Annotated in this window: 43 protein-coding genes (1 of these 43 running past the window's edge); 12 read left to right on the forward strand and 31 right to left on the reverse strand. The window is 73.7% G+C overall.

Annotated features, from left to right (window positions below; all coding sequences use genetic code 11):
- Window positions 1-137: 137 nt before the first annotated feature.
- The 7 genes from ACFVGY_RS02905 to ACFVGY_RS02935 all read right to left on the reverse strand — a co-directional run bounded on the left by ACFVGY_RS02905 (window position 138) and on the right by ACFVGY_RS02935 (window position 7,634).
- A complete protein-coding gene (locus ACFVGY_RS02905; protein ID WP_385669977.1) occupies window positions 138-3,728 on the reverse strand; it encodes a CDP-glycerol glycerophosphotransferase family protein in 3,591 nt (1,196 codons plus the stop codon).
- Window positions 3,729-3,906: 178 nt separating this feature from the next.
- Window positions 3,907-4,281: a hypothetical protein gene (locus tag ACFVGY_RS02910; RefSeq protein WP_361090341.1), complete on the reverse strand. Its 375-nt coding sequence runs from the start codon at window positions 4,279-4,281 to the stop codon at window positions 3,907-3,909.
- Window positions 4,282-4,375: 94 nt separating this feature from the next.
- Window positions 4,376-4,804 (reverse strand): roadblock/LC7 domain-containing protein, encoded by a 429-nt coding sequence (locus tag ACFVGY_RS02915; RefSeq protein ID WP_385670845.1) that lies wholly within the window; start codon window positions 4,802-4,804, stop codon window positions 4,376-4,378.
- Between the two features lie 92 nt (window positions 4,805-4,896).
- Complete coding sequence (locus ACFVGY_RS02920; RefSeq protein ID WP_385669980.1) at window positions 4,897-5,670, reverse strand: transcriptional regulator; 774 nt, start codon at window positions 5,668-5,670, stop codon at window positions 4,897-4,899.
- Window positions 5,667-6,083 carry a hypothetical protein gene (locus ACFVGY_RS02925; protein WP_385669983.1) on the reverse strand — a complete coding sequence of 139 codons (417 nt, stop codon included), beginning with the start codon at window positions 6,081-6,083 and terminating at the stop codon, window positions 5,667-5,669. The genes ACFVGY_RS02920 and ACFVGY_RS02925 overlap by 4 nt, the downstream gene beginning before the upstream one ends.
- Window positions 6,084-6,401: 318 nt before the next feature.
- Window positions 6,402-7,016 carry a DUF6461 domain-containing protein gene (locus tag ACFVGY_RS02930; RefSeq protein WP_385669986.1) on the reverse strand — a complete coding sequence of 205 codons (615 nt, stop codon included), beginning with the start codon at window positions 7,014-7,016 and terminating at the stop codon, window positions 6,402-6,404.
- Window positions 7,017-7,070: 54 nt separating this feature from the next.
- Window positions 7,071-7,634: a TetR/AcrR family transcriptional regulator gene (locus ACFVGY_RS02935; protein ID WP_385669989.1), complete on the reverse strand. Its 564-nt coding sequence runs from the start codon at window positions 7,632-7,634 to the stop codon at window positions 7,071-7,073.
- A gap of 145 nt (window positions 7,635-7,779) precedes the next feature.
- Between ACFVGY_RS02935 and ACFVGY_RS02940 the strand changes: the two genes are divergently transcribed.
- A complete protein-coding gene (locus tag ACFVGY_RS02940) occupies window positions 7,780-8,997 on the forward strand; it encodes a PucR family transcriptional regulator (RefSeq protein ID WP_385669992.1) in 1,218 nt (405 codons plus the stop codon).
- A 38-nt stretch (window positions 8,998-9,035) separates the two neighbouring features.
- On the opposite strand, the gene ACFVGY_RS02945 is transcribed toward ACFVGY_RS02940, so the two are convergent.
- On the reverse strand, window positions 9,036-10,976 hold the full coding sequence (locus ACFVGY_RS02945; RefSeq protein ID WP_385669995.1) for an APC family permease: 1,941 nt from the start codon (window positions 10,974-10,976) through the stop codon (window positions 9,036-9,038).
- 10 nt (window positions 10,977-10,986) lie between these two features.
- A complete protein-coding gene (locus tag ACFVGY_RS02950) occupies window positions 10,987-12,621 on the reverse strand; it encodes a helix-turn-helix domain-containing protein (protein WP_385669998.1) in 1,635 nt (544 codons plus the stop codon).
- Window positions 12,622-13,311: 690 nt separating this feature from the next.
- On the opposite strand from ACFVGY_RS02950, the gene ACFVGY_RS02955 reads away from it, so the two are divergent.
- On the forward strand, window positions 13,312-13,557 hold the full coding sequence (locus tag ACFVGY_RS02955) for an SCO4226 family nickel-binding protein (RefSeq protein WP_385670001.1): 246 nt from the start codon (window positions 13,312-13,314) through the stop codon (window positions 13,555-13,557).
- Between the two features lie 269 nt (window positions 13,558-13,826).
- Window positions 13,827-15,254 (forward strand): PP2C family protein-serine/threonine phosphatase, encoded by a 1,428-nt coding sequence (locus tag ACFVGY_RS02960; RefSeq protein ID WP_385670004.1) that lies wholly within the window; start codon window positions 13,827-13,829, stop codon window positions 15,252-15,254.
- 211 nt (window positions 15,255-15,465) lie between these two features.
- Here the strand turns inward: ACFVGY_RS02960 and ACFVGY_RS02965 are convergent, their stop codons facing one another.
- Complete coding sequence (locus tag ACFVGY_RS02965; RefSeq protein WP_385670007.1) at window positions 15,466-16,947, reverse strand: hypothetical protein; 1,482 nt, start codon at window positions 16,945-16,947, stop codon at window positions 15,466-15,468.
- 228 nt (window positions 16,948-17,175) lie between these two features.
- Between ACFVGY_RS02965 and ACFVGY_RS02970 the strand changes: the two genes are divergently transcribed.
- Window positions 17,176-18,300 (forward strand): aminoglycoside phosphotransferase family protein, encoded by a 1,125-nt coding sequence (locus ACFVGY_RS02970; protein WP_385670010.1) that lies wholly within the window; start codon window positions 17,176-17,178, stop codon window positions 18,298-18,300.
- Window positions 18,301-18,479: 179 nt separating this feature from the next.
- Complete coding sequence (gene kstD / locus ACFVGY_RS02975; protein WP_385670013.1) at window positions 18,480-20,279, forward strand: 3-oxosteroid 1-dehydrogenase; 1,800 nt, start codon at window positions 18,480-18,482, stop codon at window positions 20,277-20,279.
- A 114-nt stretch (window positions 20,280-20,393) separates the two neighbouring features.
- Here the strand turns inward: kstD and ACFVGY_RS02980 are convergent, their stop codons facing one another.
- The 7 genes from ACFVGY_RS02980 to ACFVGY_RS03010 form a co-directional block, all read right to left on the reverse strand.
- Window positions 20,394-20,894 (reverse strand): hypothetical protein, encoded by a 501-nt coding sequence (locus ACFVGY_RS02980; RefSeq protein ID WP_385670016.1) that lies wholly within the window; start codon window positions 20,892-20,894, stop codon window positions 20,394-20,396.
- Between the two features lie 60 nt (window positions 20,895-20,954).
- Entirely contained in the window at window positions 20,955-21,788 is an 834-nt protein-coding gene (locus ACFVGY_RS02985) for a maleylpyruvate isomerase N-terminal domain-containing protein (RefSeq protein ID WP_385670019.1), read from the reverse strand.
- A 142-nt stretch (window positions 21,789-21,930) separates the two neighbouring features.
- Entirely contained in the window at window positions 21,931-22,170 is a 240-nt protein-coding gene (locus ACFVGY_RS02990; protein ID WP_385670021.1) for a DUF397 domain-containing protein, read from the reverse strand.
- Between the two features lie 218 nt (window positions 22,171-22,388).
- The gene (locus ACFVGY_RS02995) at window positions 22,389-23,555 is read right to left on the reverse strand and encodes a thiolase domain-containing protein (protein WP_385670023.1); all 1,167 of its coding nucleotides are present in this window, start codon (window positions 23,553-23,555) and stop codon (window positions 22,389-22,391) included.
- Entirely contained in the window at window positions 23,552-24,625 is a 1,074-nt protein-coding gene (locus ACFVGY_RS03000; protein WP_385670025.1) for a thiolase domain-containing protein, read from the reverse strand. The genes ACFVGY_RS02995 and ACFVGY_RS03000 overlap by 4 nt, the downstream gene beginning before the upstream one ends.
- Window positions 24,622-25,617, reverse strand: a complete 996-nt coding sequence (locus ACFVGY_RS03005) for a Zn-ribbon domain-containing OB-fold protein (protein ID WP_385670027.1) — start codon at window positions 25,615-25,617, stop codon at window positions 24,622-24,624. The genes ACFVGY_RS03000 and ACFVGY_RS03005 overlap by 4 nt, the downstream gene beginning before the upstream one ends.
- 108 nt (window positions 25,618-25,725) lie before the next feature.
- On the reverse strand, window positions 25,726-26,526 hold the full coding sequence (locus ACFVGY_RS03010) for a crotonase/enoyl-CoA hydratase family protein (RefSeq protein WP_385670029.1): 801 nt from the start codon (window positions 26,524-26,526) through the stop codon (window positions 25,726-25,728).
- Between the two features lie 185 nt (window positions 26,527-26,711).
- On the opposite strand from ACFVGY_RS03010, the gene ACFVGY_RS03015 reads away from it, so the two are divergent.
- The 3 genes from ACFVGY_RS03015 to ACFVGY_RS03025 all read left to right on the forward strand — a co-directional run bounded on the left by ACFVGY_RS03015 (window position 26,712) and on the right by ACFVGY_RS03025 (window position 30,806).
- Window positions 26,712-28,364 carry an acyl-CoA synthetase gene (locus ACFVGY_RS03015; RefSeq protein WP_385670031.1) on the forward strand — a complete coding sequence of 551 codons (1,653 nt, stop codon included), beginning with the start codon at window positions 26,712-26,714 and terminating at the stop codon, window positions 28,362-28,364.
- Window positions 28,365-28,585: 221 nt separating this feature from the next.
- Complete coding sequence (gene paaK, locus ACFVGY_RS03020) at window positions 28,586-29,914, forward strand: phenylacetate--CoA ligase PaaK (protein WP_385670034.1); 1,329 nt, start codon at window positions 28,586-28,588, stop codon at window positions 29,912-29,914.
- A 70-nt stretch (window positions 29,915-29,984) separates the two neighbouring features.
- Entirely contained in the window at window positions 29,985-30,806 is an 822-nt protein-coding gene (locus ACFVGY_RS03025; protein WP_385670037.1) for a YhjD/YihY/BrkB family envelope integrity protein, read from the forward strand.
- A gap of 23 nt (window positions 30,807-30,829) precedes the next feature.
- Here ACFVGY_RS03025 and ACFVGY_RS03030 read toward each other — a convergent pair whose 3' ends face one another.
- The 6 genes from ACFVGY_RS03030 to ACFVGY_RS03055 form a co-directional block, all read right to left on the reverse strand.
- Window positions 30,830-31,273, reverse strand: a complete 444-nt coding sequence (locus ACFVGY_RS03030) for a GNAT family N-acetyltransferase (RefSeq protein ID WP_385670040.1) — start codon at window positions 31,271-31,273, stop codon at window positions 30,830-30,832.
- 31 nt (window positions 31,274-31,304) lie between these two features.
- Window positions 31,305-32,810: a fatty acyl-CoA synthetase gene (locus ACFVGY_RS03035; RefSeq protein WP_385670043.1), complete on the reverse strand. Its 1,506-nt coding sequence runs from the start codon at window positions 32,808-32,810 to the stop codon at window positions 31,305-31,307.
- 322 nt (window positions 32,811-33,132) lie between these two features.
- Complete coding sequence (locus ACFVGY_RS03040) at window positions 33,133-34,245, reverse strand: calcium:proton antiporter (protein ID WP_385670046.1); 1,113 nt, start codon at window positions 34,243-34,245, stop codon at window positions 33,133-33,135.
- 105 nt (window positions 34,246-34,350) lie between these two features.
- Complete coding sequence (locus tag ACFVGY_RS03045) at window positions 34,351-35,277, reverse strand: hypothetical protein (protein WP_385670048.1); 927 nt, start codon at window positions 35,275-35,277, stop codon at window positions 34,351-34,353.
- A gap of 288 nt (window positions 35,278-35,565) precedes the next feature.
- On the reverse strand, window positions 35,566-37,152 hold the full coding sequence (locus tag ACFVGY_RS03050) for an acyl-CoA synthetase (protein ID WP_385670848.1): 1,587 nt from the start codon (window positions 37,150-37,152) through the stop codon (window positions 35,566-35,568).
- 56 nt (window positions 37,153-37,208) lie between these two features.
- On the reverse strand, window positions 37,209-38,318 hold the full coding sequence (locus ACFVGY_RS03055; RefSeq protein WP_385670051.1) for an NAD(P)H-dependent flavin oxidoreductase: 1,110 nt from the start codon (window positions 38,316-38,318) through the stop codon (window positions 37,209-37,211).
- Between the two features lie 624 nt (window positions 38,319-38,942).
- On the opposite strand from ACFVGY_RS03055, the gene ACFVGY_RS03060 reads away from it, so the two are divergent.
- Both ACFVGY_RS03060 and ACFVGY_RS03065 read left to right on the forward strand, forming a co-directional pair.
- A complete protein-coding gene (locus ACFVGY_RS03060) occupies window positions 38,943-40,733 on the forward strand; it encodes a serine hydrolase (protein ID WP_385670851.1) in 1,791 nt (596 codons plus the stop codon).
- A gap of 36 nt (window positions 40,734-40,769) precedes the next feature.
- A complete protein-coding gene (locus ACFVGY_RS03065) occupies window positions 40,770-41,312 on the forward strand; it encodes a DapH/DapD/GlmU-related protein (RefSeq protein WP_385670054.1) in 543 nt (180 codons plus the stop codon).
- 296 nt (window positions 41,313-41,608) lie between these two features.
- Here ACFVGY_RS03065 and ACFVGY_RS03070 read toward each other — a convergent pair whose 3' ends face one another.
- Window positions 41,609-47,461: a TIR domain-containing protein gene (locus tag ACFVGY_RS03070; protein WP_385670854.1), complete on the reverse strand. Its 5,853-nt coding sequence runs from the start codon at window positions 47,459-47,461 to the stop codon at window positions 41,609-41,611.
- 172 nt (window positions 47,462-47,633) lie between these two features.
- On the opposite strand from ACFVGY_RS03070, the gene ACFVGY_RS03075 reads away from it, so the two are divergent.
- On the forward strand, window positions 47,634-48,821 hold the full coding sequence (locus ACFVGY_RS03075) for an SLC13 family permease (protein ID WP_385670056.1): 1,188 nt from the start codon (window positions 47,634-47,636) through the stop codon (window positions 48,819-48,821).
- A gap of 108 nt (window positions 48,822-48,929) precedes the next feature.
- On the opposite strand, the gene ACFVGY_RS03080 is transcribed toward ACFVGY_RS03075, so the two are convergent.
- Genes ACFVGY_RS03080 through ACFVGY_RS03090 form a run of 3 tightly spaced genes read right to left on the reverse strand, consistent with a single transcriptional unit; the run spans window position 48,930 to window position 51,337 of the window.
- Window positions 48,930-49,769, reverse strand: coding sequence for an inositol monophosphatase family protein (locus ACFVGY_RS03080; RefSeq protein WP_385670059.1), 840 nt, complete (start codon window positions 49,767-49,769; stop codon window positions 48,930-48,932).
- The gene (locus tag ACFVGY_RS03085; protein ID WP_385670062.1) at window positions 49,747-50,373 is read right to left on the reverse strand and encodes a hypothetical protein; all 627 of its coding nucleotides are present in this window, start codon (window positions 50,371-50,373) and stop codon (window positions 49,747-49,749) included. Before ACFVGY_RS03085 ends, ACFVGY_RS03080 begins: the two co-directional genes overlap by 23 nt.
- 19 nt (window positions 50,374-50,392) lie before the next feature.
- Window positions 50,393-51,337 (reverse strand): hypothetical protein, encoded by a 945-nt coding sequence (locus tag ACFVGY_RS03090; RefSeq protein WP_360625544.1) that lies wholly within the window; start codon window positions 51,335-51,337, stop codon window positions 50,393-50,395.
- A gap of 443 nt (window positions 51,338-51,780) precedes the next feature.
- Between ACFVGY_RS03090 and ACFVGY_RS03095 the strand changes: the two genes are divergently transcribed.
- A complete protein-coding gene (locus ACFVGY_RS03095; RefSeq protein ID WP_385670065.1) occupies window positions 51,781-52,248 on the forward strand; it encodes a nitroreductase family deazaflavin-dependent oxidoreductase in 468 nt (155 codons plus the stop codon).
- Window positions 52,249-52,267: 19 nt separating this feature from the next.
- On the opposite strand, the gene ACFVGY_RS03100 is transcribed toward ACFVGY_RS03095, so the two are convergent.
- From ACFVGY_RS03100 to ACFVGY_RS03115, 4 genes are all read right to left on the reverse strand, one after another.
- Entirely contained in the window at window positions 52,268-53,911 is a 1,644-nt protein-coding gene (locus tag ACFVGY_RS03100) for a phytoene desaturase family protein (RefSeq protein ID WP_385670068.1), read from the reverse strand.
- Window positions 53,908-56,064: a tetratricopeptide repeat protein gene (locus tag ACFVGY_RS03105; protein WP_385670071.1), complete on the reverse strand. Its 2,157-nt coding sequence runs from the start codon at window positions 56,062-56,064 to the stop codon at window positions 53,908-53,910. Before ACFVGY_RS03105 ends, ACFVGY_RS03100 begins: the two co-directional genes overlap by 4 nt.
- A 33-nt stretch (window positions 56,065-56,097) precedes the next feature.
- Window positions 56,098-56,982, reverse strand: a complete 885-nt coding sequence (locus ACFVGY_RS03110; RefSeq protein WP_385670073.1) for an oxygenase MpaB family protein — start codon at window positions 56,980-56,982, stop codon at window positions 56,098-56,100.
- A 253-nt stretch (window positions 56,983-57,235) separates the two neighbouring features.
- On the reverse strand, window positions 57,236-57,261 hold the final stretch of the coding sequence (locus ACFVGY_RS03115; protein WP_385670075.1) for a GAF domain-containing protein. It continues 1,762 nt past the right edge of the window; 26 of the gene's 1,788 nt are visible here — the last part of the coding sequence; the start codon falls outside the window, past its right edge; its stop codon occupies window positions 57,236-57,238.

The raw sequence follows: 57,261 nt of genomic DNA on the forward strand, positions 1-57,261 counted from the left end.
GGGCGCGGGGGGGGGGGCGCGCGCGGGGGGGGGGCGGGGGGCCTCCGCCCCGCTCCCCGCGCGGCCCGGCGGGCGCGGGGGGCGGGGGGGGGGGCGGGGGGCGGGTCTGCTCAGTGCCTGGAATGCACTCCTTCGGCTCAGGCCTCCGGGTTCGCGCCCTTCTCCAGCATCCGGTCGACGACGCGCTCGGTGGCGTGGCCGTCGTCCAGGTCGCAGAACTCGGCACGGAACGCGGCCCGCGCCTCCTTGTACTCCTCGCACAGGGCGTCGGCGTTGCGGACGGCTTCGATCAGGCTCGCCGAGTCCGCCAGCATCGGGCCGGGCGCCTTCGCCTCCAGGTCGAAGTTGAAGCCGCGCAGCGTGCTCCGGTAGTGCTCGAGGTCGTACGTGAAGAGCAGGATCGGCTTGTCGGTGACTGCGAAGTCGAACAGCGCCGAGCAGTAGTCCGAGATCAGCACGTCGGCGACGAGGAGCAGGTCCGTCGCGTCCGGCCAGCGGGACACGTCGACGGCGAAACCGTCCCGGACCGTGTCGCGGAGCTGCTCGGTGACGCGGTGGTGGCCGCGGATCAGCAGGACGTGGTCCTCGCCGAGCGTCTCGCGGGCGGCGTCGAGGTCGATGTGCAGGTCGAGCTTGTAGCCGCCGGAGAAGCTCTCGCGGTTCTCCCGGAAGGTCGGCATGTAGAGGACGACCTTCTTGCCCTCGGGCAGCCCCAGGCGCCGCTTGACCTCGGCGATCCGCTCGGCGTCGGGCCGGACGAGCGCGTCGGTGCGCGGGCTGCCGGACTCGATGACCTCGCCCTTGTAGCCGAGGGCCCGCTTCAGCAGAGGCGTGGCGTACGAGCTCGGGGAGGCGAGCAGCGACCACTGGGCGCTGTCGTGCTCCAGCCCGTCCAGGACCTCGGGGCTGGTGTAGTAGTCGTGGATGAAGTCGTGGCCGATCTCCTTGATCGGCGTGCCGTGCCAGGTCTGGACGACGACCTGGCCGGCCCGGCGCTGGAAGCGGCGCGCCACGCTGTCGTTCAGGACGTAGTAGCGGGCGCGGGCCAGGGCGTCCCAGGCCTCGACGCTGTCGTACTCCACGGCGCGGGCGGTCGGCGGGACCTCGGCACGGCCGTCGCGGACCAGCCAGATGTGGTCCAGCTTCTCGCCGCGGCGCACCAGCTCCTCGTGGATGGCGCGCGGCGCGTCGCCGGCGGCCTGACCCTGGAAGGTGTCGTAGACGACGATGTCCTTCAGGGGCAGGGCGCGGCGCGCCGGGTACGTCTCGTCGCGCAGGACGCGCTGGGCGTACCGGGAACGGTCGTGGGGGCTGAGCATCTCGTCCGCGACGAGCGCCATCCGGTCGTAGAAGCGGGCCTCGATCCGCATCCGGCGGCCGTGCAGGGTGAGGCCGACGGGGCCGGCGTGCAGGCAGGAGGGCGCGAACTGGACGGGGGCACCGCGGTCGACGCCGAGCAGGCCCGCGGTGGTACCGGCCTGGGCGACCGGGCGCAGCGTCGGCCACCACCGGCCGTGGGGCAGAGTGGCGCGGCCGGCGTAGGACTCGGGCAGGACCGGCTCGAAGACGGCCTCGAAGCGGTCGCCGTCACGGGTGACGGGGTAGCTGAACTCGGTGCCGCTCGCGTTGTGGAAGACCAGCTCGTACGGCTCGTCGGTGGCGGCGGCGAAGCGGCCGCGCAGCGTGAAGGCGCCGTCCTGGGCGGAGACCTCGTCGACCAGCGGCGGAGAGGGCTGCACGGAGAGGGTCAGGTGACCGCTGTTGCCGCGCTTGGCGAAGACGGTGCGGCCGGTGTCGCCGCCGGGCAGCGGGAGGACCAGGCCGGTGAAGCCGCCGCGCTCGTCGTGCACGAGGCGGTGGCCCTTGCCGTCGGTGCCGGTGCCGGTGACGGCGAGGGCCCACGGCTCGGGGGACCATTCGCCGGGCGCGACCTCGCCGTACGGTACGGCGGCCAGGTCGGCCAGCGGCACGCGCACCGTGAACGGGACCCGGCCGGCGCCGGTGGCCGCGGCGGTCTCCAGGGGGAACGTGAGGACGGTGCCGCTGGAGACGTGCTCGGCGCGCAGGGTCGCGCCGGAGCCCCCGAGCTCGGCTGCGATCTCGCCGGCGATCTCGACGGAGTCGTCGGCGCCGGGGCGGACGTCGAGGGCGCGCGCCCGGACGACCTCGACCTGGATGGTCAGGGAGCCCTGGATGTGGGGCACGATGCGGACGTCCGGGGCCACCCAGTGGGCGGGCGGGTTCTGGCCGCTGTCGGACTCGCCGCCCTTGAGGCGGGCGCGGTGCAGGCCGCCGGCCCCGGTGACGGCGACCGAGGTGGTCCATATGCCGTCGCGCCAGGTGCCGCCGGACTGGAAGGTGCTCGGGTCGACGACGGCCGTGAAGCCGGCCCAGTCGGCGTGCCGCAGGGCCAGGTGCGAGACGTTCACGGTGGCCATCGGGGACGCGACCGTGCGGGTGTTCACGACGCTGCGGCGGCGCTTGCCGCCCTCGCGGAAGACCAGCACCTTGCGGGAGGCCAGGCGGCTCTCGGCACCGAGGTGGCCGGGGACGGCGTAGCCGCGCAGCAGCAGCTTGCCGTCCTTCCAGACGGCCTGCTCCAGCCGGCTGACGACGCGGAGCTCGCGGGTGCCGAGGGTGAGGAGCTTGGCGGGGACCGGCGGACGGCCGTGCAGGAACGGGTAGTCGGCCTGCGGGCGCGCCAGGCCCTTCGCCGGGACGCTGTAGGAGTAGTCGCGCTGGTGGTCCGTGAGGGCGATGAAGTCCTCGACGCGGCCCTCGCTGGCCAGGTACGCCTTGAGGCGGTCGGCGACGGTGAGGCCGGACCAGGGGGCGGGGCCGATCTCGCGGACGAGGCCGCCGACCTCCTTGACGAAGGCGGCGCGGAACTCGGGGCCGCCCTCGCCGACGTACTTGTAGATGAGCGGGAGCTCCTCGCTCAGCACGTTGTGGTCGTAGTCACGCAGGTAGCGGACGTACTTGGCGCCCTGCTTGCCCTTGAGGGCCTCGCGGACCAGGCGGATGGAGGTGACGCGGTCGATGACGGAGACCGGGTCGGTGGAGCGCTGGGTGATGGAGCGCTCGCCGGTCTCGCGGACGCGCCAGTGGTAGACGCACTCGCTGAGGATGTCGACGCTGGAGGCGAAGTAGTGCGCCGGGATGCTGACCGGGGCGTCCTCGTAGAGGATGCCCTCCGGGTACTGGAAGCCGTGCTCGTCCCAGAAGCTGCGGCGGTAGACCTTGTTCCACGCGGTGCGGTCGGTGACGAGCTCCGGGAACGTGGAGATGTGGGTCTTCAGCCGGGTCTTCGCGAAGGCGGCCCGGTGGCCCCAGGACTGCTGCATGCCGACGGAGCGGAAGCGCTGGACGTTGCCGCCCGCGAAGTCGGAGCCGGTCTCGTCGAGGGCGGCGATCAGGCGCTCGTACGCGTAGTCGGGCATGGTGTCGTCGCTGTCGACGAAGGCCAGGTACTCGGTGCCCTCGGTGAGGTGCCGGGCACCCACGTTGCGGGCGGCACCGAGGCCGGCGTTCTCCTGCATGACGACCCGGAACCGCTTGTCCCTCGCGGCGAAGGCCTTGGCGATAGCGGCGCTGTTGTCCGTGGAACCGTCGTCGACCAGGATGCATTCGAAGTCGGCGAAGGTCTGTGCGGCGATGGACTCCAGGCACTCGTCGAGGTAGAGCTCGACGTTGTAGACAGGGACGACGATGCTCAGGCGCGGGGGCATGGGTGAGGGGTTCTCCAGCGAATCAAACTCTTTGGATGATCAGAGGTTGAGAGCATCCTACTCGGTTACGGGATGATAAAGTCCCCCCATCCTGGACATTTGCCCTGGCGGGCCGGGACGGACGGCAAAGATTTCAGCCGCCCGCCACCTCGGCGTCGATGTTCGACCGAACGTTCGCTCAGACTTCGAGCTCGTTCTCGATCTTCTTGAGCTGGTGCCGGGCCATCGCGAGGTTCGCGCGGCCGCGGTCGAGCGCGAGGTAGAGGAAGAAGCCCTTGCTCCCGCGTCCCTTCAGCAGCCGGATCAGGTGGTACTGGCTGCCGAGGGTGATCAGGATGTCCTCGATCTCCTCCTTGAGCCCGAGCATGTCCATGGTGCGCACCTTGGCGCGCACCACGTCGGTGTTGCCCGCCGCGGCCACGCTGAGGTCGAGGTCCTTGCCGCCGCCGATGGTGCCGAGGGCCATGCCGCTGTCGTAGTCGACGAGGGCGGCGCCCAGCGCTCCGTCGATGACGGTGGTGGCTTCCTTGAGTGCGGTCTCCACACTGGCCATGATCCGGTTCCTTCCTTGTGTACGAGTGGCGCACGCACGGTGCGGGCGCTTCGTGGTCTTCCGGTTGCGTGGTTCTTCGGTTGCTTCGGGGGTGTCAGGCGGACGGGGACGGCGGCAGGGCCGGCCCGGGTCCGCGGCGCCCCAGGGTGTGGTCGATCAGCTCGGCGATGCGCAGGCTGGAGCGACGGGCCTCGAGGTGGAGCCGTCCCACGTTGACGCGGGGCTCCGCGATCAGGGTGAGGACGGCGGCTTCGCCGGCGGCGTACGTCGCCACGTATCCGTGCTCGCCGCGGACGAGGAGCTCGCGGAATCCGCCCTGGCCGGTGCTGTCGCTGAGCCGCTGGGCCACCCCGAGGGCGGCCGCGGTCAGGGCGGCGACGGCCTCGACCTCGGTGGCGGCGCTGTCCTGGGCGAGGACCAGGCCGTCGGAGCTGCCGGCGAGGGCCCCGCTGAGCTGGGGGACCCGGGCTCGCAGCCGGCGGAGCTCGGCGAGGATCTCGGCTTCGGCCTCCGCGGGCACCATCGCCGTGCTCATGTCGGCTTTTCTCCTTTCGGGCTGCCTCCGCTCGGGGCGGTCGGCGCGCTCGGCGCGCAGTGCCGGTCGCAGCGGGAGCCTCACAGGCTTGCCTCCAGTGCGTCGCGTAACCGGCGGAGCAGCGCCACGTCCGGGGATTGGGTCTGGGTCATCCAGTCGGGCAGGGTCGTCACGACGGGTGCCGGGGCCGGCGGGTGCGGGGTCTCCACGAGGCCCGCGGCCGCGAGCCGCCGCACGTCGAGCAGGGTGTGGAAGGCGGGCCGGCCCAGGACCCAGGCCAGGTCCGCGGGGGTCCGGACGCCGTTCGCGTGGGCCAGCAGGAGCCGCTGGCGGGCGGTGACCGTCTGGCCGGGGGCGGCCGCGCGGGGCACCACGGGGGCGGTGTCCAGCTGCGGGTAGGGCCAGACCGCGTCGAGGAGCTCCCGGCGGCGCTGGGTCTCGCGCTCGACCGCGGCGGCGGGGACGGAGCGGACGGAGCCGATCCAGTGGGTGGCCCCGCGGCGGAACCGGGAGGGCCCGCTGCCCGGGGAGAGCGCGAAGAAGGCGGCGTCGAAGATCGCGGCGAGGTGGCAGATCTCCAGTTCGCCACCGGCGAGGCCCCCGCTGTCCACGAGGAAGCGGGCGACCTGGCCGTGGGCGCCCGCCCGGTCGACGGCCTCGCGCCAGCGCTCGGGGGCGAGGCCGCCGCCGGTGGTGAGCAGGACGTCGAGGCCGGGGGTGGCCGGGCTCTCGGCGTGGACGATGTGGCCGTCCTGGAGGAAGAGGGTGCCGCGGTCGCGGAGCAGGGCGCCGGTGGCGCGCTCGGCGGCGAGTCGGGTGAGGAGCGGGGAGACGGCGGCGGCGAAGGCGGTCATCTGAGTACCAGTCCCTCTGCGAGGGCCCTGAGTCGGTGGCGGGCGAGGGCTAAGTTGCCCTCGGTACGGTCGAGCCAGAGGTGGAGGAAAACGCTGCTGTCGAAGCTGGTCTCGACGAAGCGGAGCACGTGGTAGCCGGTCCGGGTGGTGACGATCACGTCCTCCACGGGCGGGCCGTCGGCTCCGACGGCGGCCGCCTGGGCCATCGCCGCCGGAGCGGGCTGGGCGAAGGACTCGTACTCGGCGGCGGCCCTGGCCAGCTCCGCCGTCTCGGCGGCGGTGGTCTCGTGGTCGCCGACGGGCGACTCCCCGGCGGTGCCGAGGGCCAGTCCGCTGCTCCAGTCGACCAGCGCGGCCCCGCGCGCACCAGGCAGGGCCATGGCTTCGAGCAGGCATTCGTCGATCCCGGGCACGCGGGCTCCCCTCCCGACCGGATGTGCGAAGTGGCGTCGTACGGTGCGACAGGGAGGAACCTACTCGCGTTCATCAGAGCGGAAGGGCCATCTGGCATTTTCCGCGGGAACATGCACAGAACAGCGCGACACCTTGGCCGGAACCCGTCGACTTCTGATCGGGATTGTTGATCACGGCCCGGCGGCGGGGGCCGGGGAGCCGTGGGGCCTCCGGGGGATTCGAGCGGCCGACGCGAACGGGCATGGCCCGTCCGGGTGACCCGCGCCCGCCGCCGGCCGCCCGGGCAGCGCTCACCGCGCGCACGTCACCGGTGCGCGTCACTGCGTGCAGGTCACGAAGGCCGGGAGCGGGGCGTCCTCGATCAGGCGGCGCGGCAGGGAGAGGCCGAAACGGCGCTCCAGCACCGTGAGGGTGCGGCGGTCCCGGTCGGTGCAGGGTTCGTCCTCGCGGTGGGTGTGGGAGGCGCCGTCGGCGGTGAGGACGCCGGCGGCGACGAGTTCCGGGAGCAGGTAGTCCGGCCGGTGGCCGCCCCGCCAGGCCTCCTCGCCGAGGCCGAAGCAGCAGACCAGCTCCCCGTCACGGGCGTACGAGAACAGCTTCGGCGGATGGTCGGGCTGGGGGTCGAGGTGGACGGCCTCCACCCCGCAGCGGGAGACCTCGGCCAGCCGGTCGGCGCCCGCCGGCATGCCGTGCTCCACGGCGAAGGACCAGCCGCCCCACCGGCCGACCCGGGCCACGCCGTCGCCGTCCACGGTCTCGGCGACCATGGTCCAGGCGTCGGCGGCGCCCAGCGGACCCGGCCGGATGCCGGGCAGTGCGCCCAGGCGCCGGGCGAGCTCCTCGGGGGCGATGCCCCGGGCGAAGGTGAGGCCGGCGTACCAGCCGTCCCAGTCGGCGAGCCACCGTATGGCGCCGCCTCGGTCCCCGGTCATGTCCACGGTCTTCCTCCGCGCATCGTGCCGGCACTCCCCCGACCGGCACAATACTCACTGTGCGGGGGATTCCGGGAGGAGTCGCTCGACCATCGAGTCGATGACGCCCGCCACGGGGTAGGCCTCCAGCAGCGCCGGCGCGGTCAGGTCCTCCACGATCAGGCCCAGCATCGCGAAGTACAGCAGCAGCACGCCCTGCCGGTCCCCGGGCAGGCCCGCCTCCAGGTGCCAGGCGATGTTCGCCTCCAGCTCCGCGCCCTGGAACGCGGCCACCTCCGCCTGGAGCTCGGGGCGCCGGATGCCCTCCAGCCGCAGCTCCAGCATCGCGATGTGCACGCTGCGCTCGCGCCGCATCCGCTCCAGCAGCAGCATGAGCAGCACCTTGACGTCCAGCGGTGTGGGCAGGTCCGCCGGGTCGGGGGCGATCCGCTCCCGGGTGCGGTGCAGGATCTGCACGAGCAGCTGGGCCCGGTTGGCGAAGTAGTTCGAGGCGGTCCCGGTCGGCACGCCCGCCTCGGCGTCGACCGCCCGCAGGGTCAGGCCGCGCGAGCCCTCGCGCGCCAGGACTTCGATGGCGGCGTCGAGCAGCGCGGTGCGGCGCTCGGGATTGTGGCGCATGGGCGGTTCCTGACGGTGTGTGGGTGTGTGGGCGGGCTGCACACTGCGGGGTGGCCACTCCACTCGCAGTGATTCGGACACGCTAGCGGACACGACGGACCCCGGCCCTCCCCACCGGTGCCCCTCACGTGTCACTCTGCCCCCCATGGAGCGGATCATCGAGGAGATTCGAGAGGAACTGTCCCGCCGGATCGCCGTGACGGCGGACCGGCTCGCCGACCGGACGCTGGCCGAGGACCCCGCGTACGCCGCCCTGCTCGGCCGGGCCGAGCTGCGCGAGCGGATCCACCACAACCTCGCACAGTCCGTCGAGGGACTGGTCCGCAGCGCGCGCGGGCTGCAGGTGGAGCTCGGCGACGCCCGGGCCACCGGCACGCTCCGCGCCGAGCAGGGCCTGCCGCTCGCCTCGCTGCTGCGCACCTACCGGCGGGGCGGCCGGCTGCTGTGGCACACCCTCACCGAGGCGGTGTCCGCGCACGATCCGGCCGCGCTCCCCCGGCTGCTGCCGCTCGCCGCGGTGCTGTGGGACGTGGTGGACCAGCTGACGGACGCGGTGGCCGAGGCGTACCGCCGTACGGAAGCCGCACGCTGCGACCGCGACCGGGAGCGCCGGGCGTCCCTGCTGGACACCCTGCTCGACGGCGGGGGCCCTGCGGACGGCCCGGTGGCCTCGGAGGCCGCGGCCCAGCTGGGGCTGCCCGAGCGGGGCCGGTTCGCGGTGGTGGTGATCGGCTCGGGCAGCGCCGGCGGGCGGGGCGCCGAGCCAGCGGCGGGGCCGCGGGTGCTGTGGCGGATCCGCGCCGACGGGGAGACCGGTCTGGTGGAGCTGGGCCGCCATCCGCTGGAGTCCGTACGGGACCTGCTGGCCCCGCTCGGGGTGCGGGCCGGGGTGAGCCCGGTCGTGGAAGCCCCGGGGGACCTGGCGCGGGCCCGGTGGCTGGCCGCGCTCGCGCTGCGCACCGCGCCCGCGTCGGCAGGGCCGCACACGGTGCTGCTGGACGAACGGCTGCCGATGGCGCTCGTGGCCTCGCAGGCCGAACTGGCGTGCCGGCTGCGGCAGGTGGTGCTCGGCCCGGTGCTGGCGCTGCCCGCGGAGGACTGCCGCGTCCTGCTGACCACGCTGGGCACGTGGCTCGCCTGCCGGGGTTCGACGACGCGGGCCGCGCAGGTGCTGTACTGCCACCGCAACACCGTCTCGAACCGGTTGCGCCGCCTGGAGCACCTCACCGGCCGCTCGCTGTCCGACCCGGCGCACGTGGTGGAACTGGCCCTGGCCCACGCCGCGGTCCTGCAGCGCACGGCGGGCGACACCGCCCCCACCGCGAAGCCCGGCGGGGCGCGTCCGCCCCATCGCTCCGGCTGACCGGCCGGCCGCGCGGGAAGGGCCGGGCGGGGGGCGGTTCAGGGCGTGTGCCGGGAGGCCTGCGACGGCCGCGCCGAGGCCAGGAGGTAGGGGACGTCGATCACGGCGACGCCCGGGGTGAACAGCAGACGGGCCTTCAGGCGCAGGGCGTTCTGGTTGTGCAGGGGTTGCTCCCACCAGTGGCCCACCACGTACTCGGGGATGACCACGGAGAGCATGTCCGTGCCCTCGGCGGCGGCCAGTTCCTGGATGTGCGCGAGGACCGGCCCGATCACCTCGCGGTACGGGGAGTGCAGGATCTTCAGGGGCACGCCCGGGTCGTGCTGCGCCCACGCCTCGCGCAGCCGGTGGGCCTCGCCCTCGTCGGCGGCGACCGTGACGGCGGTCAGGGTGTCCGGGTGGAGGCCCTGTGCGTAGCCGAGGGCCTTCAGGGTGGGGGCGTGCACGGCGGAGACCAGGACCAGGACGTGGTGGCGGGCGGGCTTGCGGGGCCGGGCGTCCGCGGCGACGGCGACCTGGGCGGAGACCCGGTCGTAGTGGCGGCGGACCGCTTTCATGCCGAGGAAGAGCAGCGGCATCGCGATGACGACGAGCCAGGCGCCGTGGGTGAACTTCGTGACGAGGACGACGACCAGGACCAGGGCGGTCAGGGCCGCGCCGACCGCGTTGATGGCGAGCCGCCGGTGGATGTGGATCCGCTGCTGCCGCGGCGTGGCCGGTGAGGCGAGTGCGCGCCGCCAGTGCCGGACCATGCCCGTCTGGGAGAGGGTGAAGGAGACGAAGACGCCGATGATGTACAGCTGGATGAGGCGGGTCAGCTGGGCGTCGAAGGCGACGATCAGGGCGATCGCGGTGAGTGCGAGCAGGACGATGCCGTTGGAGTAGACGAGCCGGTCGCCGCGGTTGAAGAGCTGGCGGGGCGCGTACCGGTCCCGGGCCAGGATCGAGGCGAGCATCGGGAAGCCGTTGAACGCGGTGTTGGCGGCGAGGATCAGCACCCCGGCGGTGGCTGCCTGGAGCAGGTAGAACAGGACGTGCCAGTCGCCGAAGGTGGTGCGGCCGATCTGGGCGAGCGCGGTGGACATCGGCGTGCCGGGGGGAAGGCCCAGTTCCGTCGGGTCGGCGGCGACGTGGACTTGGTACACCATGGCGAGCGTGGTGATCCCGAGGAACATGGTGACCGACAGGGCGCCCATCGCGGCCAGCGTGTTGGCCGCGTTGCGGCTCTTGGGCTTGCGGAAGGCGGGCACGCCGTTGCTGATGGCCTCGACGCCGGTCAGGGCCGTGCACCCGGAGGCGAAGGCGCGCAGGGCGAGGAGGACGACGCCGAGCCCGGTGAAGGTGCCGACGGCGGTGATCGGGAGGTCGGCGGACTCGGCGCGGAGGGTGGCGCCGCCCGCGATCCGGACCGCGGCGACGACGAACATGAGGTAGATGACGGCGATGAAGCCGTAGGTGGGAATGGCGAAGATCCGCCCGGACTCCCGCACGCCGCGCAGGTTCATCACCGTCAACAGCACCACGAACGCCACCGACAGGGCCACTTCGTGGTCGCTGAGGGCGGGGACCGCCGAGGTGATGGCGTCCACGCCGGAGACCACGGAGACGGCGACGGTCAGCACGTAGTCGACGAGCAGAGCGCTGGCGGCGGTGAGGGCGGCGCCCTGGCCGAGGTTCTCCGAGCTGACGACGTACGCCCCGCCGCCGCCCGGGTAGGCGTGGCAGGTCTGTCGGTACGAGGCGACGACCACGACGAGGAGGAACGCGATGGCCGCGGCCGCGTACCAGGCGAGGTGGAGCAGGGCGACGCCGCCGAGGGCGAGGATCAGCAGGATCTCCTCGGTGGCGTACGCCACGGACGAGAGCGGGTCGCTGCAGAAGATCGGCAGGGCGAGCCGTTTGGGCAGCAGGGTCTCGCCCAGTCGTGCGGTGTCGAGCGGCTCACCCACCAGCACGCGCTTCGGATTGATGCGCCTCATTCAGGCATGATCATGCATTTTTCAAGGCGTTTGCCCCTTTTCGGGGTGGTGTTGGGTGGTGTTCCACCGGGAGCCCGGCCAGTTCAGCGGCCCGGCCGGCCAACCACAGGTCGTAGCGGGCGCTCGGCGACCGGAGCAGGGAGCGCTGGAGCAGGCCCTCGATCCGGGTGAGCCGCTTGCGGGTGCCGGGCACCGAGATGCCGAGCGCGCTCGCCGTCGCCGCGAGCTGGGCGTCGTGGCGCAGCCAGGCCCGTACGGTCTCGAGCGCCCCTGGCGGGGCGTCGGGCCCGGTCAGCGGGGCCAGCTGGGCGCGCGACCAGGCCGCCAGGTGCGGATGGCGCAGTACGGCGTCCAGGCCGCCCGCGGCTCCGGCCCCGGGTGCGGCTCCGGGTGCGGCTCCGGGTGCGGCTCCGGCCCCGGGGTCGGCCTGCGCGGCCGGGAACCGGGACGGGCCGGCGCCGCCGGGGGTGAGCCGCAGCGCGAGCGAGAGCGCGGCCTGTTCCGGGAGCCGTGCGAGGTCCATGCCGAGGACGGACTCGACCAGGCGCAGCCGGCCCGCCAGGGTGTTGCGGTGGATCTTCAGCAGCCGGGTCGCGTGCGAGGAGAAGTTCAGCCAGGCGTGGACGGTGGCCCGCAGCTCCTGCCCACCGGGGTCCTGGGGCCGCCGGGGCTCGTACGTGTGCAGCGGCGCGAGGAGGGCCACGGCCCAGCCGGCCCCGGCCTCGTGGGCGGCCAGTTCCGGTTCGGGGGCGGGCCCGAAGCGGGCGTGGTGCCCGGCGCGGCCGCGGGCGACGGCCAGCGCGTGGAAGGCCTGGGTGTAGGCGGCCGGGGCCTCCCGCAGCGGCAGTTGCGCGCTGATCCCGACCACGCAGTCCGGCACTGCCGCGACCAGCGCCTCGGCCAGAGGGTCGTGCGTCGCGGAGGCGGCCGCGCGGTCGGTCGGGACGAAGGCGATCAGGTGGCGCGCGTACACCGGGCAGCGCACGATCCACGCCCGGCCGTCCGTCAGCTCGCGGCACACCCGGCTGACCTCGGCCCGCTGCCCCGGCCGGGATTCGACGACGTACATGCGCATCGGGTCGGGCAGGGACGGGGACAGGGTCTCGGCGATCTGGTGGGCGGTGGCGAGCCGGCCGGCCATCAGCAGGTGCAGGACGGCCTCTCGGGCCCGCGACTCGGCGAGGTCGGCCCGCTGCGCGCGCCGTTCGGCCTCCTCCGCGCGCAGGACGAGCGCCAGCGGCACGGCCGCGTCCGCGAGCAGGGCGGGTACCGCCGGGTCGTACGGTCGTTCCACCTGGGCGGCCAGGACGCGGCCGCGGTCCAGCGCGAACAGCAGCACGGCGGAGCCGTCGTCGTCCAGGACGGCCGACCGCACTCCGCGGGCGGCCAGTCCCGCCGCGCCGGGGCGGGCCGCTCGCGGCGCGGCGGAGGGCGCGTCGGGCGCGTCCGCCCTCTTCGGGTCCAGTACGCCGGTCCAGCCGTCGAGCCGGCCGGCGAGCCACTGCAGCAGTGCGGCGGAGCCACCGGAGTGGGCGAGCCGGTGCGCTTTGAGGACGTCCTCGGACCGGGAGCCGGGACGGGCGGGTTCGGCGGCCGTGGTCCGGTCCGGCGGGGTCTGCGGGGTGGGTGCGGGAGGGGTGGCCAATGCCGGGCTCCGTTCGGTGCGGGTCGCGCGGGCGCATTCAACCAGCCGCCGCACACTGTGCGCTGTGATACCGGTCTCGCCCGGTCACTGTGCGCAGCGGTCCCTGCGAACCGGCCACCGTGCGCCTAGTTTTGACCGTGGGCGGACGGCCCCGGGAACGACGGGGGTGTCACCGGGGCCTTCCCGCTCACCTGCCGCTCACATACGGGCGGCCGCGCTGCGGATGGCCGCGCGGATACGGAAGCAGGTGACGCAGCGGCAGATGTTGGCGGTGACTCCTCCCCCGGCTGAGGCCGGGGGCTTCTCGCTGTGCCGGTACGGCTTCGCGACGGGCCAGCCCGGCCCGTAGGACGTTCAGGGCGCCCACCGTGTCCACGTGCGCGGTGTGGCCGCACGCGCCCCTCGGCGCCGCGGGTGTTGGGCCTCTCTTCTTCACCTCCGGCTCATTACCGGCACGTAGGGTAGCGGCCGTCCGACGGGTGGGAAAGCGGAACGGCAGGGGGAGCGCGCGGGCGGGGGTCCTTCGTTCGGGGGGTGCCACACCAGGGCGTTGCGGGGCGCTGCGTACGAGTCCCGCCACCCGAACGGGCCGCGCCTCGCGCGAACGCTCGACCGGCGCCGCTCCGGCAGGACTGTTTCCGGACACGGGCGGACGATGGAAGGAGAGAACCCGACAGGAGGTGCGTGGCGATGAAGTTCATGGATGTCCACCACGACATGAAGGGCATCACGCAGGCCGAGATGCAAGCCGCCCACAAGGCTGACCTGGCGATCGAGAAGGACGAGGGCGTGCACTTCGAGCGGGCCTGGGCCGACCCGGAGTCGGGGACGGTGTACTGCCTGTCCGAGGCACCCTCGGCGGAGGCGGTCCAGCGGATCCACACCCGCACCGGCCACCCGGCCAGCGAGATCCACCCGGTACCGCTCACCGTCTGACGGCCGGGGCTCCGCTGCTGCACGGGCGGCCGGGGCGGAAGACGGGCCGGGGACGGGGCCGCCGGTGACCGCCGACCGGAACCGCGGCCGGAATCATGACCGGAATCGTTCGCACGGTCAGGAGACCGGCCGCGAGGCCCTTGGCATATGCCAGAAGCAAGGCCTTTGCGGATGTTGCCAAACGCCTTACGGGTTCTTGCGGCCTGTGCCACAGTCGTCGTAGGCCCACCCTTCATACCTGGCCGCGTTGCGCCTGTATCGGAGTCCCCATGCCGTCCCACCTGTTCGCGGACCGTCCCGCGCAGCCGCCCGAGCCCGGGTCGGTGGACGCACTGATCTCGCAGACCCGGCGGCTGCGCGGCGGTGTGGACGCCGTGCGCCGCGACACCGTCGTCGATGACGACGATGTCCAGGGCCGCTGGCAGCGGGCGCTGTGCGACCTCGCCGTGCACCACCTCGACGGCCTGCGCGAGCACCTGGACCAGCTCAAGGAGGGACTACCGCCCGCTCCCGCCCTCGAAGGGCTCCCGGAACCGGGCCCGGAGGCCGACGCCGAGACCGCCGTGCAGACCCGCGTCGGTAGCGCCGAGTGGAACCTCCTGACCGACGAGGTCACCTGGTCCGAGGAGCTGTTCCAGATCTTCGGCCGCTCCCTCGAGGCGGGCCCGCTCCCCCTCGACGAACTGGGATCCACCCTGTTCTCCGAGGACCAGCCGCTGCTGACCGCGATGGTGACGGCCTGCCTGGTCGACGGCAAGCCGATCGACGGGGAGTTCCGCATCGTCCGCGCCGACGGCCGGGTCCGTACCCTCCACATGCGGGGCGAGCCGGTGCTCGACTCCGACGGCTGCGCCGCCTCCATGTGGGCCGTGCTCCGGGACGTGAGTGAGCTGCGCCGCAGCCAGCGCGCCGTCCGCGAGTCACGGGACTCGCTGCAGCGCCGGCGCGAGATCGCGCAGACCGAACACCGGCTCGCGGTAGAGCTGCAGGAAGCCGTGCTCCCCCCGTGGCGCGGCTCCCTGCGGCTCCCGCGCGGCAACACGGGCGCGCTCGACGTGGCCGCGCACTACCTCCCGTCCGCGAGCAGCACCCTGATCGGCGGCGACTGGTACGACGCGCTCGAACTGGCCGACGGCTGCTCGCTGCTGACCGTGGGAGACCTCACGGGTCACGGGGTGACGGCCACCTCCGGCATGGCGATGGTGCTCGGCGCGCTGCGCGGGATGGCCATGGCCGGTATCGAGCCGGGCCCGCTGATGGGCTGGCTCAACCAGCTGCTGGAGGCCTCCGCGCAGCCCGCGCTCGGGTCGGCCGTGTGCTGCCGCTACGATCCCGCCCGCCGGACGCTCTCCTGGGCCCAGTCCGGACACCCGGCCCCGTTGCTGTTCCGCGGCGGGGCAGCCCGGGCCCTGGTCCCGCCGGAGGGCGTACTCCTCGGCGCGACGTCAGGAGCGGCGTACGGGCAGGCCGAGGAGCAGCTGGAAGCCGGCGACGTCCTGGTCCTGCACACGGACGGGTTCTCCTCCCGCAGCACGGGCGCGGTCCGGTCGACCGGCACCGAGCGGCTGCTGGCGCTGGCGTCGCGGATCACGGCGGCGCGGTCGGCGCAGGACTGCCTGCGGATGGTGGTGGAGGAGTTCGGCGAGGGCGAACGGGAGGACGACGCCTGCGTCCTCGTCGCCCGGATCGCGGATTGACGGGACTACGGACAGACCGAGGATGTCGTGGCCGCGCCGAAGGGCGCGGCCTTGCCCGTCTTCGCAGGCCGGTGGAGGCGGACGGGATGCCGAAGCCGACACGGACGCAGAGACGGTCGTGGATGCAGATGTGGGTGCGGTTGCTGGTTCCGTTGCGGGCAGGGTTGAGGAATACGGATAAGGACACGGATCCGGTGGGCCGGCTCAAGGTCTAGACGGTCTGCTGCGCCGGGCTGTTGGGCAGGGCGAGCTCGATCTCGGCCCGCAGGTCCTCGATGCGCGCGTACCCCGCGTACTGGGCCGTCAGCCGGTACATCTCGCGCAGCCGGTCCCACGTCCGGTGCGAGGAGGTCTCGTTCATGGAGACCAGGGCCAGCCGGGCGTACCGGTCGGCCTGTTCCGGGTCGTCGGCGAGGAAGCAGGCGGACGCCATCGAGATGTAGTCGAAGATCTGCGAGCGCTGGTGGCCGCCGGACCGCAGCCGCAGCGCCTCCTTGGCGTGCTGCTGGGCGATCGGGGCGGCGGAGGGGTCGTGGTCGGCGAGGGTGCGGTAGGCCAGGGCCTGCATGCCGTGCAGGTCGGCCTCGTCGAAGTGCTGCATCCACGAGGGCGGGGGCACGTCGCCCTTGTCCGACACGAACAGCTCCTCGGCCTCGCCGAGCGTGCGGCGCATGGCCTGGCCCTTGCCCAGGGCGGCCTGCGCCCAGGCCTCGATGGTGTGCAGCATGGCGCGGGTGCGCGGCAGGGTCCGCTCGCCGGAGCCGGACTGTGCCAGCTTCATCAGGTCCAGGGCCTCGTTGGGACGGCCGAGGTGGACCATCTGGCGGGCGGCGCGGGACAGCGCCTCCCCGGCGCGCGGCCTGTCGCCGCCCTCGCGGGCCGCGTGCGCGGCGATGACGAAGTACTTCTGCGCGGTGGGTTCGAGGCCGACGTCGTGGGACATCCAGCCCGCCAGGACCGCCAGGTTGGCCGCCACTCCCCACAGCCGCCGCTGGAGGTGGTCGGGGTGGTGGTAGGCCAGCATGCCGCCGACCTCGTTCAGCTGCCCGACCACGGCCTTGCGCTGCAGGCCACCGCCTCTGGAGGCGTCCCAGGCGCGGAAGACCTCCACGGAGCGCTCCAGGGCTTCGATCTCCTCGGAGCCGATGGGGGCGGCCTCGTAGCGGTCGTAGGCGACCGGATCGGCCTGGAAGGGTTCTCCGAAGCGCTGTGTGTCCTTGACGGCGCGCACGTCGGTGTGGAGCCAGTCGTACATGGCGTTGGTGAGGGCGGAGCCGGCGCTGAGCGCCACTCCCGCGCCCATCAGACCGCGACGGTTGAGCATGAGGTCCATTCCCGTGAATTCGGTGAGGACCGCGGCTGTGCGTTCGGGCGCCCAGGGCATGCCGTCGGGGTTCTCCTGCACCCCGTCCGCCTGCCTTTTGGAGGTGCGCCGCTGCCGTACGAACCCGAGGTCCTCGATGGTCACGACACGACCGAGCCGCTCGGTGAACAGGGCCGCCAATACGGTGGGTACGGGTTCGCGGGGGGTCTCCCCCATGTCGATCCAGCGCCGCACCCGCGAGGTGTCGGTGGCCAACTGGTGGTGGCCCATGGCCGCCGCCTGCCGGTTGACCATCCTCGCCAGCTCACCCTTCGACCAGCCGGCCAGGCCGAACAGGTCACTCAGTCGGGTGTTTGGTCCCTTGCTCACGTCAAGCCCCCAGGTTCTCGGCTGATTTGACAGTAGCCCTCCGTCAGGTGCCCCACGACTATTCGCCAGGCTTCGCCAGGGCCCGCTTCGTGGTCCGCCACCCATCGCCGGGTGTCAGGTAGGAATGCGCCTCCCCGACCCGGTCACCGGCGGAACTCCCCAGGGTGAAGTACGGGATCGGCGGGGCGGCGTACGCAACTCGTCGGCGCACGAAGGGAACCGCAAGCCATGTACGCAGCAACGTCCTCCGTGTCCGCCCCGGTCCGGCCGCACCGCACGCTCCAGGCGGGCGGCGGCGCCTATCTCGATCCCGGCCGTCCCGCGGCACCGGTGCCCGGCGCGCTGCGGGCGCGGCGCATGCCGGGGGCCGCCACGCAGCCGCTCAGCGGAAGAATCGACCTGTCCGGGCCGCAGGGCGCGCAGTTGCGCACCGCGCTCGCCTCGGTGCAGCGGATCTGTCCGGAGTTCGCGCCGGTGCAGGTGCTGCGGCGCAGCGGCCGGTCGGTCCTGCTGGTCGGGACGACGGGCCGGGCAACGGCCGTGGCGAAGGTTTTACTGGACCACTCGCCGGAATGGCGCGAGCGGTACCGGCACGAAATAGCGGCGTACCGGGCGTTCGTCCGGCACCGCCCGCCGGTCCGGGTGCCGCGGCTGATCGCCGCGGACCCCGAGAACTGCACGCTGGTGGTCGAACGGATGGCGGGCCGGGTCGCGGCATTGCAGCGGCACCCCGTGGAGGCCCCGCCGCGGGCCGACGTGCGGGCTGCGCTGGGCGCGGTGTGTCGGGTGAACCAGTGGCGGCCGCCGACGGAGCTGTTCGAGGATCCGCTCAACTATCCGCAGCGGATCGCGCGGTACCACGAGCTGGGGCTGCTGACCGACCGGGACCTGGGTGACCTGCAGAAGCTGCTGCACGGCCTCAAACTGGCGGGCGTGCAGCGGCAGTTCAACCACGGCGACGCGCTCCTGTCCAACCTGCTGCTGTCCCCCGCCGGGCCGGTGCTGCTCGACTGGGAGCACGCGGGCTGGTACCTGCCCGGCTACGACCTGGCCACGCTGTGGACGGTCCTGGGCGACGCCCCGGCCGCGCGCAGCCAGATCAGCCGGCTCGCCCAGGCGGCCGGACCGGCCGCACGGGACGCCTTCCTGGTCAACCTGATGCTGGTGTTGACCCGGGAGATCCGGATGTCCGAAACGGCGGTCCAGCGGTCGATGGCGGCGGCCGCGCCGGTGCAGCCCCTGCCGGCGGGCGCCCTGTCCTCCGGCGAGGAGCAGCGGCTGCTGCTGCGCCGTCTGCACGACGACTGCGGCATGGCCCGCAGGGCGGTACGCGCGGCGGTCGGGACCCGCTGACCCGGGCGGTCCCGCACCCCGTACGAAAATCCCGTGGCGCACACAACCCGTGTGCGTACCACGGGATTTCGTGCGTCCGGGGCCGCGCATGGCTTGACTTCCCGTGCTCCCGCGCACAGGTTTCTGATACGGCATCAGACGCCGTGTCGCTTTCCTCCCCTTCCCGTTGGAGCCTGCCCATGACTGCGAGCGCCGCCCCCTCCCCCGCCCCTGGTTCCCCGACCCGGCCCTCCCGCCGGTCGGTCCTCGCCGGGGCCGGGGCCGGGGTGGCGGCCGCCGTACTGCCGGCCGCCGCGGCGCGGGCCGACGCCTCCGGCCAGGGGGCTCCGCTCGGCGAGTACGACGTCGTGGTGGTCGGCTCGGGGGCCGCCGGGATGACCGCGGCGCTCACGGCCGCACGGCGGGGCCTGAGCGTGCTCGTGGTCGAGAAGGCCACCACCTTCGGCGGCTCGGCGGCCCGGTCCGGGGCCGGGATCTGGCTGCCGAACAACTCGGTGATCCTGCGCGCGGGCGTGCCCGACACCCCGGAGAAGGCGGCGGCGTACCTGGCCGCGGTGGTCGGGCCGGAGGTGCCGGCGGACCGGCAGGCGGCGTTCCTGGCGCACGGGCCGCGGATGCTGGACTTCGTGATGGCCAACAGTCCGCTGCGCTTCCGGTACATGGACGGGTACAGCGACTACTACCCGAACCTCCCGGGAGGGCTGCCGAACGGCCGCTCCATCGAGCCCGACCAGCTCGACGGCAACGTCCTGGGCGCCGAACTCGCCCGGCTGAACCCGGCGTACATGCCGGTCCCCGCCGGGATGGTGGTGTTCAGTCAGGACTACAAGTGGCTGACCCTCGCCGCCGTCAACGCCAGGGGGACGGCGGTGTCCGCCGCATGCCTGGCGCGCGGTACGGCGGCGGCACTGCGCGGGGAGAAGCCGCTGACCATGGGCCAGGCCCTGGCGGCCGGGCTGCGGGCGGGTCTGCTGCGGGCCGGGGTTCCGGTGTGGCTCGGCAGCCCGCTGGTGGACCTGGTGCGGGAAGGCGGGGCGGTCGCGGGTGTGGTGGTGGAGCGGGAGGGCGTACGGGGTGTGGTGCGCGCCCGCAAGGGGGTCGTCATCGGCTCGGGCGGGTTCGAGCACAACGCGCAGATGCGGGCGCAGTACCAGCAGCAGCCGATCGGAACGCAGTGGTCGGTGGGGGCCAAGGAGAACACCGGCGACGGCATCCGGGCCGGCGAACGGGCGGGGGCGGCGCTGGCCCTGATGGAGGACGCCTGGTGGGGGCCGTCGATCCCGCTGCCGGGGGAGCCGTACTTCTGCCTGGCCGAGCGCACCTTGCCGGGCGGGCTGATCGTGAACGCGGCGGGCGTCCGGTTCGTCAACGAGGCGGCCCCGTACAGCGATGTGGTGCACGTGATGTACGAGAAGGACCGGGGCGCACCCGGCTCGCACATCCCCGCCTGGCTGATCGTGGACCAGAACTACCGCAACAGGTACCTGTTCAAGGACGTCCTGCCGACGCTGCCCTTCCCGGACTCCTGGTACGGGGCGGGCGCGGTCCGCAAGGCCTGGACGTGGGACGCGCTCGCGGGGCAGATCGGGGTGCCGGCGGGGGCGCTGCGGGCGACGTTGAACCGGTTCAACGCACAGGCGTGGAGCGGGAACGACGCCGACTTCCACCGCGGGGACACGGCGTACGACCACTACTACACGGACCCGGCCGTGTACCCGAACGCGTGCCTGGCGCCGGTGTGGGCGCCGCCCTTCTACGCCTTCCGGATCGTGCCGGGCGACCTCGGGACGAAGGGCGGCATCGTCACGGACGCGCGGGCGCGGGCGCTGCGGCCGGACGGCTCGGTGATCCGGGGCCTGTGGGCGGCGGGCAATGCGAGCGCGGCGGTGATGGGGCACAGCTACGCGGGCGCGGGATCGACGATCGGCCCCGCGATGACGTTCGGCTACATCGCGGCGAACGACATCGCGGACGCGTAGCGGGCCGGGCGGTGTGGCGGGCACGACCGGGGCGCCGCGGGTCGGCGGCGCCTTCCGGACCTGCCGGGTCTCCCTGGTCTGCCGGGTCTCCCGGCCCTGCCGTCGGCCCTGCCGTCAGCCCTGCTGGAAGAGCTCGGCGGGCAGCGGCTTGAGCAGGGCGTACAGGTCGTCGCTGATGGGCCGGTCCCAGCTGGCGATGGTGACCAGCACGTTGTCGCTGCGGTCGAACTGCACGCAGCTGATCCGGGTCTCGGAGAGCTTGACCTTCCGGACGATGAGGAGGTTGTCGCCCTGCATCACGGGGCAGTCCTCGGTGCCGGTGACGTGGACGTCCTCGTCGTTCTCGAGGGCGTCGAGGAGCTGGGCCACCTCGAAGGGGACCTGGTCCTCGCCGAGGTCCCGGGCCGGGGAGCCCTCGGGCAGGTTCCCGATGATCATTGCGGGGCCGCGTCCGCCGAACAGGTCGTAGCGGAGAAAGACGCCCTGGCAGCTGCCGTCGGGCGCGGGGAGCAGCCCGGCCCCGAGATTGCCCGGCCAGTCCCCCGGGTCCATGGCCAGGACGTCGAAGTCCGGGCCGGCGGGTGTGGCGGCGCGGTTGCGGCGGAGGAAGGACATGCCGCCATGGTACGTGGCCGGTCGGGGTTTCCGGATCCCGGGGCGGGCAGTGGCGGGCTCCTACAGGGGCGGCACGAGGGTGAACCAGTGCGCGAGGAGCTCCTTGTCGCCGGCGGTCTCCAGATCGTCCGCCGGGATCCGCCGCCAGAGGAAGAGCATCAGGTCGGAGGCGGTGCCGGCGGCCTCGACGTGCGCCGGACCGGTGGCGCCCTGCGCCACGCGGACGAGGTCCCCGCGGAACGTCACCGTCCAGGTTCCGGGACCGTCCGTACGGCGGAACCGGTAGCACTCCCCCGCGCCGGGCGGGGCGGCGGCCACGGCCCGCCGGAAGGGGGCCATGACCTCGAAGGTCTGCGGGACGGCATCGGCAGCGACGTCCGCGTCGACGGGGCCGGGGGTTCCGGTGGCGCCCTCCGCGTCCCAGCGGTGGATCGCGAGCTCGATGGTCTGCATCCGGAGCCAGAAGCCGCTGGTGCGCTGGCTGCGGTCGGCGGACCAGGTCCACACGGGCTCGTCGGGTCCCAGCTCGTGGAAGAGGTCGGCGAGCTGCCGTGCGCCCTGCCCGAACCAGGCCGTCACCGGCGGCGTCAGCGGCCCGCGGTTCGGCGCCTGCTCCGGGAGCGGCCAGGCGGCCAGGGTCTGCGGGTCTGCGGGGAGCTCGAAGAGGGAGAGGTCGGTGGGGTCGGGGGCCTCGGCGAGGCGGTCGCGCAGGATGCGGCCGACGAAGCGGTGTACGCCGCCCAGATGGCCGAGGAGGTCGGAGGGCGACCAGCCCGGGCAGGACGGGACGAGGGGCAGCGGGCCTTCGCCGGCCTCGGCGACGGCGCGGCCGATCGCCTTCTCGAAGGCCAGGGTCTCGTTGCGGAAGTGGGAAAGGCGTTCGCTGTAGTCCATGCGGCAACACTGCCCGCCGGACGGGCCTGCCCACCGGGGTTGCGCTGGGCGCGTACCCGGTCGTGAGCGGTTGCGCGCCGACGCCGCCGGGCGCTGCGGCTGCGCGGTCCGGCGGCGTCGGCGGGTGGTCGGGGCGGGCGGGTCAGGTGAGGTCGAACTCGCCGCCCCGGGCACCGAGGACGAACCTGCGCCACTCGTCCGGCGCGAAGATCAGCGACGGGCTCTCGGGGCGCTCGCTGTTGCGCATGGCGATGAACCCCTCGACGAAGGCGATCTGGACGTCGCCCGCCCCCCGGCTGCTGGACTGCCAGTCCGCCTGGCTGAGGTCCAGGTCGGGCTTGCCCCAGCCGGAGTTCGGCTGCGAAATGATGGTGTCTGCCACGTGCGTGCTCCTCCCGGTACGTCGTCCGGGGCCAGGGTAGCCATCGCGGCGCGTGTCGCACAGGCCACGGTGCGTCACATACGACCGTCGCGTACGACCGGTACGTCGCCGGCGGCGTCCCGGCGGCCGGCCGTGGTCACCGCGGTCGGGGAACCGGCCCGGAGGTGGTCGGGAGCCGGTCGGGCATCGGGGTCAGGCAGCGGGGTCGGGCGTCGGGGTCAGGCAGCGGGGGCCGCGGATCCCACGAGCCACATCGCGAAGAACTGCGCCCCACCGCCGTACGCGTGTCCCAGCGCCCGCCGGGCTCCGGGCACCTGGTGCTCCCCGGCCAGACCGCGGACCTGCAGGGCCGCCTCGGCGAAGCGGATCATGCCGGAGGCCCCGATCGGGTTGGTGGACAGGACGCCTCCGGAGGGGTTCACCGGCAGGTCCCCGTCGAGCTCGGTCACCCCTGCCTCGGTGAGCTTCCAGCCCTCGCCCTCCTGCGCGAAGCCCAGGTTCTCCAGCCACATCGGCTCGTACCAGGAGAACGGCACGTACATCTCCACGGCGTCGATCTCGCGGCGCGGGTCGGTGATGCCCGCCTGCCGGTACACGTCGGCCGCGCAGTCCTTGCCGGCCTGCGGCGACACGAAGTCCTTCCCGGCGAAGAGCGTCGGCTCGCTGCGCATCGCGCCGCCGTGCAGCCAGGCGGGCGGCTTCGGCGAACGGGCCGCGCCCGCCCGGTCGGTGAGGACCATGGCGCAGGCGCCGTCCGAGGAGGGGCAGGTCTCGGAGTAGCGGATGGGGTCCCACAGCATGGGCGAAGCCTGGACCTTCTCCAGGGTGATGCCGTGCTCGTGGAGGTGTGCGTACGGGTTCTTCAGCGCGTTGCGGCGGTCCTTGTAGGCGACGAGCGAGCCGACGGTGTCGGGGGCGCCGGTGCGCCGCATGTACGCGCGTACGTGCGGGGCGAAGAAGCCGCCCGCGCCCGCCAGCAGCGGCTGCTGGAAGGGAACGGGCAGGGACAGGCCCCACATGGCGTTGGATTCGGACTGCTTCTCGAAGGCCAGGGTGAGCACGGTGCGGTGGACGCGAGCGGCGACCAGGTTGGCGGCGACCAGTGCCGTGGATCCGCCGACCGAGCCGGCGGTGTGGACGCGCAGCATGGGTTTGCCGGTGGCGCCGAGGGCGTCCGCGAGGTACAGCTCTGGCATCATCACGCCCTCGAAGAAGTCGGGGGCCTTGCCGATGACCACCGCGTCGATGTCCGCCCAGGCCAGTTCGGCGTCGGCGAGGGCGCGGACCGCGGCCTCGCGGACGAGGCCGGCGAGGGACACGTCGTGGCGGGCGGCGACGTGCTTGGTCTGGCCGATGCCGACGACGGCCACGGGCTCCTTGCTCATGTGCGGTCCCCTTCCAGGACGGCGACCAGGTTCTGCTGCAGGCAGGGGCCGGAGGTGGCGTGGGCGACGGCGCGGTCGGACTCGCCCCGGTGGATCCGGGCGGCGGCCTCGCCGATCCGGATCAGGCCGGCGGCCATGAGCGGGTTGGCGGCGAGCGCCCCGCCCGACGGGTTGACGGCCACGGTGCCGTCGTCGGCGATGCCGAGGGCCTTGCGCAGGACGACTTCCTGGGAGGAGAACGGGGCGTGCAGTTCGGCCGTGTCCACGGGGCGGTCGAAGAAGCCGGCGTGCCGGGCTGCGGTCCGGGTGGACGGGGAGTCGGTCAGGTCGCGCAGGCCCAGACCGTGGGCCTCGATGCGGTGGTCGATGCCGGTGATCCAGGCCGGGCGGGTGCACAGCCGCCGCGCGGTGTCGCCGGCGGCCAGCACGACCGCGGCCGCGCCGTCGCCGATGGGCGGGCAGTCACCCGTGCGCAGGGGCCGGATCTGGTAGTCGCCCTGCGGGACGGGCCCGCGGAGCTGGGCGTGCGGGTTGGCCCCGGCGGCGGCCCGGCTGCGGGCGCCGATGGCGGCGAGGGCGGCCTCGTCGGTCGCGCCCGCGTCGATCAGGGCCTGGGCCTGGAGGGCGGCCAGGGCCACCGAGTCGGGCCACAGGGGCGCCAGGTAGTAGGGGTCGAGCTGCCGGGTGAGGACGTCGCGCACCGGGCCCGGGGAGGACTTGCCGTACCCGTAGACGAGCGCGGTGTCGGCCTCGCCGGTCTGGATCTTGACCCAGGCCTCGTAGAGGGCCCAGGCGCCGTCCATCTCGACGTGCGACTCGGAGATCGGCGGCCAGGCGCCGACGCCGTCGAGGGTCATGGTGAAGGAGAAGGCCCGGCCGGCGAGGTAGTCGGAGGATCCGGAGCAGGTGAAGCCGATGTCGCCCGTGCGCAGTCCGGTCTGCCGGAGCACCACGTGCAGCACCGGCATGACCATCTCGACTTCGCTCAGCTCGTCGGTGCGGCGCAGGTGGTCGCTCTGCGCGAAGGCGACGACCGCGACCTCGCGCGCGTACCGGGTCCGGTCGATCATAGCAGCTCCTTGTAGGTGTCGTACTCGGCGTCCGGCTCGCCCGTGGGGCGGTAGTGGTCGGGGTAGCGGCCGCCTTCGGTCCACACGGGCTCGACGCGCAGGCCCATGCGGACCTGGTCGTAGGGGATGCCGCCGATCCGGCCGTGCAGGGCGAGGTCGGCGCCGTCGAGGGCGATGTGCGCGTAGACGTACGGCACCTCGATGGCGTCGTTGACGGTGTTCTTGGCTTTGATGTTGACGATGCAGAAGGTCGTGACCGTGCCGCGCGGGCCGACCTCGACGCGGTCGGTGGTGGCGACCCCGCAGGTGGGGCAGGCGCCGCGGGGCGGGACGTACACCTTGTGGCAGGAGGGGCAGCGTTCGCCGACGGTGCGGTGCTCGGCGAGGGCGCCCAGGTACGCGGTCTGGGCGCGGCCGGGGCCGTAGGTGTAGTCGAGTCGGGCGGGGGCGACGATGCCGGTGACGGGCTCGGGGAAGACCCCGTCGTGCGGGGTGGGGGTCGTGGCCGCGGGCCCGCCCGGCCCGTTGGGCGCGTGCGGTGGTTCGTACGGTTCGAAGCAGGCGATGTCGGTGATGGAGCCGGTGCGTTCGGCGGCCCAGCGGATGCGGACCCGCATGCCGGTGCGGACGGCGTCCGGGCCGGGCGCGTCGAGGGCGTGCAGCAGGGCGGTGTCGGCCCCGTCGAGGCGGACCAGCGCCCAGGCGAAGGGGGTGCCGAGGGGCTGGTTCGGGCGGGGGCGGGCGTTCCAGGCGAAGGTGGTGACGGTGCCGGTGGGGGCGACCTCGACGAGCTCGCGCAGTTCCTCGGCGGTGGTGGGGTCGTACTCGACGGGCGGGACCATCACCGAGCCGTCGGAGGTCTTCACGCCGAGGACGACGCGCTCGCGCAGCCCGGTGAGGAAGGCGCTCTGCACGGGTCCGAGGGACCGGGTGAAGGGGAACTCGACGACGAGGGGCGCGCGCAGCTCCTCGGGCGGGGACGCGGCGGTCATGGCGGCTCTCCCAGTTCTCCGGGTCGGACGGGCGGACGGGGCGGAAGGGGTTGGGCGGGGTGGGTGCGGCGGCGCGGGCGGTCGAGGGGCGGCGCGACGGCCCCAGCACTACGCGCGGCGGTACACCGGGGGGCGTTTCTCGGCGAACGCGCGGGCGCCCTCCTTGGCGTCGGCGGTGTCGAAGACCGGCCATCCCCGGGCGAGTTCGCGGGCCAGTCCCGCGGTCTCGTCCAATTCGGCGGTCTCGTAGACCGAGGCCTTGACGGCTTCGACGGCGAGGGGTCCACAGGCGTTGATCTGCTCGGCGATCTCCAGGGCCTTGTCCAGGGCGGTCCCGGCCGGGACGACGTGGCCGACGAGCCCGATCCGGGCGGCCTCCTCGGCCGAGTACGGCCGGCCGGTCAGGAGCATCTCCAGGGCGTGGGTGCGGGGGATCTGGCGCGGCAGCCGTACGGTCGAGCCGCCGATCGGGAACAGGCCCCGCCTGACCTCGAAGAGTCCGAAGGTGGCGCCGGCGCCCGCGACGCGGATGTCGGTGCCCTGGAGGATCTCGGTGCCGCCGGCCACGCAGTAGCCCTCGACGGCGGCGATGACGGGCTTGCGCGGGCGGTGGTGGCGCAGCATCGCCTTCCAGTGCAGGTCGGGGTCGGCCTTGAGGCGGTCGCGGTAGCGGTCGCCGGCCATGCCCTTCCCGGCGAGCGCCTTGAGGTCCATCCCGGCGCAGAAGTCACCTCCGGCGCCGGTCAGGACGATCGAGCGGACGGTGTCGTCGGCGTCCGCCTCGATCCAGCCGTCGTGGAGGCCGACGAGCAGGGGCAGCGAGAGCGCGTTCTTCGCCTCGGGCCGGTTCATGGTGAGCACCAGCGTGGCGCCGTGTCGTTCGACGGTGAGGTGTTCGGTACCGACCATTGCCGTCCTCCCTCTCAAGAACCTAGAACAGGTTGCAGGAGCACGGGATGCAGTTCAAGGGTTTTCTGACACTCAGTCAGTTTTCTTGTCGGCGCCCTTCCCAGTTGGTGGGGGCGGCGCTCTAATGACCGCCGGGCGGCCCGGCCGGCCGCCCGCCGACGGAGCTTCGGGGGTGAGGAGGAACGGTGGAGTACAACCTTGCCGACCTGTTCGAATCGGTCGTGGACGTGGTCCCGGACCGCGAGGCCCTGGTGTACGTGGACCACCCGGGGACCGGTGCCGAGCGCCGCCTCACGTACGCGCAGCTGGACGCGGCGGCCAACCGCATCGCCCACTACCTGCGGGACGGCGGACTGAAGGCCGGCGAGCACGTGGGCCTGCACCTCTACAACGGGGTCGAGTACCTCCAGACCGTGCTGGCCTGCCTGAAGGCCCGCCTGGTGCCGGTGAACGTCAACTACCGGTACGTGGAGGAGGAGCTGGTCTACCTCTACAACGACGCCGACCTCGCCGCGCTCGTCTTCGAGGGCGAGTTCACGGCGCGGGTGGCGGCCGCCCTGCCCCACGCGCCGGGGCTGCGCCGTCTGATCCGGGTCGGGGAGGCGCCGCCGGGTGCGCCGGAGCCGACCGTCGCCCCCGTGGCGTTCGCGGACGCCGAGGCGGCCGGATCGCCGGCCCGCGGCTTTCCGTCGCGCTCCCCCGACGACCTGTTCATCATCTACACGGGCGGCACGACCGGCATGCCCAAGGGCGTCATGTGGCGGGCGGAGGACCTGTTCTTCGCGGGCCTGTTCGGCGGGGAGCCGTCGGGCGAGCCGGTGAAGCGGCCGGAGGAGCTGGCGGAGCGGGTCGCGGCGCGCGGCGCCGGGCTCACGTTCTTCCCCGCGCCGCCGCTGATGCACGGCACGTCGACGTTGACCTCGTTCATCGCCTTCAACTACGGCCAGCGGGTGGTCATCCACCGCAAGTACGTGCCCGAGGAGGTACTGCGGACGATCGAGAAGGAGAAGGTGTCGAGCGTGTCCCTGGTGGGCGACGCGATGCTGCGGCCGCTCGTCGATGCGCTGAAGGGCCCGCTCCGGGGGGCCGACCTGTCCTCGCTGTTCAGCGTGTCCTCGTCGGGGGCAATCATGTCGGATTCGGTCCGCGCCGAGTTCCTCCGGCTCGTCCCGAACGTCCTGCTGCTGAACAACTTCGGCTCCTCGGAGTCCGGGTCCAACGGCCGGGCGGCCGACGACGCCGGACCGGAGAAGGGCTTCCGGCTCGTGGTCAACGACCGTACGCAGGTGGTGGACCCGGTGACGCACGAGCCGGTGCCGCCGGGCGTTCCCGGGCGGCTGGCGCAGCGCGGCCACGTACCGCTCGGCTACTACAACGACCCGGTGAAGACCGCCGAGACCTTCTTCCGCAAGGGCGACGAACGGTGGGTGCTGCTCGGGGACATGGCGACGGTGGACGCCGAGGGCATCGTCACCGTCCTGGGACGCGGCTCGCAGTGCATCAACACGGGCGGCGAGAAGGTGTACCCGGAGGAGGTCGAGCAGGCGCTGAAGGCCCATCCGGACGTGTACGACGTCCTGGTCGCCGGGGTGCCGGACGCGCAGTGGGGCAGCCACGTCGCGGCCGTGGTCCAGCTGCGCGAGGGCGCGCCGGAGCCGACGCTGTTCGAGATCCAGAGCCACTGCCGGACCAGGCTGGCGGGGTACAAGATCCCGCGTCAGCTGGTCATCGCGCCGGCCGTGCAGCGGTCGCCGAGCGGGAAGGCGGACTACCGGTGGGCGAAGTCGGTGGCGGTGGACGCCGACGCGGCCGCCCGCCGGGACCACCCGACCGGGTGACCCCGACCGCATGTCCCCGAAGCGCGGCCGGGCAGGCGGACGAGCGGTTCACCTCCCCCACCGCGTGGTGGGCCGGTTGGGTACCGTCGTACGGGGTGGAGGAAGGCACCCGGCGCATCCCCTCAGGCGACCACTCGTTCGAGTCATTGATTTTGGCCACCCGCCTCGGGCAATCTACCGAATGATCGGTCGGCTGTTCGGCTCATGACGGGGTGAGGCACATGGCGCAGTACGAGGACGTCCAGGACGCGGGCGAGCGGCTCGGCCGCGACGAGCTGGCCGCACTGCAGCTGACCCGGCTGCGGGAGACCCTGACCCGGGTCTACGAGCGGGTGCCCTTCTACCGGCAGGCCTTCGACAAGGCCGGGGTGCATCCGGACGACTGCCGCTCACTCGCCGATCTCGCCCGCTTCCCCTTCACCACGAAGGCGGACCTGCGCGACCAGTACCCCTTCGGCATGTTCGCCGTGCCCCGCGCGGAGGTGCGCCGCCTGCACGCCTCCAGCGGCACCACCGGCCGCCCCACCGTGGTGGGCTACACGGAGGGGGACCTGGACACCTGGGCCTCGGTCGTCGCCCGCTCGATCCGGGCGGCGGGCGGGCGGCCGGGCCAGGTCGTGCACATCGCCTACGGGTACGGCCTGTTCACCGGGGGGCTGGGCGCGCACTACGGGGCGGAGCGGCTGGGCTGTACGGTCGTGCCCGCCTCCGGGGGGATGACGGACCGCCAGGTGCGGCTGATCCAGGACTTCCGGCCGGAGGTCATCATGGTGACGCCCTCGTACATGCTGACACTGCTCGACGAGATGGAGCGGCAGGGCGTCGACCCGCGCAGCACGTCCCTGCGGACGGGGATATTCGGCGCGGAACCGTGGACGGAGGGGATGCGCCGGGAGATCGAGGAGCGGCTCGGTATCGACGCGGTGGACATCTACGGCCTGTCCGAGGTGATCGGCCCGGGCGTCGCTCAGGAGTTCGCGTCCCGCAAGGACGGCCTGCACATCTGGGAGGACCACTTCTACCCGGAGGTGGTGGACCCGGTGACCGGCGAGGTGGTGCCGGACGGCGAGCCCGGGGAGCTGGTGTTCACCTCCCTCACGAAGGAGGCCATGCCCGTGGTCCGCTACCGGACCCGGGACCTGACGCGGCTGCTCCCGGGGACCGCGCGGCCGGCGTTCCGGCGCATGGAGAAGGTCACCGGGCGCTGCGACGACATGCTCATCCTGCGCGGGGTGAACCTGTACCCGACGCAGATCGAGGAGATCCTGCTCGCAACGCCCGGCCTGGCCCCGCACTTCCAGCTGCGGCTGACCCGCGAGGGCCGGATGGACGCGCTGACGGTACGGGTGGAGGCGCGCCCGGACGCGAATGCCGGGCGTCGGGAATCCGCAGCCGCGGCCGTGGTGCGGGCGGTGAAGGAGGGCATCGGGGTCACCGTCGGGGTCGAAGTCGTCGACCCGGAGACGCTGGAGCGCTCCGTGGGCAAGCTCAAGCGGCTCGTCGACCTGCGCGGCACCGGGGAGAGGGGGGACACGCGTCCAGCCGGCTGACACGCCCGATCGGCCGCACTTCGGTCCGGCCTCCGAGAGCCGTCGGGTCCGTGCGGGTAGTGCATGAGGCGTGACCGCCAAGCTCCGACACCTCCACGACCGGCTCCAGGCCTCCCCGGCCGGGCTCGCCTGGGTTCGGGGGCGCGAGATGGAGCTGATGCACCGGGCCATGGGATTCGCCGCCCTCGGGTTCCTCACCCTGGTGCCCCTGCTGGTCGTGGTGGCGGCCGCCGCGCCCGGCAGCGGATCGAACTTCGGGCGCTGGCTCGGCCAGGCGCTCGGGGTCACGGCGTCCTCCCGGGCCCGGATCGAGGTGCTGTTCGCTTCGGCCGACCTGGCCCTGGAGCGGACGACCGCCTTCGGCCTCGCGGCCCTGGCGGTGTTCGGCCTCACCTTCGGGTCGGCCGTGCAGACCGGGTACGAGAAGGTCTGGGACCTGCCCACCGCCCGGTGGCACACCATGTGGCGGCACGTCGTCTGGCTGGCCCTGCTGGTGTGCTACCTGGCGCTGCTCGTCGGGGTCCCCGCCCCGTCGGACGACACGCTGGGCAACCTGCTCGTCGGGACCGGGGACGTCGTCGGCACCTGCGTCTTCTTCTGGGGGTCCCAGCGCCTGCTGTTGGGGGGCCGGGTCCGCTGGCGGGCCCTGCTGCCCGGGGCTGTCGCGACCGGCCTGGGCCTGCTCGGCCTGCGGATCTTCTCCCAGCTGGTGTTCTCGCCGCTGATCGCCTCCAATGCCGTGACGTACGGGCCGTTCGGCACCCTGCTGGTCGTCCAGTCCTGGCTCGTCGGCGTCGGCTTCGTCGTCTACGGGGGCGCGCTCGTGGGCCGCCTGGTCCACGAGCACCTGACCCTGCGCCGGCTGCAGCACGACGGTCTGCTCCCCGGCTGAACCGACCCCGCCCGGCTTCCTGCTCAGGCGAGCCGCAGGTCGACGTACGGGATGCTGTCGCCGGGCAGCAGGCAGCGCTCCACCTCGACGTATCCCCGCGCCAGCGCGAACCGCAGCCCGTCCTCGTTCGACTCCAGGACGACCGTCTCGATGACGTCCGCACCGAGCCGTCGGGCCTCCGCCAGGGCGTGCGCGTACAGCTGCGTGCCGAGCCCCTGCCGCCGGTGCTCGGGGAGCATCCGCGCGATGACCGTCGCCGGCCCGTCCGCGGTCGGCGGGCGCACGGTCGAGCAGCCGACGAGAACGTCACCGCGGTGGGCGACGTCCAGGCGGTGGCGTCCGGCCCGCTCGCGCACGTCGGCGAGCGACAGCGCGTCGGGCGGGACGATCAGGTTGTGGACGTACAGCCAGTCCCGCAGCAGGTCCTCACCACTGCCGTCAACGCGTTCGATACGAAGACCGCTCATCGCCTCAGGGAACGGCCCGCGGCGCCCCGTGTCAACGGCCGGCCCGGCCGAACCGGTCCCGGAGCTCGCGCTTGAGGATCTTGCCGCTGGCATTGCGCGGCAGGGCCTCGACGAACAGCACCCGCTTCGGGGCCTTGAAGGCGGCCAGCCGCTCCCGCGCGTACGCCATCAGCTCCGCCTCCGCCACGTCGCCGCGCGGTACCACCACGGCCGTGACCGCCTCGATCCAGTGCGCGTCGGGCAGCCCCACGACCGCCGCCTCGGCCACCGCGGGGTGCGTGTAGAGCACGTCCTCGACCTGCCGGGAGGCGACCAGCACCCCGCCCGAGTTGATGACGTCCTTGACCCGGTCGACGATCGTGAAGTAGCCCTGCGCATCGCGCACCGCCAGGTCACCGGAGCGGAACCAGCCGTCCCGGAAGGCCTTTTCCGTGGCCTCCGGGTCGTTCCAGTAGCCCTGGCAGAGCTGCGGCGAGCGGTACACCACCTCGCCCGCCGTCCCGTCGGGCACGTCCGCGCCGTCCTCGTCGACGACCTTCGCCTCGACGTGCCGGACCGGCCGCCCGCAGGACTCCAGCCGACCCTCGTGCTCGGCGGGCCCGAGCACGGTGGCCAGCGGCCCGATCTCGCTCTGCCCGAAGCAGTTGTAGAACCCGAGCCGGGGCAGCCGCGCCCGCAGCCGCTCCAGGACCGGCACCGGCATGACGGACGCCCCGTAGTACGCCTTGCGCAGTGCGCCCAGCTCGCGCCGCTCGAACTCGGGGTGGTTGGCGAAGGCGATCCACACCGTGGGCGGCGCGAAGAAGCTGTCCGCCCGCCCCGCCTCCACCAGTGCGAACACCTCCTCGGCGGCGGGCGCGTCCAGGATCGTGTTCCGTGCGCCCACGGCCAGGTAGGGCAGCAGGAAGACGTGCATCTGCGCCGAGTGGTACAGCGGCAGCGCGTGTACCGGCAGGTCCTCCGGGTGCAGGTCCAGCGCCTCGACGGCGCTCTCGTACTCGTGGACCAGGGCCCGGTGCGTCATCATGGCGCCCTTGGGCAGGGCGGTGGTGCCGGAGGTGTAGAGCAGCTGCACCACGGCGTCCGGGGCACCGACGGGCTCGAAGGGCTGCGGGTCGGCGAGTTCGGCGAGGAAGGACCCGGGCGTGTCCCGCAGCGGTCGCACGGCGTACCCGTCGGGGATCCGCGGAACCAGGTCCGGGTCGGCGAGGACGAGCGCGCCCGAACAGTCGTCCAGGATGTGCGCGAGGTCCTCGCCGGTGAGGTTCTGGTTGACCGGGACGTGCGTGAGGCCGGCCCGGGCACAGGCGAGGAAGGCGATCAGGTAGGCGTCGGAGTTGTGGCCGAAGGTCACGACCCGGTCGCCGGCGCCCAGCCCGTACCGCTCGCGCAGGACGGCGGCCCCGGTGGAGACCGCGGCGTCGAGCTCGGCGTACGTCCAGACCCGGTCCCGGTACCGGACGGCCTCCCGTCCTGCGAACCGCCGCGCGCTGTCCCGCACGAGCCCGTCGACCGTGTTGTCCCGCACTGCCGTCATGCCGCGATCCTCGCCGCCCCGCGCACGGCGGTCAACCACCGGCAGGCCGAACGGGCCGTCTCGGCGTCGTGCCGGGGTCGCGTTTCCGTGGCCGTGGGCCCGTACGCTGCGGCCCCGACGATCCGCGCTGCGGTGTTCGACGCTGGGGAGTGCTGGTCGACGAGACCAGGGAATGCGGCACATGGGCGGACTCGTTCGGCGTCCCCGGTACACGTCACGAAGGCGGATGCCGCCGCCCCCCACGACACCGGGTGCGGGGCGGAGTCCTGCGGTGCGGGCGCCGCCGTCACGCACCGGCTCACGGGCTCACGGGCTCACGGGCTCACGGGCTCACGGCGAGGAAGAGGTAGGCCGCCAGGACCACCACGTGGACGCCGCCTTGGAGCAGGGTGGCGCGGCCCAGTACGACGGTGAGGGTGCCGACCGCGACCGTCAGCGCGAGCAGCACCATGTGGACCGGCCCGAGGCCCAGCAGCAGCGGTCCGGACAGCCACAGGGAGGCGAGGGCGATGGCAGGGATGGTCAGGCCGATGCTGGCGAGGGCGGAGCCGTACGCCAGGTTGAGGCTGGTCTGGACGCGGTCCCGGCTGGCGGCACGGACGGCGGCGAGCGTCTCGGGCAGCAGCACGAGCAGGGCGATGACGACGCCGACGACGGCCTGCGGCAGGCCGGCTTCCGCGACGGCGGACTCGATGGTGGGCGAGACGGCCTTGGCGTTGCCGACGACGGCGACGAGGGCGACGAGCAGCAGTCCGAGGCTGATCACGGCGGCGCGGGCGCTGGGCGGCGTGGCATGGCTGTCGTCGCCGGCGCCTGCCCCGGAATCCGAGCCGGTGGCGACGGGCAGGAAGTAGTCCCGGTGGCGGATGGTCTGCACGGAGACGAACAGCCCGTACAGGGCGAGCGAGGCGCAGGCGGCGAAGGTGAGCTGGGCCGGGGAGAACTCCGGGCCGGGCTTGCTGGTGGTGAAGGTCGGCAGGACCAGGCTGAGGGTGGCGAGGGTCGCCACGCTGGCCAGGGCGGCGCCGGAGCCCTCCGGGTTGAAGACGGCGACGCGGTTGCGCAGGGCTCCGACGAGCAGGGACAGGCCGACGATGCCGTTGCACGTGATCATGACGGCGGCGAAGACGGTGTCGCGGGCGAGCGAGGCGGTCTTGGGGCCGCCGTCGACCATCAGGGTGACGATGAGGGCCACTTCGATGACGGTGACGGCCACGGCGAGGACGAGGGAGCCGAACGGCTCGCCCACCCGGTGGGCGACGACCTCGGCGTGGTGCACGGCCGCGAGCACCGCGCCCGCCAGGCACAGCGCGACGATCGCCACCGCGTGTCCCGGCAGGTCCCGCCCCCAGCTGAAGACGAGCGCGAGGAGTGAGACGAGCGGGACCAGGACGGTCCAGGCAGCGGCGGGGATCCTGAGTACTGCACGTCTCATGCCCCCACGCTGCCACGACCCGTGATCCGCCGCGCGGCCGGCGGCGCGGGCCGGCTGCAGCCCCCGCGCCGGGGACTGCGGCCGGCCGCCTCAACCGTGGGCGGGCTACCAGAAGATGACGACGTACCCGTCTCCGCCCGGCTGTCCGGCGGCACCCTCCGCACCCGTGACGGTGCCGCCCAGGCCGCCGTCACCGCCCGCACCGCTGCCGTTCGGGAGGGCGACGATGCCGTCCACCGCCTCGCCCCCTTCGATCCCGACCCCGCTCAGCCCGGTCCGGGTCAGGCCGCCCGTACGGCAGGTGGCGGTGCCGCCGGCCCCCGGCTGTCCGTCGGCGCCGGCGGTGGCGCCACCGCCCTGACCGCCGCCACCGCCCCCGCCACCGTTCGCCGCGACCACGATGTCACCCTTGGACGAGGCCAGGGTGGTGGCCGAGCCATCGGAGCCGTTGTCCCCGGCCGTGCCGGCGGGGCCGCCGTCACCGCCGCCACCGCGCACGCCGAGGACGACCGCGTAGCTCTTCAGGGGCTTCACCGGCACGGTGCACCAGGCGAAGCCGCCGCCGCCACCGCCACCGCCGTCACCGCCGTCAGCGTCGTCGTTGGTGCCGGCGCCGCCGCCACCGCCACCACCACCGCCGGCGCCCCAGGCCTGGACGAACACGGAGGTGACACCGGGCGGCGGGACGAACGTTCCGTTGTTCGTGAACTCCTGCAGGCCGTGCGGGGTCTTCTTCGCCTCGGACTTCGGCTCGGCCTTGGGCTTCGGCTTGGGCTTCGGCTTCGGCTTCGACTCCTCGTCACCCGCGGGCCCGGGGCCGTCCTCCTGGCGGGGGCCCTCCCGGGGGAAGTCCTCGCCGTCCGGCGGCGGCTCCAGAAGGTTGGCGCCCGCGGCGGACAGCCGGCCCGCACGGTCGGCGTCGGCCTGGGCGGGCGACATGACGAGCAGCTGGCCGGTGAGCGCCGCCGCGGTGAGGACCGCTGCGGCCAGCGTCCGCCGACGGAGACGGCGAGAGGTGGTACTCGCGTTCATGGCTTCCTTACCCCCCTCCGGCCATGCCGGCAGGAGGGGGTGCGATGAGGTGGCAGGGGGCGGACCGAGTCGGTCCGCCGCTCATCTCACCGAGGCTCCCGTGCGCACTGCCGCAGGCACGGCCAGGCGTTACCCCGGCCGGCCCGCAAGGTTGCGCCGCTCAGCGTACGGGGCCGGCTGCCTGGGCAGGGGCGGCCCGACGGCCGGTTGGGCGCCCCCGGCGGGCGGGGAGGTGGCCGGCCCCGGCGGGCGGATGGCCGGCCCGGAACGGCACGGCGGCGAGGCCGGTCACACCGCCCGGTCGCGGCCCTCCCAGTACGGGTCGCGCAACCGCCGCTTGTACAGCTTGCCGTTGGGGTCGCGGGGCATCTCCGCGATGAAGTCGACCGTCCGGGGCCGCTTGTAGCCGGCCAGCAGGCCCGCGCAGTGTGCCAGGATCGCGGCGGCCAGCCCTTCTCCCGGCTCGTGCCCGTCGGCCGGCTCGACGACCGCCTTGACCTCCTCGCCCCAGTCGGCGTGCGGGATGCCGAAGACGGCGGCGTCGGCGACCGCCGGATGGGTGAGGAGCGCGGCCTCGATCTCGGCGGGGTAGATGTTGACCCCGCCCGAGATGATCATGTCGATCTTGCGGTCGCGGAGGAAGAGGTAGCCCTCCTCGTCCAGCAGCCCGAGGTCGCCGACCGTGAAGAAGTCGCCGATGCGGTTCTTCCGCGTCTTGCCCTCGTCCTTGTGGTAGCTGAAGCCGCCGGTGTTCATCTTCATGTAGACGGTGCCGACCTCCCCGGCGGGCAGCCGGTTGCCGTCGTCGTCGAAGACGGCGAGCTCGCTGATCGGCCAGGCGCGGCCGACCGTCCCCGGCTTCTTCAGCCAGTCCTCGGCGGTGGCGAACGCCCCGCCGCCCTCGCTGGCCGCGTAGTACTCCTCCACGCAGTGCCCCCACCAGGCGATCATCGCCCGTTTGACGTGGTCGGGGCAGGGGGCGGCGCCGTGGAGGGCGTGCCGCATGGAGCCGACGTCGTACGCCGACCGGGTCGCCTCCGGGAGCGCGAGCAGACGGTGGAACTGGGTGGGGACCATGTGGGTGTGGGTGCAGCGGTGGGCTTCGATGAGCCGCAGCATCTCCTGCGGCGTCCACTTGTCCATCAGTACCAGCGGGTGGCCGAGGTGCAGCGAGGCGCCGGCGAACTGCAGGACCGCCGTGTGGTAGAGCGGAGAGCAGACCAGGTGCACGTTGCCGTCGAACGGGCGGATGCCGAAGATGCCGAGGAAACCGCCGAGGTGCGTCTCCTCGGGGGTCTTGCCGGGCAGCGGGCGGCGGATGCCGCGGGGGCGGCCGGTGGTGCCGGAGGTGTAGTTCATGACCCAGCCGAGGATGCGCCCTTCGGGGGGTGTGCCGGGCCGGCCGTCGAGGAGTCCGGCGTACGGGCGGAAGCCGGGGACGGTGCCGACGGCGTAGCGGTGGGTCGCCGGGAGGGCGGCCTCGTCGGCTGCGGCGGTGGCGGCGCCGGCGAAGCGTTCGTGGGCGATGAGGACCTTGGCTCCGGAGTCGGAGACGATCCAGGCGATCTCGGGGCCGACGAGGTGGTGGTTGACGGGGACGAGGTAGAAGCCGGCCTGGGTGGCGGCGAGGTAGGCGGTGAGGAACTCGACGCCGTTGGGCAGGAGGACGGCGAACGCGTCGCCCCGTTCCAGCCCGGCGGCACGCAGGCCGTGGACGAGGCGGTTGGCGTCGGCGTGCAGCCGGCCGGCCGTCCGCTCCTCGCCTTCCGGGGTGACCAGGACGACCCGCTGCGGGTCGGCGGCGGCCTGGGCCCAGAACCCTCCCGCGGCCTGCCGCCCGGCGCTGTTCGCGTTTCGGTCCGCGTTTCCGTCCACGTTTCCGTCCGCGTTTCCGTTCGTGCCCGTCACGCTGCTCACGTGGGTCACCCCTCTCACACGGCTCGGCCGGCGATGCGGTTGATGCGGTCGACGGCCTTCTCGAAGCCGCGGGTGAGGTCGTCGAAGACGGCCTGGACGCTGCGCTCGGTGTTCATGCGGCCGACGATCTGGCCGACGGGCGTGCCGAGCAGTGGCTGGACCTCGTACTTCTGGATCCGGGAGAGCGCCTCGGCGACCAGCAGGCCCTGGAGGGGCATGGGCAGGGCTCCGGGGCCGTCCGGGTCGTCCCAGGCGTCGGTCCACGTGGTGCGCAGCTGGCGGGCGGGTTTGCCGGTGAGGGCCCGGGAGCGGACGGTGTCGCCGGAGCCGGCGGCGAGGAGCTTCTCGGTGAGGGCGCGGGAGTGCAGTTCGGCCTCGGTGGTGGTCAGCCAGAGGGAGCCGAGCCAGACGCCCTGCGCGCCGAGGGCGAGTCCGGCGGCGATCTGCTCGCCGCTGCCGATGCCGCCGGCGGCGAGGACGGGGAGCGGGGCGACGGCCTCGGCGATCTCGGGGACGAGCACCATGGTGGCGATCTCGCCGGTGTGGCCGCCGGCCTCGTACCCCTGGGCGACGACGATGTCGATGCCGGCTGCGGCGTGCCGGCGGGCGTGCTTGGCGCTGCCGGCGAGGGCGGCGACGAGGACGCCGCGGTCGTGGGCGCGGGCGATGACGTCGGGGGGCGGCGAACCCAGGGCGTTCGCGAGGAGTTTGACGGGGTAGTCGAAGGCCACGTCGAGCTGGGCGCGGGCGACCTGCTCCATCCAGCCGGTGATCCGCCAGCCGGAGGCCTCGCCCTCGGGGAGCTCGGGGACGTGGTGCTTGGCGAGGGTGTCGCGGACGAAGTCGCGGTGGCCGGCCGGGATCATCGCCTCGATCTCGGCCTCGCCGATGCCGTCGACGGCCTTCTTGGCGGGCATGACGACGTCGAGTCCGTAGGGCTTGCCGTCGGTGTGGGCCTGCATCCAGTCGAGGTCACGCCGCAGGTCGTCGGGGGCGGCGTAGCGGACCGCGCCGAGCACGCCGAAGCCGCCGGCCCGGGTGATGGCTGCGGCGACCGCGGGGAAGGGCGTGAAGCCGAAGAGGGCGTGCTCGACTCCCAGTCTCTTGCTCAGCTCCGTCTGCATGGGCGGCAGCATGCCGCAGCCCGGCGGCCGAGGGAAGGGCTTTTCTGATGCTGCGTCAGATTCTTCGAGGGGTGGTCGATGCGGGGCGTGCGCCGCGGGCGGGCAGATACTTCGAGAGGCCGATCGGGCGGACAGGAGGCCACCATGGAGGCACGCACGGGGGACGACCCGGCGCACCGCGCCCAGCACGCGGAAGCGCCCCCCGACCACGGCACCAGCCCCTCGCACCCCCTCGGGGCACCACCACGGACCCATCCCGCGGGGACCGGCCCCGGGACGCCCGAGGCGGGGGCGCCGCTTGCCGCCGAGGGCGCTCCGGCCGCCGGCCCGGCCATGCGGGGCCGCGGTCCGGCCACCCGGACCCGAGCGGACGACGGGCCGGCGCCCGACCGCGTAGCCGGGGACGCAACGGACGGCACCGGGCCCGGACACAGCGCGCCGCACACGCCCCGGAACCCGAACGCCCGCCCGGACGACCCGGCGGCCGACCCGGCCGGCGGGCACGGGAGCGCACTTCGCGACGGCACGGAAATCGGCGCCGACGGCCGGGGCGGCGGTGCCGGCACGGCCCGCGAGGCCCGCGAGGCCGGCGAGAGCGACAGCCGCGACTGCGACAGCGACGCGCTGTGCGCGGGTGTCGGGCTGACGCGGCGGGGGCTCGGGGGGCGGTTGCTGGCGCTGGGCGGGGTGTTGCTGTTGCACGCGGCGCTGCCCGGGGCCGCGGGGGCAGCGGGCAACCCGGCCGAGCGACGGGCGCTCCAGGGGCTGCGCCTGCGGTACGGGTCCGCGCGCCAGGCCGGGCTGCTGGAGCGGCACCTGGAGCAGGTGGCGGAGGAGGCCCGACGGTTCCTCGGCCCCTCCCCCGAGCACCCCTATTACGCCGGGGCCGTGGTCCTCGCCGGCCGCGGCCGGACCATCGCGCTGCACCGTGCGATGGGCGAGGCCGTACGCTACTCGGACTACGACGGCCGGACCGACCGCGCCCAGGAGTTCCCGGCGGCCCAGCGCATCGCGATGACGGAGGACACCGTCTTCGACCTGGCGTCGCTGACCAAGCTGTTCACCTCGCTGCTCGCGGTCCAGCAGATGGAGCGCGGCCGGCTGGAGCTGGAGGCTCCGGTGGACCGGTACCTGCCCGAGTTCACCGGCGGCGGCAAGGAGCTGATCACGGTCCGGCAGCTGCTCACGCACACCTCGGGCTTGCGCTCCTGGGCGCCGTTCTACCAGGAGCCCACCCGTGCGGGGCAGTTGCGGCTGCTGTGGTCCGTGCGCCCCCAGGAGCCGCCCGGGACGGTGTACCGCTACTCGGACCTCAACCTCATCACGCTCCAGCTGCTCCTGGAACGGATCACCGGTCACACTCTGGATCTGCTGCTCCAGGACGAGATCACCGCTCCGCTCGGGATGCACCGCACGCGCTACAACCCCCCGCTCTCCTGGCGCCGCGTCACGGCCGCTACCGAGGTGCAGCGCCCGCCCTGGTCCGGCCTGGACCGCGGACTCGTCTGGGGCGAGGTCCACGACGAGAACGCGTACGCCCTCGGCGGCGTCGCCGGCCACGCCGGCATCTTCGGCACGGCCTGGGACCTCGCGGTCCTCGCCCGCACCCTGCTCGACGGCGGGACCTACGCCGGCAAGCGCATCGTGCGCCCCGCCTCCGTCGAGCTGCTCTTCACCGACTTCAACACCGCCTTCCCTGGCGACGACCACGGCCTCGGCTTCGAGCTCTACCAGCACTGGTACATGGGCGCGATGGCCACCCCGCAGTCCGCCGGCCACACCGGCTTCACCGGCACCTCCCTCGTCCTGGACCCCTCCACCGACTCCTTCCTCGTCCTCCTCGGCAACTCCGTGCACCCCGTCCGCACCTGGCGGGCCGGCAGTGCCCCGCGGGTCGCGGTCGGCAACCGCTTCGCCCGCGCCGTTCCGGTCCGTACCCGGCACGGCGGCGCGGCCTGGTTCTCCGGCATGGAAGCCGGCGGCTCCGGCACCCTCACGCTGCCCCCGCTCACCCCGGCCACCGCCGAGGCCCGGCTGCGGTGCGCCGTGTGGTGGGACACCGTGCCCGGCGAGGGCGCCTTCCACGTGGAGGCCTCGGCGGACGGCACGGTCTGGGAGCCGCTGCCGTTCAGCACGGTCCGCACCACGGGCGGCTCCGCCGAGCAGTGGCCGCAAGGCCGCGCCGACGGCTGGTCGGGCCGCGTCTGGCACCGCCTGGAGGCCCCGCTCACGGCGTGGGCGGGCCGCCCGGTGCACCTGCGCTTCCGGCACGCCTCGACCGGCCGCTACGTCGGTCGCGGGGTGTACGTGGACGTCGTACGGGTGTCGGAACGCGCCCGGCTGCTGTTCTCGGAGGACCGTCCGACCGACGCCGCCACCCTCCGGGCGGCCGGCTGGACCCGCTCGTCCGACTAGTGTTCTGCGGTCGAAGACGCCAGAAAGGATCGTGGCATGTCCAGCGACCGTCTCATGCGCATCCACAGCGCCGAGTTCCAGGCCATGGCCGAGCGGGTCCTGCGGGTCACCGAGCTCACCTCCCGCCTGAACGTCCTGCCTTTCGAAGACGAAGCGGGCAGGGCGGAACTGTTCGAACAGATCCTCGGCAAGCCACTGCCGCCGAGAGTCACGATCTATCCGCCCTTCTACACGGACCACGGCCTGAACCTCGACCTCGCGGAGCGCGTCTTCATCAACCAGAACTGCACCTTCCTGGACTATGCCGGCATCCGTCTCGGCGAGCGCGTGATGGTCGGACCGAAGGTCACGTTCATCACCAGCGGCCACCCGGTCGATCCCGAGGAGCGACGGCTGTACCTCACGGGCGCACCCATCGACGTGGCGGAGAACGTGTGGATCGGAGCCGGTGCCACGATCCTGCCCGGTGTCAGCATCGGCCGTGACGCCGTGGTCGCCGCTGGCGCGGTCGTGGCCGATGACGTTCCACCGGCAAGCCTGGTGACCGGCCAGAAGGCCACGGTGCACCGAGAGTGGTGAGGACGGGCGGTGCTGCCTGGTTCGACCACTGGTGGGCGCCGTTCCACGACGTCAAACGAGACCGGCCGGCAAGCGCGCTGGCGAGCTGGATCCGCCTGCATGCCGGCTACTACTGCCCCCAGTCACGGCAGACAGGATCCTTCAGCATCCAGAGCAACACCGTCCGCCCGCTGAACCTGGCGTGCGCTCACTGCACGGAACCACTCGCTGCCGACATGCGGTCTCCTGCCATCAGGCTCCTGATGTAGCTATGCTCCGCAACCTCGAAGACGCTCCACGCGGTCCGGGAGGCCCGGTCAGAGGTCCTCGCCCAGGGGTAGGCGGCGGATGCTCGGCAGGTACTCGTCGAGCTCGCCCGGGGTGAACCGGGACATCCCGACCACGTGCCAGAACTCGCCCGCCACGTCGCCCTCGTACTTGTACCCGCCGGACGGGGTCAGCGTCGCCCAGCCGCCCGCCAACCCCATCAGGGTCGCACGCAGCGACGGCGCTCCCCCGCCCGCTGCCGGGAAGTTCCACAGCCGCACCGTGCCGTCCTCGGCGCCGCTCGCGAGGGTGGTGCCGTCCGGGGAGAAGGCGAGGGACAGGACGCGGCCCGTGTGGCCGACGAGGTCGGCGAGGTGCTCGCCCGTCTCGGCGTGCCACAGGCAGACGCTGCGGTCGTCGCCCGAGGCGGCCAGCAGCGGCCGGACCGGGTGGGCGGCCACGGCCCACAGCCGGCCCCCCCGCCCGCGCAGCCGCAGGGCCGCCTGCCCGTCCCGCCAGACGATGACGGTGCCGTCCCAGCTCGCGCTCGCCAGCCAGTCGCCGTGGCCGCCGCCGCTCCCCTGCCCGTACGCGACGCCGTAGACGCGGTCCGCGTGCCCGCCGCCGTTCCCCCCGAGTTCCGCCGCGAGCCGGCCGCTCCTGGCGTCCCACACCCGGACGAAGCTGTCGTCGCAGCCGGTGGCCAGGAGGTCGCCGTCCGGACGGAAGGCGATCGAGCGGACCCGGCCCCGGTGCGCGTCCAGGGTGGACACGGGGGAGCCGGTGGGGCGGAACCAGACCCGGACGGAGTCGTCGTCGTTGGCGGTGGCGAGGAGGGTTCCGTCCGCGTTGAAGGCCTCTGCCCAGACGTGCTCGGTCTCGGCGTCGACCTCGCGCATGTACGTGCCGCCCGCCGGGTCCCACAGGTAGATGTCGCCGTCGTTGCTGGCCGTGGCCAGGAGGGGTTCGACGGGGCTGAACACCGCCGAGACCAGCCGGTCGCCGCGCCCGAGCAGCTCCTGCGTACGCCGTCCGGTGCGGGTCTCCCACAGCCGTACGACGCCGTCGTTGCCGGCGGTCGCCAACTGTGCGCCGTCCGCGCTGAAGGCGACCCCGCTGATCCGGCGGCCGTGGCCGCGCAGGATGCGCTTGCCCTGGCCGGTGGCGGCGTCCCAGATCTGCGCGCCCCCGTCGTTGCCCACGGTGAGGAGCTGGCTGTCGCCGGGCCGGAAGGCGCAGGCCCAGGCAGTGCCGCGGTGCTCGGTCGGCTGCTGGGGGTGGAGGGCCACCGTGTAGCCGTGCGGGCGGGCGGTGACCGTCCACAGCCGGACCGTGCCGTTGCTGTCGCAGGCGGCGAGGAGCCTGCCGCCGTCGCCGAACAGCACCTGGTAGACGGCGCCGGTGCTGCGTTCGAGGGTCCCGGCGGGGGTGCCGACGACGGGGTCCCACAGCCGCACCTGGCCGTCGGTGTCGCCGCTGGCGAGGAGGTTTCCGTCGGGGTGGAAGTCGAGGACGTACACGCGGCCGGTGTGTCCGCCGAACTCGTGCAGCAGCCGCGCGTCGGCCGTGCGCCAGATCCGGACCGTGCCACCCTGCCCGGCCGCGCCCCGGTCGGCGGTGGCGAAGAGCGTGCCGTCGGGGCTGAACCGGGCGCGGTAGACGGCCCCCCGGTGACCGCCGATCTCCCGGACGCACCGGCCGGTGGCCAGGTCCCAGAGGCGCACCTGCGCGTTGGCGTCACCGGTGAGCAGGGTGCCGCCGGGGCCGTAGACGGCGGTGTAGACCGGGGCGGTGTGGCCGGGCAGCCGGTGCACGGGCGCGCCGGTGGCCACGTCCCAGACCGTGACCAGGCCCTCGCTGTCGCCGGTGGCGAGCAGGGTGCCGTCCGGGTCGAGGGAGAGCGGCCACACCCCGTCGGGGTGGATCTCCAGGAGGTGTCGGCAGGCTCCCGTCACCGGGTCCCAGAGCCGTACGACGCCGTCGGATCCGCCGGTGGCGATGACGTTCGCGCGGAACTTCACGGCGTACACGCGACCTTCGTGGCCCTGGAGGGTGCGTACCGCGCGGCCGTCGTCGCCGCCGCAGACCAGGATGGAGCCGTCCTCGCTGCCGACGGCGAGGAGTTCGCCGTCGGGGCTGTACGCGATGGGTTCGGGGAGGCGGCTGGTGCGGACGCCGAAGCCGTACGGGACGCCGACCGCCGACGGCCGCAGGCCCGCGTCGACCGGCATGCCGGGGGCGATGGCGGCGGTTCCGAGTTCGGGGACGTCCCGCGCGTCGTCGTCCATGGTCACGTCGATGAGTGCGGCCCGGTGCCAGCGGCTGCCGGCCAGCCGGGCGCCCCGCAGGTCGGCCCGGGTCAGCCGGGCCCGGCTGAGGTTCGCGCCGGTCAGGTCGGCGCGGCTCAGGTCGGCCCGGTCGAGGCGGGCGCCGGCCAGCAGGGTGCCCCGCAGCAGTGCGCCGGACAGGTTGGCGCCGATCAGCCGGGCGTCGGTGAGGTCGGCGTCGGTCAGGTCGACGCCGGAGAAGTCGCGGTGCGAGAGGTCCTCGCCGGCCAGCCGGGCGCCGCGCAGGTCGGCGTTGGCGGGCACCCGGAGGCGGTCGCTGATCCGGACGGCGTTGGCCCGGGCGGCGTCGCTGACCCCGCGTCCGGGTGAGTCGAGGACCTCGCGGACCCAGCGGGCGCACTGCTCGTGGTCGGCGAGGTCGCAGAAGAACTCGACGGCGAGCTGGCTGAGCGGGCGGGCGGAGAGCAGGGCGTGCTGCCCGCGGGCGAGCTGGCGGGCGGCCTCGCGCGCCACCAGCCATTCGATGACGGATCCGTGGATGAACTGGAAGACGCCGTCGTCGCTGCGTACGAGCAGGCTGCCCGCGCCGACGGCCTGGGCGCGCTCGGCGGGGGTGAGCGGGGACTCGGTGAGTTCGCTGAGGGTGGCGGCCACGGTTTCGGTCAGCTCGTCCAGCCGGAGGGCGGTGCGGCCGGTCTCCCACAGCCGCCAGGCCAGTGCGGTGACCGCGGCCCACAGCTCGCCGAGGGTGAGTCCGGGCGGGGCGCCGGGCCCGCCCTGGCCGCGCTCCTCCTCGTACTCCAGCCAGGCGGTGAAGACGTCCTCGTACAGGCGGGCCGGGCTGAGCGCGCGGCCCGCCCCGGCGACCGCCCTGAGCTGGTCCTGGCTCAGGGCGGCGACGAAGGACAGCAGCCTGGGGTTGCGGCAGAGCATCAGCAGGTCGGGGATGTTCCGCAGGAGCTGGTACCGGTGGTCGGCGGCGCGCTCGTCGCCGTAGCTGCGGCCCAGGTAGGAGCGGATCTGCGCCGGGGTGAAGCCTTCGACGGACAGGATGCGGCGCTGTGGCAGCAGTCCGACGCGTTCGCCGAGGGCGGTGAGGACCTGGGCGTGCGACTTGAAGTGCTGGGTGCGGCTGCTGACGACGATCTTGGCGCTGTCGACGGCGGCGTTGAGGAGGACCTGGAGGTGGTCGGCGGCGCGGTCGTAGCTGACGCGGTGGACGAGTTCGTCGAAGCCGTCGAAGAGGAGGACGACGCGGCCCTGGGCGAGCATGTAGCGCAGCGCCCGCAGGTCGATGGTGTCGACGTCGTGGCCGGCGAGGTGGGCGGCGACCAGGCCTTCGAGGCTGTGGGCCCGGTCGAGGGTGTTGAGCGGGATGAGCAGCGGCGTCAGGTGCGGGAGCTGTCCGGCGATGCGGCGGGCCAGTTCGCGCAGGGCGAAGGTCTTGCCGTGTCCGAAGTCGCCGAGGAGCAGCACGAACCGGCCGTGGTCGGATTCGAGGAGCTCCAGCAGTTCCTCGACGAGGCCGTCGCGTTCCTGGCCGTCGGGCCGGTCGGCGTCGCGGTAGCGCTGGGGGAGGTAGAGGGAGGGCGGGTACTGCTCGCTGGCGACGAGCCGGGCGGTCTGTGCGGCCACGTAGCCGCGCAGGTCGAGCAGGCCCTGGAACTCGATGAAGCTGCGCACCCTGACCCGTACGCCGTGGCTGGCCGCCCGCTGCCGCAGGGCGCCGTCCGGTGCCTCGCCCCCGTACACGAGGACGGCCTCGGAGCCGGGGTCGGTGGCGTGGACCTGGGAGATGAACCGGTCGAGTTCGTCCTCGGCGGGGGTGCCCGGGTGGACGGCTATGCGCTGCTGCTGGACGACGCCGTCGTCGGCTTCCCGCCAGGTGGCCATGATCTGGACCATGTCGCCCGGTTCGCGGCGCGGTACGTCGCGCAGCCGCACCCCCTCCCTGCGCACCCGGCAGACCTCCTTGACGCGTTCGGCGAGGGAGGCGGCCGGGTCGTCGAGGGGCGCCCTGCCCTGGGTGCGCTCGACGTGGATGACGGCGGGGAGCTCGGGGACGGGGAAGACCCGACGGGTCTGCCGCCAGTCGGCGGGGAAGTGCTCGCCGGCACCGGTGATCCGGTCGTCCCAGCGGGTCACCCCGTCGGCGGTGACCTGGAGCAGCTGGAACCGGGCGGGGGCGGCGGAGCCGAACAGCGGCAGCCCGCCGGCGGGCCCCGCGAGCTGGGAACGGCTGGGGTCGGCGGTGGTGGTGCGGGGGCCGCCGGTCGGGCCGTGCAGCAGCAGGTGCAGTCGGGGCGCGGCGAGCCGGGCGAGGGTGTCGGCGTCCTTCAGCCCACCGGGGCCGCCGACGGCATCGCCGGGGCGGCGGCCGTCGGTGAGCGGGTGACGGAGGGCTCCGACGCGGAGCCAGCCCTCTTCCTCGTACGTCCGCATGGCCTCGGCGAACCAGGCGGCCTGGTCGCGGCCGATGAACCCGTACTGCTCCTCGGGGCGGTGGCTGTAGGCGATGGTGGAATTGAAGCCGGCGACGACGGTGCTCAGTTCCGGGACCGGGAAGAGGGTCCAGGGCTGGTCGCTGTCGAAGACGGCGTCCAGGCCCTGGTAGAGGCCGCGGAAGAGCCGGGTGTAGTGGCGCCATTTCGGCCAGTACGGCGGCTGCGGCGCCACCTCGTCGGCCTCGCAGGTGTGGAAGTAGGCCTGGGAGGCGGCCTGGTTCACGTCCTGCGCGCCGGGCACCACCATCACCCGCTGCGGGGACAGGTCGAGCTGGGAGCGCAGGGCGGTGAGGAAGCTGAGGGCCTGGTCGCACTCGCGGGGGCTGCCGGACGCGGTGAGGTCCCCGGTGACGACCATCAGGTCGGGGGCGGGTGCTCCGGCGTCCCTGAGCATGATGAGGTCGCCGCGGATCTGCCGGCTGAGCGAGTCGGGCTCGCGTCCGCGCCCGAAGTCGGGCCCGGCCAGGTGCAGGACGGTGACGGCGTCGCGGGCGCTGCCGGCGGCCGGGGAGGCCTGCGGGTAGAGCGGTGCCCTGGCCGGGCGGCGGCGCCCGGGCCAGCCGGGGCCGGCGAGCGCGCTCGGCCGCGGCCGGGCCGGGTCGGGCTGCTCCGGGCGGCGGGCGGGGGCCGACGCGTTGCCCGGATAGCCGGGCCGGCGGCCCGGGCGGGCGTGCCCGTCGACGGCCTGCTCGACCCTGGTCAGCAGCAGGGAGCGGGCGCTGTCGGAGTCGGGGACGCCCACGAGGTCGACGTAGGTGATGGTGGCGAGGAGCCCCTCCACGGGCATTTCGTCCACACGGACGGTCAGCAGGCGCCGCTCGGGCGACTCGGGCGAGGCGCGCAGGGCGGCCTGCCATTCCATGCGGCCGTAGGTGGAGCGCTCGTAGTGGCGGGACAGGACGGCGATCACCGCCACGGACTCGCTGACGCCGCGGTCCATGAAGTCGATGAAGTTGGTTCCCGGCACGAAGTCCCAGGCCTGGACGACCGTGCGGTAGCCGGCTTCCTCCAGGGTCCAGGCGATCCAGGCGGCCCATGGTTCGTCTGCCGGCGAGTAGCTGATGAAGAAGTCGAACTCTCTTGCGGCAGCGCCGAATTGCCCGTCCGTCATCATGGATCCATGGTAGGGCCGGGGCGGCCGGGAGCGACCTTGTTCCGGCGAGCACGGGGCCTGCGGAAGCCGCCTGCACGCCGGGCGCCCGCCGGCGGCCCGCGGGGCCGTATGTCCTGTTCCGCCCCGGCCGTCTGACGTTCCCGCGCGTGGGTGTGCGAGTCTGTTCGCCGTGTCTTTCCTCAGGCGTCTCCACGGGCTCGACTGGCTGGCCGGCGGGCTGCTCGTGCTCGGCGTGCTCTGCGTTGCCACGGGTCTGCTCCCCACCGGCCCGGCCGGGAACGTGGTCGAACGCATCGGCCCGCTGCTGGTGTTCCTCGCCGCGGTCATCGTCCTCGCCGAACTGACGGGCAAGGCGGAGGTCTTCGACGTGATCGCCACCTGGGTGGCGCGCGCGGGACGGGGGAACTACCCCCTCCTGTTCGGTCTGTGCGTGGCGTTCGCGTCCCTCACCACCATCACCCTCAACCTGGACACCACGGCGGTGTTGCTGACCCCGGTGATGCTGGCGCTCGCGACCCGGGTCGGCATCGCGTCCGTACCGCTGGCGATGACCACGGTCTGGCTGGCGAACACGGCGAGCCTGCTGCTGCCCGTGTCGAACCTGACGAACCTGCTGGCCGCGGACCGGGTGGCGCTGGCCCCGTCGGAGATGGCGGCCGCCATGTGGGCGCCGCAGCTGGCCGCCATAACGGTCACGATGGCCTGCCTGTGGGGCTTCTACTGGCGCCTGGGAGCCCGCGGCGAGCTCCGCTACGAGCCGCCGTCACCGCCGAGCCCGGCGGACCCGGTCCTGTTCCGGGTGTGCGCGGTGGCGTGCACCGGGTTCCTGCTGGCCATCCTCGCCGACGTGCCGCTGTGGGCGGCGTCGCTGGCGGCCGCGCTGGTCGTGGTGGCGGCCTTCGCGGTCCGCAGCCGCGAGACGCTCCGCCCGTCCCTGGTCCCCTGGCGGCTCCTCGTCCTCGTACCGGGGATGTTCCTGGTCGTGGAGACGGCCAGCACGCACGGGCTGCAGGAGATACTGGCGACGGCGATCGGCTCCGACAACGGCCCCATGGGGATGCTGAGGTCCGCCGCGGTCGGTGCCGGCTTCTCCAACATACTGAACAACCTCCCGGCCTACATGGCGGGCGAGGCCGCGATCCCCGAGGCCAACCACCACCAGCTGCTCGCCCAGCTGATCGGTGTCAACGTGGGCCCGGTCGTCACGCCGTGGGCCTCGCTGGCGACGCTGCTGTGGTTCGAGCGGTGCCGCTGGCACGGCACGCGGATCGACCTGGGCCGCTTCTTCGGTACGGGACTGGTGCTGGCGGTGTCGGGCACGCTGGCGGCGACGGTGGCCCTGGCCGCCACCGCGTAGTCCTGCCCCCCAGGTCGGCCGCGCAGGCCCCCGCACAGGCCCGCCTGCTGCGGTTCGGCGGTTCGGTGGTTCGGCGGGCGCGCCGGGCCGGACCGCACGAGGAGTGGGTCAGCCGGCCGCCCGCTCCACGGCGCCGCCCACCTCCTGCAGCAGGTGTGCGAGGGTCCCGCCGCGCGCGGCCACGAAGCTGCGCCCGGTGTCGTCCCCGGCGAAGCCGGGCCGGAACTCCGCCCCGGACAGCGTGCGCAACTCGACCCCTGCCTCGGCGGCGAGCAGTGCCCCGGTCGGCAGGTCGACGCCCTCGGCGCGGTAGCCGACGAAGGCGTCGATCGTGCCGCGCGCCAGCAGGCTCCAGCCGAGCAGCGGGGCCCACAGCTGCAGGACGCGCCGGCAGCTCAGTTCGAGCGCGCCGCGCAGCGCCGTGGCGGTGGCGTCGCCGCGGGCCACGGCGTACCCCTGCGTCCAGGCGACGACGGGGCCGGGGCGCGGCAGGATGGGGCGGGGGCCGGGCAGCGCCCCGGTCGGCCCGTGCGCGCCGCGCCCCTTGACCGCGTGCCAGGTCTCCCCGGTGACCGGCTGGTGCACGACGCCCATGACCGGGGTGCTTCCGAGGCACAGGCCGATGCCCACCACGAACGCGGGCAGCCCGATCGCAACGTTGTTGCTGCCGTCCAACGGGTCGACCAACCAGGTGCGTTCACTGGTGGCCCCGAGGAGCCCCGCCTCCTCGGACAGGATCCGGTCGTGCGGGAAGTGGTGCTGGATCCGGTTGAGTACGAGTTCCTCGGCGGCGAGGTCGAGGTCCACCTGGACGTCCCCGGAGTCGCCCTTCGTCCGCAGGCACCGGGCCGTGCCGAAGCGGCTGCGCAGCAGGCCGCCCGCCTCCTCGGCCGCGGCGACGGCGACCTGCCGCTCGTGGTCGAAGTCAGGCAGCCCGCTGGTCGGCATGGATCCTCCTGAGGACGGAGTGGACACTGCGCACGGTCAGTTCGGTGTCGCACAGCCGGCGGGTCGTGCGGCGGGCCCGGCCGTCGACCGGGCCGAGCGAGAGGTCGACCTGCCCGGGGACGGACAGCCCGTGGACCAGGGTGGCCGCGGGTTCCGGGCCCTCCAGGGCGGTGGCGTGGAACTCGCCCGCGGCCAGGATGTACGTCTCGCCCCGGGAGGTGACGTGGGCGGGGCCGAGCTCGCTGCGCACGAGGAGGGGTGTGGGCCTGATCTCGTCGACGCCGTCGCTGCCGCTGTGCACCTCGAACACGCGGTGGGTGGCACCCTCCTCCCCGTCGCCGACCGCCCGCACGCGTACGGGAAGGTTGGCCACCCGCCCGTAGAGCACGCGGCTGCGCAGTTCCCAGCTGTGGGCGTGCAGGGGGGAGGCACCCGGTTCGGCGCGGTCACCGGCCTCGAAGAGATGCACGCAGATGCCGCGGGGGTCCTCTCTGAGGAGTGGGAGGCAGAGGAATCCGAGGGGGTGCCGCACCGCCCGTAACTTCCTTGCCCCGGAGGCGATCTCCTCCAGGGTGACGAGTGTCCTTTCGAGCTCGTGGTCCATGGGGGCGCGCCGGAGCGCCTCACCTCCTGTAGGGGTCCTCTGCGTGCAGGGCCTTCTCGATGATCTTGCCGATGTCGCTGTCGGTGAAGACGCGCGGGAGCGGGAGCCGCAGTTCGTCGAAGAGGGTGCGCACCTCGTCGACGGTGGGTTCCTGGCCGAGCGGGGCCGTGACCCGCAGGTCGAGCGCCGTGGCCTGTTCCCGGCTCTGGTGCAGCTCGGTGACGTAGTAGTCGTAGAGCGGCTGCCCCCGCTCCACGAGGAGGTTGACCCGGGACTGGTCGTCCTGGGTGATGACGAGGCAGGTTTCGGACAGGTCGAAGCGCAGGGTGGGCACGGCGGACGAGAGGTGCACGCTGATCTCCAGCGTGGTCAGCTGCCGCTGGTACCAGCAGGCGGCGAGGACGGTCGCGTACGACTCCCGGCGGACCCGGTCGGTGGTCCACGGTTCGTCGCCGCGGCGCTGTCCGCCGAACATCTGCCGGAACCGGGCGTACGCGGCGCAGGCCCGCTCGTCGGCCGGGTTGACGATGTCGATCTTCACGTTGAGCTGGGACCGCTGCTCCTTGGCCGCGGCCACGCACAGGGGCAGGGTGACGGCCCGCAGGTAGGTCCCGGTGCCGCCCTTGAAGTACCAGAGGTTGGTGTGCTGGCGGGCCTTGCGCAGCGCCTCGCCGACCTCGTTGCCGGAGAGCGAGCGGACCATGGCGAGGTCGTCCAGGGCCCGCCGGGTGCCGTTCATCGCCTCCTGGATGGCGGCGGGCCGGCGTACGCGCTCCACGATCGACCCGGTCGCGAGCAGACCGAGGACGACCAGGGTGGCTCCGGAGGAGACGTCGTCGCTGACGACGTCACCGAAGATCTCCAGGAACCCGACGCCCATGGCGACGCACAGGGCGACGACGACGTCGGCGTTGCGCAGCACCCAGGCCACGAAGCGTTCCAGCCGCCCGACTCGTGCAGCCATGCACGTCCCCTCCCCCGCCGGCTGCTCCGATGGTAGGAGATGCTGCGGCGGCGCCACCAGAGCACGTTCGCGTCGCGCAGGGGGCGCACCGTCGCCGCGCCGTTGACCGTGCCGCCCAGCACGGACCGGTAGAACCCGGCGAAGGCGAGCGGATCGGGGCAGTCAGCACCACGCACTGCAGTTCGGCGGCCTCCCGGGGCCGGGGCGCGCCCAGCTCGCCGGGGGTCCCGGCCGCCCAGGCGGCGACGCCGCGCACGCCATGCCCCCACCCTCGGCAAGGACCGCTCCCAGGCCGTCCGAGTTCGCCCGGCGGCGGGCGATGGACGGCCTGTTCGACGGGTTCGCCCTTCCGGGGGAGCCCGGCCCGGCATAAGAGCGCACGCGGCGGGGTTGACGCCGGTATCGATCCATCGCCACCCCTCAGCGAAGGCAGGCAGGGCCGCATGACGAACACGGACATCGACTGGGACGACCCGAAGGACCCCCGGCCGGGCTGGCAGCTCGACCACGTCAGGCAGTACGTCGAGTCGAACGGGGCCGAGGGCCAGTTCTGGCGGGGCACCCAGACGCTCCTCCTCACCACGCTCGGCCGGGTCTCCGGCCACCCGGTGCGCACTCCGCTCATCTACGGCGAGGCCGGCGGCAACTACCTCGTCGTCGCGTCCCGGGGCGGCTCCGTCGAGCACCCGCTCTGGTACCGGAACCTGGTCGCCCACCCCGAGGTGCGCATCCAGGTCGGCCCGAAGATCATGCAGGGCAGGGCCCTTACGGCCACGCCGGAGGAGCGCGCCGCGTACTGGCCGGTCATGGTCGGGCACTGGCCCGCGTACGACGACTACCAGCGCAGCACCGAGCGTGAGATCCCGATCGTCGTGATCGAACCGGAACCGGCGGACGCTCCCGCGCAGTAGCAGCCGCGCACCCCGTGTCTCAGCGCCCCAGCGCCGCCATCGCGGCGTTGTGGCCGGGGATCCCGCTCACACCGCCGCCGCGCACGGCGCCGGCGCCGCACAGCAGGACCCCCGGGTACGGGGTTTCCACGCCCCACCGGCCCGGGGCGAACCCGTCGCCGTCGCCGCTCTGGTGGGGCCAGGACAGCTCCCGGTGGAAGATGTTCCCGCCGGGCAGGCGCAGTTCGCGTTCCAGGTCGAGCGGGGTCTTGGCCTCGATGCAGGGCCGGCCGTCCGCGTCGAAGGCGAGGCAGTCGGTGATCGGCTCGGCGAGGTGCGCGTCGAGCTGGGCGAGGGTGGCGGTCAGCAGCACTTCCCGCGTGCCCTGGTTGTCCTTCTCGAACAGCCGCGCCGGCGTGTGCAGGCCGAACAGCGTCAGCGTCTGGTAGCCCTGCTCGACCAGTTCCGGGCCGAGGATCGTCGGGTCGGTCAGCGAATGGCAGTAGATCTCCGACGGCGGTACGGAGGGCAGCTCCCCGGCCGCGGCCTCGGCGTGGGCCCGCGCCAGTTCGGCGTACCCCTCGGCGATGTGGAAGGTGCCGCCGAAGGCCTCGCGGGGCTCCACGGAGGTGTCCCGCAGCCGGGGCAGCCGCCGCAGCAGCATGTTCACCTTCAGCTGGGCGCCTTCGGCGGGCGGCGACGGCGGCTCCTGGCCGAGGAGTTCGGCCAGCGCCCGCGGGGAGGCGTTGACCAGCACCGTCCGCGCGGCGACCCGCCCCTCGCCGGTCGCCGTGCGGAAGACCACCTCGGCGGGTTCCGCCCCGGTGCCGTCCGTGTCGATGCGCAGCACCTCGTGCCCGGTCGCGATCTGTGCCCCGGCGGACCGTGCGGCCCCGGCCAGCGCATCGGTGAGGGCGCCCATGCCGCCGACGGGGACGTCCCAGTCGCCGGTGCCGCCGCCGATGACGTGGTAGAGGAAGCAGCGGTTCTGGGCGAGGGAGGCGTCGTGCGCGTCCGCGAAGGTGCCGATGAGGCCGTCGGTGAGGACGACGCCCCGCACCAGGTCGTCGGCGAAGTGCTCCTCGACCGCCCGCCCGAGGGGCTCCTCGAACAGCATCCGCCAGGCCGCTGCGTCGTCGATGCGGGCCCGTAGTTCCGCCCGGCTGGGCAGGGGTTCGGTCAGGGTGGGGAAGACCTTCCCGGCGACCTGCCGCACCGTCCCGTAGAAGGCCCGCCAGCTGTCGTACTCCCGCTGCGAGCCGGTCAGCCGCGCGAAGGACTCCCGGGTGCGGGCCTCGTCGGCGCCGACGAGCAGCCCGCCGTGGCGGCCGCCGCGCTCGACGGGGGTGTACGAGGACACCGCGCGCCGGCGGACCGCGAAGTCCAGCCCCAGATCCCGCACGATCTTCGCCGGGAGGAGCGAGATGAGGTAGGAGTAGCGCGACAGGCGGGCGTCGACGCCGGCGAAGGGGCGGGTGGAGACGGCGGCCCCGCCGGTGTGGCCGAGCCGTTCCAGGACCAGCACCGAGCGGCCCGCCCGGGCCAGGTACGCGGCGGCCACCAGGCCGTTGTGCCCGCCGCCGACGATCACGTCGTCGTACACGTCCCGGCGCAGACCACCGCCGTCGTCGTCGCCGTTCGTGCCGTTGCCGCCGTCGTGTGCGTCCCGCCCGAAGGTCGTCATGGCTCTTGGTAGCACACCTGGGCGAGCCGCTCCAGACAGTGGGCCTCGTCGGCGTGGGCCGCGACCGTGTCCGGGTGGGCGTCGCCGAGGGAGCGTTCGCGGACGCCCGAGATCTCACGGTAGAGGGGCAGCGCCTCGTCCCAGCGGCCCAGCCGGCCGAGGCCGACGGCGAGCTCGCGGAGGCTGACCAGGGTGTCGGGGTGTTCGGCACCGAGCGCCCGCGCCCGGGTCGCGGCCACCTGCCGGGCCTCGTCCACCGCCTCCTCCCAGCGGTCGAGGCGGCCCAGGTTGACGCCGAGGACGTGCCGCGCGCGGAGCGTCTCGGGGTCGGCGGCGCCGTACGCCCGGGTGCGGTCGCGGACCAGGCCCCGGAACAGGTCCAGGGCCTGGGCGGCGCGGCCGGTGCGGCCGAGCGCGATGCCGACCTCGTAGCGGGCGGCGAGGGTGTCGGGATGGTCGCGGCCGACCACCCGTTCTCGGGCGGCGGCGACGGCGCGGAAGCCTTCGAGGGCCTCCTCCCAGCGTTCGAGGCGGCCCAGCGCGTAGGCCACCTCGTACCGGGTCAGGAGCGTGTCCGGGTGCTCGGCGCCCAGGACGACCGCCCGGTCGGCGGCGGTCTCGGCGGCGGCGTGGTGGGCCTCGGCGTGCCGGCCCAGCGCCCCGAGGGCGCAGGCCAGGTTGTGGCGGCAGTGCAGGGTGTCGCGGTGGAGCGGGCCCATGCTGCGCTCGCGGCCGACCAGGACCGCCCGGTAGACGTCGTACGCCTCCCGGTGGCGGCCGAGCCGGCCCAGCTCGTACGCCGCCTCCTGGCGCGCGGCCAGGGTGTCGGGGTGGTCCGCGCCGAGGAGCCGGGTGCGTCCGTGGGCGACGGCCTCGTACGTGGCCAGCGCCTCCTCGGGGCGGCCGGCCCGGCTGAGGGCGAAGGCCCGGGCGTGGCCGGCGGCGAGTGCGGCGGCGGAGCCGGTGTCGGAGTCGAAGCCGTCGGCACCGAGCGCGTCGAGCCCCGTGCCGATGCCGATGCCGATGCCGGCGGCCGTGCCCGTGCCGGATCCGGAGCCGTCGAGGACGGTGCCGCGCGGCACCCCGTACGGTGCGGTGAGCCGCGGGTCCTCCGAGGCGGCCGGGCGCAGGATCCGGTGCCCGCCGCTCGGGCGCGCCGCCGTCCAGGAGCCGGTCAGCACGGCCCATTCGCCGCTCGCCGGGCGGGCGTCGATGCCCGCCTTGCGGCCCGCGGTCATGCCCTGCGCCCAGGCGGGCAGCGGCGGCGCCTGGCCGGGCGACGGCAGGCCGGCCCGGAGGCGGTCCTCCACGAGCCGGCGGTGCAGGTCACGGGCGTCGTCGGGCCGGTCCTCGGGGCACTTGGCCAGCAGCTCCAGCACGACCCGCTCGAAGTACTCGGGCAGCTCCGGGCGGTGCCGGCGCGGCGGCACGGGCACGTTGTCCCGGTGCCCGACCAGCACCGACCAGGAGTCGCCGAGGTCGAACGGCGGGGCCCCGGTCGCGATCTCGTACAGGACGCAGCCGAGGGAGTACAGGTCGCTGCGGTGGTCGAGCTCACCGCCGGCGATCTGCTCGGGCGACATGTAGTGGGGGGTGCCCATGGCCATGGCGCCGCCGGTGAGCTTGGCGGTGAAACCGATGTCGTGGGCGAGGCGGGCGATGCCGAAGTCGCAGATCTTCACCGTGCCGTCGGTGAGCCGCATGATGTTGGCGGGCTTGAGGTCGCGGTGCACGACGCCCTGGGCGTGGGTGTACCCGAGGGCGGCGGCCAGCTGCTCGGCGATGTCGACGACCACGTCGACGGGGAGCGGGCTCGCCTGGTTCTCCTCCATGAGCTGGCTGAGGTTCCGGCCGTCGAGGAGCTCCATGACCAGGTAGAGCGGGCCTCCGGCGGCGCTGTCGTCGCCGAAGTCGTGGATGACGGTGACACCGCGGTGCTGGAGGGAGGCAGCGACGCGGGCCTCGCGGCGGAAGCGCTCGCGCAGGACCTGGGTGAAGTGGTTGTCCCGTTCGGCACCGAGCGGTTTGAGACATTTGACCGCGACGTGCCGGCCGAGGGACTCGTCCCGGGCGCGCCACACTTCGCCCATGCCGCCGCGCCCGATCAGATCGAGCGACCGGTACCGGCCCTGGATCAGTCTGGACTCCGCCATGTCTTAAAGCCGCCCCCGTTGTCGTGCTACGTCCTACGCCCTCCCCGGCCGCTCAAGTATGGCCGCTGATGTACGCAGTGTGTACGCCGAGGGACGGCTCCCGGGGCCCATGCGCCGCATCGCGTTCAAGATGTGACCTGGAGGCAGCTGCCAGCGCAGACCTGCGGGAATGCTGCGCAGCAGGGTACCGGTGAGGCGCAGGCGCCGGGTCACGGTCCGCGGGGGCGGCGCGGGCCTGCCGTACAGCCGGTGCGCGTAGCCGGGGAGGGTTCCGTACGCAAGCGCGGCGAGCGGGCTCCACAGCAGTTTTCGGCCAAGGAGGAGGACGGCGGGGACGGGCGGGTTGCGCAGGAAGTCGTCCACGGCGCGGGCGTCGGCTCCGGCGACGAGCCCCGGCCGGACCTGCTCGAAGTACGCGGCGAGCCCGCGCGTGTCGGCGGGGACGGCACCCGGATCGAGACCGACGAGACGGGCGCTGACCCGGTTCTCGTCCACGTAGCGGTCGGCCTGGGCGGGGGTCAGGGGGACACCGGAACGGCGCAGGACGTGCAGGAAGCTGTCGATCTGGGCGCAGTGCACCCACAGCAGCAGGTCGGGGTCGTCGACGGGGAACCGCTCGCCGGTGGTGGGGTCGGTGGCGGACAGCGCCCGGTGGATCCGTCGGACCCGGGCGCCGGCGGCTTCGGCGGCCGCGGTGGTGCCGTAGGTGACGGTGCCGACGAAGTCGGCGGTGCGCAGCAGCCGCCCCCAGGCGTCGTTACGGAAGTCGGAATTGGCCAGAACGGCACGGACGGCGCGGGGGTGCAGGGCCTGGAGGTAGAGCGCGCGCACGCCGGCGATCCACATGACCGGATCGCCGTGGCACTGCCAGGTGACGGACGCGGGCCCGTAGAGCCCGGGATCGGCGCCGCCGCTCATCCTTGCCTCCCTGATGCCCTGATGCCCTGATGCCCTGATGTCCTGGGCCCTGATGCCCTGATGCCCTGATGCCCCGAAGCCCGGGGCGCGCGGACACGACCCGACCACGCCGAGCGTCCCACCCCGCGACCACCGACCGCCACGGTGCGTCTCCCCGCCGCCCCGGCCACCGTTCCCGCCGGCACCCGGGCGGGCCGGGCCCCGTGCCCGCCGATGGCCCGGGCTCCGGCACGACGCGGGCGCCCCGCCGGGGTCAGGGTGGGGGAAGGGGGATCTGCC

The sequence above is a fragment of the Streptomyces sp. NPDC127106 genome (assembly GCF_042677605.1).
Classification (GTDB): Bacteria; Actinomycetota; Actinomycetes; order Streptomycetales; family Streptomycetaceae; genus Streptomyces.

What these genes read in the sequence shown, in the direction of transcription:
- ACFVGY_RS02905 (WP_385669977.1), bottom strand. Translation starts at nt 3,728, where the DNA reads ATGCCCCCGCGCCTGAGCATCGTCGTCCCTGTCTACAACGTCGAGCTC.
- ACFVGY_RS02910 (WP_361090341.1), bottom strand. Translation starts at nt 4,281, where the DNA reads ATGGCCAGTGTGGAGACCGCACTCAAGGAAGCCACCACCGTCATCGAC.
- ACFVGY_RS02915 (WP_385670845.1), bottom strand. Translation starts at nt 4,804, where the DNA reads ATGGTGCCCGCGGAGGCCGAAGCCGAGATCCTCGCCGAGCTCCGCCGG.
- ACFVGY_RS02920 (WP_385669980.1), bottom strand. Translation starts at nt 5,670, where the DNA reads ATGACCGCCTTCGCCGCCGCCGTCTCCCCGCTCCTCACCCGACTCGCC.
- ACFVGY_RS02930 (WP_385669986.1), bottom strand. Translation starts at nt 7,016, where the DNA reads ATGACCGGGGACCGAGGCGGCGCCATACGGTGGCTCGCCGACTGGGAC.
- ACFVGY_RS02935 (WP_385669989.1), bottom strand. Translation starts at nt 7,634, where the DNA reads ATGCGCCACAATCCCGAGCGCCGCACCGCGCTGCTCGACGCCGCCATC.
- ACFVGY_RS02940 (WP_385669992.1), top strand. Translation starts at nt 7,780, where the DNA reads ATGGAGCGGATCATCGAGGAGATTCGAGAGGAACTGTCCCGCCGGATC.
- ACFVGY_RS02945 (WP_385669995.1), bottom strand. Translation starts at nt 10,976, where the DNA reads ATGAGGCGCATCAATCCGAAGCGCGTGCTGGTGGGTGAGCCGCTCGAC.
- ACFVGY_RS02955 (WP_385670001.1), top strand. Translation starts at nt 13,312, where the DNA reads ATGAAGTTCATGGATGTCCACCACGACATGAAGGGCATCACGCAGGCC.
- ACFVGY_RS02960 (WP_385670004.1), top strand. Translation starts at nt 13,827, where the DNA reads ATGCCGTCCCACCTGTTCGCGGACCGTCCCGCGCAGCCGCCCGAGCCC.
- ACFVGY_RS02970 (WP_385670010.1), top strand. Translation starts at nt 17,176, where the DNA reads ATGTACGCAGCAACGTCCTCCGTGTCCGCCCCGGTCCGGCCGCACCGC.
- kstD (WP_385670013.1), top strand. Translation starts at nt 18,480, where the DNA reads ATGACTGCGAGCGCCGCCCCCTCCCCCGCCCCTGGTTCCCCGACCCGG.
- ACFVGY_RS02980 (WP_385670016.1), bottom strand. Translation starts at nt 20,894, where the DNA reads ATGTCCTTCCTCCGCCGCAACCGCGCCGCCACACCCGCCGGCCCGGAC.
- ACFVGY_RS02985 (WP_385670019.1), bottom strand. Translation starts at nt 21,788, where the DNA reads ATGGACTACAGCGAACGCCTTTCCCACTTCCGCAACGAGACCCTGGCC.
- ACFVGY_RS02995 (WP_385670023.1), bottom strand. Translation starts at nt 23,555, where the DNA reads ATGAGCAAGGAGCCCGTGGCCGTCGTCGGCATCGGCCAGACCAAGCAC.
- ACFVGY_RS03000 (WP_385670025.1), bottom strand. Translation starts at nt 24,625, where the DNA reads ATGATCGACCGGACCCGGTACGCGCGCGAGGTCGCGGTCGTCGCCTTC.
- ACFVGY_RS03005 (WP_385670027.1), bottom strand. Translation starts at nt 25,617, where the DNA reads ATGACCGCCGCGTCCCCGCCCGAGGAGCTGCGCGCGCCCCTCGTCGTC.
- ACFVGY_RS03010 (WP_385670029.1), bottom strand. Translation starts at nt 26,526, where the DNA reads ATGGTCGGTACCGAACACCTCACCGTCGAACGACACGGCGCCACGCTG.
- paaK (WP_385670034.1), top strand. Translation starts at nt 28,586, where the DNA reads ATGGCGCAGTACGAGGACGTCCAGGACGCGGGCGAGCGGCTCGGCCGC.
- ACFVGY_RS03030 (WP_385670040.1), bottom strand. Translation starts at nt 31,273, where the DNA reads ATGAGCGGTCTTCGTATCGAACGCGTTGACGGCAGTGGTGAGGACCTG.
- ACFVGY_RS03035 (WP_385670043.1), bottom strand. Translation starts at nt 32,810, where the DNA reads ATGACGGCAGTGCGGGACAACACGGTCGACGGGCTCGTGCGGGACAGC.
- ACFVGY_RS03040 (WP_385670046.1), bottom strand. Translation starts at nt 34,245, where the DNA reads ATGAGACGTGCAGTACTCAGGATCCCCGCCGCTGCCTGGACCGTCCTG.
- ACFVGY_RS03045 (WP_385670048.1), bottom strand. Translation starts at nt 35,277, where the DNA reads ATGAACGCGAGTACCACCTCTCGCCGTCTCCGTCGGCGGACGCTGGCC.
- ACFVGY_RS03055 (WP_385670051.1), bottom strand. Translation starts at nt 38,318, where the DNA reads ATGCAGACGGAGCTGAGCAAGAGACTGGGAGTCGAGCACGCCCTCTTC.
- ACFVGY_RS03065 (WP_385670054.1), top strand. Translation starts at nt 40,770, where the DNA reads ATGTCCAGCGACCGTCTCATGCGCATCCACAGCGCCGAGTTCCAGGCC.
- ACFVGY_RS03070 (WP_385670854.1), bottom strand. Translation starts at nt 47,461, where the DNA reads ATGACGGACGGGCAATTCGGCGCTGCCGCAAGAGAGTTCGACTTCTTC.
- ACFVGY_RS03080 (WP_385670059.1), bottom strand. Translation starts at nt 49,769, where the DNA reads ATGCCGACCAGCGGGCTGCCTGACTTCGACCACGAGCGGCAGGTCGCC.
- ACFVGY_RS03085 (WP_385670062.1), bottom strand. Translation starts at nt 50,373, where the DNA reads ATGGACCACGAGCTCGAAAGGACACTCGTCACCCTGGAGGAGATCGCC.
- ACFVGY_RS03090 (WP_360625544.1), bottom strand. Translation starts at nt 51,337, where the DNA reads ATGGCTGCACGAGTCGGGCGGCTGGAACGCTTCGTGGCCTGGGTGCTG.
- ACFVGY_RS03095 (WP_385670065.1), top strand. Translation starts at nt 51,781, where the DNA reads ATGACGAACACGGACATCGACTGGGACGACCCGAAGGACCCCCGGCCG.
- ACFVGY_RS03100 (WP_385670068.1), bottom strand. Translation starts at nt 53,911, where the DNA reads ATGACGACCTTCGGGCGGGACGCACACGACGGCGGCAACGGCACGAAC.
- ACFVGY_RS03105 (WP_385670071.1), bottom strand. Translation starts at nt 56,064, where the DNA reads ATGGCGGAGTCCAGACTGATCCAGGGCCGGTACCGGTCGCTCGATCTG.
- ACFVGY_RS03110 (WP_385670073.1), bottom strand. Translation starts at nt 56,982, where the DNA reads ATGAGCGGCGGCGCCGATCCCGGGCTCTACGGGCCCGCGTCCGTCACC.